This is a genomic window from Anoxybacillus sp. LAT27 (assembly GCF_022030075.1).
In the GTDB taxonomy this organism is placed as follows: Bacteria; Bacillota; Bacilli; order Bacillales; family Anoxybacillaceae; genus Anoxybacillus; species Anoxybacillus kestanbolensis.
Genome location: NZ_JAIWYK010000421.1, coordinates 89984 through 147654 on the forward strand (window position 1 = coordinate 89984; position 57671 = coordinate 147654).

58 protein-coding genes, 2 tRNA genes and 1 other annotated feature (1 of these 61 cut by a window edge) are annotated in these 57671 nt (G+C 41.6%); of the genes, 14 read left to right on the forward strand and 46 right to left on the reverse strand.

All coding sequences use genetic code 11. The features are described from left to right. Positions 1-235: 235 nt before the first annotated feature. Entirely contained in the window at positions 236-472 is a 237-nt protein-coding gene (locus tag LD028_RS10540) for a YwdI family protein (protein ID WP_237811784.1), read from the reverse strand. Positions 473-570: 98 nt separating this feature from the next. Here LD028_RS10540 and LD028_RS10545 point away from each other — a divergent pair, with 98 nt between their 5' ends. Then, positions 571-2187 carry a glycoside hydrolase family 13 protein gene (locus tag LD028_RS10545; RefSeq protein WP_237811785.1) on the forward strand — a complete coding sequence of 539 codons (1617 nt, stop codon included), beginning with the start codon at positions 571-573 and terminating at the stop codon, positions 2185-2187. A gap of 17 nt (positions 2188-2204) precedes the next feature. Here the strand turns inward: LD028_RS10545 and LD028_RS10550 are convergent, their stop codons facing one another. The 15 genes from LD028_RS10550 to LD028_RS10620 form a co-directional block, all read right to left on the reverse strand. Beyond that, on the reverse strand, positions 2205-3200 hold the full coding sequence (locus LD028_RS10550) for a potassium channel family protein (RefSeq protein ID WP_237811786.1): 996 nt from the start codon (positions 3198-3200) through the stop codon (positions 2205-2207). Continuing rightward, positions 3197-3403, reverse strand: coding sequence for a uracil-DNA glycosylase (locus LD028_RS10555; protein ID WP_237811787.1), 207 nt, complete (start codon positions 3401-3403; stop codon positions 3197-3199). Before LD028_RS10555 ends, LD028_RS10550 begins: the two co-directional genes overlap by 4 nt. Next, positions 3378-4052 carry a uracil-DNA glycosylase gene (locus LD028_RS10560; protein ID WP_006321035.1) on the reverse strand — a complete coding sequence of 225 codons (675 nt, stop codon included), beginning with the start codon at positions 4050-4052 and terminating at the stop codon, positions 3378-3380. Before LD028_RS10560 ends, LD028_RS10555 begins: the two co-directional genes overlap by 26 nt. Before the next feature lie 59 nt (positions 4053-4111). Beyond that, positions 4112-5494 (reverse strand): glycine--tRNA ligase, encoded by a 1383-nt coding sequence (locus LD028_RS10565; RefSeq protein ID WP_237811788.1) that lies wholly within the window; start codon positions 5492-5494, stop codon positions 4112-4114. 58 nt (positions 5495-5552) lie between these two features. Then, positions 5553-5729, reverse strand: a binding site (T-box leader). Between the two features lie 63 nt (positions 5730-5792). Then, a complete protein-coding gene (gene ahpF, locus LD028_RS10570; RefSeq protein WP_237811789.1) occupies positions 5793-7322 on the reverse strand; it encodes an alkyl hydroperoxide reductase subunit F in 1530 nt (509 codons plus the stop codon). 14 nt (positions 7323-7336) lie between these two features. Next, entirely contained in the window at positions 7337-7900 is a 564-nt protein-coding gene (gene ahpC, locus LD028_RS10575; protein WP_237811790.1) for an alkyl hydroperoxide reductase subunit C, read from the reverse strand. Positions 7901-8141: 241 nt separating this feature from the next. Continuing rightward, positions 8142-8375 carry a hypothetical protein gene (locus LD028_RS10580; protein WP_237811791.1) on the reverse strand — a complete coding sequence of 78 codons (234 nt, stop codon included), beginning with the start codon at positions 8373-8375 and terminating at the stop codon, positions 8142-8144. 10 nt (positions 8376-8385) lie between these two features. Beyond that, positions 8386-9201 carry a glycosyltransferase family 2 protein gene (locus LD028_RS10585; protein ID WP_237811792.1) on the reverse strand — a complete coding sequence of 272 codons (816 nt, stop codon included), beginning with the start codon at positions 9199-9201 and terminating at the stop codon, positions 8386-8388. A 61-nt stretch (positions 9202-9262) separates the two neighbouring features. Beyond that, positions 9263-10459, reverse strand: coding sequence for an MFS transporter (locus LD028_RS10590; RefSeq protein ID WP_237811793.1), 1197 nt, complete (start codon positions 10457-10459; stop codon positions 9263-9265). Between the two features lie 96 nt (positions 10460-10555). Continuing rightward, the gene (locus LD028_RS10595; RefSeq protein WP_237811794.1) at positions 10556-10951 is read right to left on the reverse strand and encodes a cytidine deaminase; all 396 of its coding nucleotides are present in this window, start codon (positions 10949-10951) and stop codon (positions 10556-10558) included. A gap of 25 nt (positions 10952-10976) precedes the next feature. Then, a complete protein-coding gene (locus LD028_RS10600) occupies positions 10977-11147 on the reverse strand; it encodes a XapX domain-containing protein (RefSeq protein ID WP_003397112.1) in 171 nt (56 codons plus the stop codon). 15 nt (positions 11148-11162) lie between these two features. Next, on the reverse strand, positions 11163-11831 hold the full coding sequence (gene deoC, locus LD028_RS10605; RefSeq protein WP_009361022.1) for a deoxyribose-phosphate aldolase: 669 nt from the start codon (positions 11829-11831) through the stop codon (positions 11163-11165). Positions 11832-11882: 51 nt separating this feature from the next. After that, complete coding sequence (locus tag LD028_RS10610; protein WP_237811795.1) at positions 11883-13097, reverse strand: NupC/NupG family nucleoside CNT transporter; 1215 nt, start codon at positions 13095-13097, stop codon at positions 11883-11885. Between the two features lie 175 nt (positions 13098-13272). Then, entirely contained in the window at positions 13273-14214 is a 942-nt protein-coding gene (locus tag LD028_RS10615; protein ID WP_077429126.1) for a DNA-binding transcriptional repressor DeoR, read from the reverse strand. Positions 14215-14343: 129 nt separating this feature from the next. After that, positions 14344-15309 carry an aminoimidazole riboside kinase gene (locus tag LD028_RS10620; protein ID WP_237811796.1) on the reverse strand — a complete coding sequence of 322 codons (966 nt, stop codon included), beginning with the start codon at positions 15307-15309 and terminating at the stop codon, positions 14344-14346. 103 nt (positions 15310-15412) lie between these two features. On the opposite strand from LD028_RS10620, the gene LD028_RS10625 reads away from it, so the two are divergent. Both LD028_RS10625 and ald read left to right on the forward strand, forming a co-directional pair. Continuing rightward, positions 15413-16636 carry a PucR family transcriptional regulator gene (locus LD028_RS10625; protein ID WP_237811797.1) on the forward strand — a complete coding sequence of 408 codons (1224 nt, stop codon included), beginning with the start codon at positions 15413-15415 and terminating at the stop codon, positions 16634-16636. A 120-nt stretch (positions 16637-16756) separates the two neighbouring features. Continuing rightward, complete coding sequence (ald, locus tag LD028_RS10630; RefSeq protein WP_237811798.1) at positions 16757-17887, forward strand: alanine dehydrogenase; 1131 nt, start codon at positions 16757-16759, stop codon at positions 17885-17887. A 37-nt stretch (positions 17888-17924) separates the two neighbouring features. On the opposite strand, the gene LD028_RS10635 is transcribed toward ald, so the two are convergent. The 3 genes from LD028_RS10635 to LD028_RS10645 form a co-directional block, all read right to left on the reverse strand. Further along, positions 17925-18647 carry an amino acid ABC transporter ATP-binding protein gene (locus tag LD028_RS10635; protein ID WP_237811799.1) on the reverse strand — a complete coding sequence of 241 codons (723 nt, stop codon included), beginning with the start codon at positions 18645-18647 and terminating at the stop codon, positions 17925-17927. Next, the gene (locus LD028_RS10640; protein WP_237811800.1) at positions 18644-19297 is read right to left on the reverse strand and encodes an amino acid ABC transporter permease; all 654 of its coding nucleotides are present in this window, start codon (positions 19295-19297) and stop codon (positions 18644-18646) included. The genes LD028_RS10635 and LD028_RS10640 overlap by 4 nt, the downstream gene beginning before the upstream one ends. Before the next feature lie 78 nt (positions 19298-19375). Beyond that, positions 19376-20173: a basic amino acid ABC transporter substrate-binding protein gene (locus LD028_RS10645; protein ID WP_237811801.1), complete on the reverse strand. Its 798-nt coding sequence runs from the start codon at positions 20171-20173 to the stop codon at positions 19376-19378. 296 nt (positions 20174-20469) lie between these two features. Here LD028_RS10645 and pflB point away from each other — a divergent pair, with 296 nt between their 5' ends. Further along, on the forward strand, positions 20470-22698 hold the full coding sequence (gene pflB, locus LD028_RS10650; protein WP_370642789.1) for a formate C-acetyltransferase: 2229 nt from the start codon (positions 20470-20472) through the stop codon (positions 22696-22698). A gap of 46 nt (positions 22699-22744) precedes the next feature. Then, on the forward strand, positions 22745-23476 hold the full coding sequence (gene pflA, locus LD028_RS10655; RefSeq protein ID WP_237811828.1) for a pyruvate formate-lyase-activating protein: 732 nt from the start codon (positions 22745-22747) through the stop codon (positions 23474-23476). A gap of 8 nt (positions 23477-23484) precedes the next feature. On the opposite strand, the gene pgmB is transcribed toward pflA, so the two are convergent. The 6 genes from pgmB to LD028_RS10685 form a co-directional block, all read right to left on the reverse strand. Beyond that, entirely contained in the window at positions 23485-24150 is a 666-nt protein-coding gene (pgmB, locus tag LD028_RS10660; RefSeq protein WP_237811803.1) for a beta-phosphoglucomutase, read from the reverse strand. Then, positions 24143-24850 (reverse strand): TrmH family RNA methyltransferase, encoded by a 708-nt coding sequence (locus tag LD028_RS10665; protein WP_006321080.1) that lies wholly within the window; start codon positions 24848-24850, stop codon positions 24143-24145. Before LD028_RS10665 ends, pgmB begins: the two co-directional genes overlap by 8 nt. 14 nt (positions 24851-24864) lie before the next feature. Beyond that, positions 24865-25344, reverse strand: coding sequence for a Cys-tRNA(Pro) deacylase (ybaK, locus tag LD028_RS10670; protein WP_237811804.1), 480 nt, complete (start codon positions 25342-25344; stop codon positions 24865-24867). A gap of 79 nt (positions 25345-25423) precedes the next feature. Further along, complete coding sequence (gene adhE / locus LD028_RS10675) at positions 25424-28027, reverse strand: bifunctional acetaldehyde-CoA/alcohol dehydrogenase (protein WP_237811805.1); 2604 nt, start codon at positions 28025-28027, stop codon at positions 25424-25426. Positions 28028-28201: 174 nt separating this feature from the next. Continuing rightward, entirely contained in the window at positions 28202-28429 is a 228-nt protein-coding gene (locus tag LD028_RS10680) for a hypothetical protein (RefSeq protein WP_006321087.1), read from the reverse strand. 90 nt (positions 28430-28519) lie between these two features. Then, positions 28520-29812: a transcriptional regulator gene (locus tag LD028_RS10685; RefSeq protein WP_237811806.1), complete on the reverse strand. Its 1293-nt coding sequence runs from the start codon at positions 29810-29812 to the stop codon at positions 28520-28522. 140 nt (positions 29813-29952) lie between these two features. On the opposite strand from LD028_RS10685, the gene LD028_RS10690 reads away from it, so the two are divergent. From LD028_RS10690 to LD028_RS10730, 9 genes are all read left to right on the forward strand, one after another. After that, a complete protein-coding gene (locus LD028_RS10690) occupies positions 29953-31467 on the forward strand; it encodes an FAD-dependent oxidoreductase (protein WP_237811807.1) in 1515 nt (504 codons plus the stop codon). Continuing rightward, entirely contained in the window at positions 31464-32933 is a 1470-nt protein-coding gene (locus tag LD028_RS10695) for a spore germination protein (RefSeq protein ID WP_006321090.1), read from the forward strand. The genes LD028_RS10690 and LD028_RS10695 overlap by 4 nt, the downstream gene beginning before the upstream one ends. Positions 32934-32942: 9 nt before the next feature. Beyond that, positions 32943-34043, forward strand: a complete 1101-nt coding sequence (locus LD028_RS10700; RefSeq protein ID WP_237811808.1) for a GerAB/ArcD/ProY family transporter — start codon at positions 32943-32945, stop codon at positions 34041-34043. After that, a complete protein-coding gene (locus LD028_RS10705; RefSeq protein ID WP_237811809.1) occupies positions 34040-35134 on the forward strand; it encodes a Ger(x)C family spore germination protein in 1095 nt (364 codons plus the stop codon). The genes LD028_RS10700 and LD028_RS10705 overlap by 4 nt, the downstream gene beginning before the upstream one ends. 71 nt (positions 35135-35205) lie before the next feature. Beyond that, positions 35206-36261 carry an ABC transporter ATP-binding protein gene (locus LD028_RS10710; protein ID WP_237811810.1) on the forward strand — a complete coding sequence of 352 codons (1056 nt, stop codon included), beginning with the start codon at positions 35206-35208 and terminating at the stop codon, positions 36259-36261. A gap of 1 nt (position 36262) precedes the next feature. Beyond that, positions 36263-37060, forward strand: coding sequence for an ABC transporter permease (locus LD028_RS10715; RefSeq protein WP_237811811.1), 798 nt, complete (start codon positions 36263-36265; stop codon positions 37058-37060). Next, a complete protein-coding gene (locus LD028_RS10720; protein ID WP_237811812.1) occupies positions 37057-37836 on the forward strand; it encodes an ABC transporter permease in 780 nt (259 codons plus the stop codon). Before LD028_RS10715 ends, LD028_RS10720 begins: the two co-directional genes overlap by 4 nt. After that, complete coding sequence (locus tag LD028_RS10725) at positions 37833-38906, forward strand: ABC transporter substrate-binding protein (RefSeq protein ID WP_237811813.1); 1074 nt, start codon at positions 37833-37835, stop codon at positions 38904-38906. Before LD028_RS10720 ends, LD028_RS10725 begins: the two co-directional genes overlap by 4 nt. A 175-nt stretch (positions 38907-39081) precedes the next feature. After that, complete coding sequence (locus LD028_RS10730) at positions 39082-40572, forward strand: peptide MFS transporter (protein WP_237811814.1); 1491 nt, start codon at positions 39082-39084, stop codon at positions 40570-40572. Between the two features lie 22 nt (positions 40573-40594). On the opposite strand, the gene rlmH is transcribed toward LD028_RS10730, so the two are convergent. The 21 genes from rlmH to LD028_RS10835 all read right to left on the reverse strand — a co-directional run. Beyond that, positions 40595-41074, reverse strand: coding sequence for a 23S rRNA (pseudouridine(1915)-N(3))-methyltransferase RlmH (gene rlmH / locus LD028_RS10735; protein ID WP_237811815.1), 480 nt, complete (start codon positions 41072-41074; stop codon positions 40595-40597). Positions 41075-41157: 83 nt separating this feature from the next. Continuing rightward, positions 41158-41313 carry a CxxH/CxxC protein gene (locus LD028_RS10740; RefSeq protein WP_006321100.1) on the reverse strand — a complete coding sequence of 52 codons (156 nt, stop codon included), beginning with the start codon at positions 41311-41313 and terminating at the stop codon, positions 41158-41160. Between the two features lie 53 nt (positions 41314-41366). Next, positions 41367-42575, reverse strand: a complete 1209-nt coding sequence (locus tag LD028_RS10745) for a S1C family serine protease (protein WP_237811816.1) — start codon at positions 42573-42575, stop codon at positions 41367-41369. 112 nt (positions 42576-42687) lie between these two features. Further along, a complete protein-coding gene (locus tag LD028_RS10750) occupies positions 42688-43476 on the reverse strand; it encodes an MBL fold metallo-hydrolase (RefSeq protein WP_237811817.1) in 789 nt (262 codons plus the stop codon). 5 nt (positions 43477-43481) lie between these two features. Further along, complete coding sequence (locus LD028_RS10755) at positions 43482-44267, reverse strand: two-component system regulatory protein YycI (RefSeq protein ID WP_006321104.1); 786 nt, start codon at positions 44265-44267, stop codon at positions 43482-43484. Then, positions 44254-45582 (reverse strand): YycH family regulatory protein, encoded by a 1329-nt coding sequence (locus tag LD028_RS10760; protein WP_237811818.1) that lies wholly within the window; start codon positions 45580-45582, stop codon positions 44254-44256. The genes LD028_RS10755 and LD028_RS10760 overlap by 14 nt, the downstream gene beginning before the upstream one ends. Positions 45583-45587: 5 nt before the next feature. Continuing rightward, positions 45588-47402, reverse strand: a complete 1815-nt coding sequence (walK, locus tag LD028_RS10765) for a cell wall metabolism sensor histidine kinase WalK (protein ID WP_237811819.1) — start codon at positions 47400-47402, stop codon at positions 45588-45590. 4 nt (positions 47403-47406) lie between these two features. Beyond that, the gene (gene yycF / locus LD028_RS10770; protein ID WP_077429098.1) at positions 47407-48111 is read right to left on the reverse strand and encodes a response regulator YycF; all 705 of its coding nucleotides are present in this window, start codon (positions 48109-48111) and stop codon (positions 47407-47409) included. Between the two features lie 99 nt (positions 48112-48210). Further along, positions 48211-48283, reverse strand: a tRNA-Phe gene (locus LD028_RS10775). Positions 48284-48334: 51 nt separating this feature from the next. Then, positions 48335-48410, reverse strand: a tRNA-Asp gene (locus tag LD028_RS10780). Positions 48411-48507: 97 nt separating this feature from the next. Continuing rightward, entirely contained in the window at positions 48508-49791 is a 1284-nt protein-coding gene (locus LD028_RS10785) for an adenylosuccinate synthase (RefSeq protein WP_237811820.1), read from the reverse strand. A 115-nt stretch (positions 49792-49906) separates the two neighbouring features. After that, positions 49907-51271, reverse strand: coding sequence for a replicative DNA helicase (gene dnaB, locus LD028_RS10790; protein WP_006321119.1), 1365 nt, complete (start codon positions 51269-51271; stop codon positions 49907-49909). Between the two features lie 76 nt (positions 51272-51347). Further along, positions 51348-51797, reverse strand: coding sequence for a 50S ribosomal protein L9 (rplI, locus tag LD028_RS10795; protein WP_006321121.1), 450 nt, complete (start codon positions 51795-51797; stop codon positions 51348-51350). Then, the gene (locus tag LD028_RS10800; protein WP_237811821.1) at positions 51794-53767 is read right to left on the reverse strand and encodes a DHH family phosphoesterase; all 1974 of its coding nucleotides are present in this window, start codon (positions 53765-53767) and stop codon (positions 51794-51796) included. Before LD028_RS10800 ends, rplI begins: the two co-directional genes overlap by 4 nt. 21 nt (positions 53768-53788) lie before the next feature. After that, positions 53789-54721, reverse strand: a complete 933-nt coding sequence (locus tag LD028_RS10805) for a YybS family protein (RefSeq protein ID WP_237811822.1) — start codon at positions 54719-54721, stop codon at positions 53789-53791. Positions 54722-54782: 61 nt separating this feature from the next. Further along, complete coding sequence (rpsR, locus tag LD028_RS10810; protein WP_077429095.1) at positions 54783-55019, reverse strand: 30S ribosomal protein S18; 237 nt, start codon at positions 55017-55019, stop codon at positions 54783-54785. 33 nt (positions 55020-55052) lie between these two features. Beyond that, complete coding sequence (ssb, locus tag LD028_RS10815; RefSeq protein ID WP_171700453.1) at positions 55053-55544, reverse strand: single-stranded DNA-binding protein; 492 nt, start codon at positions 55542-55544, stop codon at positions 55053-55055. A gap of 26 nt (positions 55545-55570) precedes the next feature. Beyond that, positions 55571-55858 carry a 30S ribosomal protein S6 gene (rpsF, locus tag LD028_RS10820; protein ID WP_009361077.1) on the reverse strand — a complete coding sequence of 96 codons (288 nt, stop codon included), beginning with the start codon at positions 55856-55858 and terminating at the stop codon, positions 55571-55573. A 104-nt stretch (positions 55859-55962) separates the two neighbouring features. Further along, positions 55963-57063, reverse strand: a complete 1101-nt coding sequence (gene ychF, locus LD028_RS10825; RefSeq protein ID WP_004893236.1) for a redox-regulated ATPase YchF — start codon at positions 57061-57063, stop codon at positions 55963-55965. Between the two features lie 20 nt (positions 57064-57083). Beyond that, positions 57084-57260, reverse strand: a complete 177-nt coding sequence (locus LD028_RS10830; RefSeq protein WP_006321132.1) for a DUF951 domain-containing protein — start codon at positions 57258-57260, stop codon at positions 57084-57086. A 41-nt stretch (positions 57261-57301) separates the two neighbouring features. After that, positions 57302-57671, reverse strand: partial view of a mechanosensitive ion channel family protein gene (locus tag LD028_RS10835; RefSeq protein ID WP_237811823.1) — the end only. It continues 506 nt past the right edge of the window; the window shows 370 of its 876 coding nt (coding positions 507-876); its start codon lies beyond the right edge, outside the window — the gene reads right to left on this strand; the stop codon is at positions 57302-57304.

Sequence of the window (57671 nt, forward strand, 5' to 3'; positions counted from 1 at the left end):
GTCAAGTTTCTTGATGTTTTCCGTTTTTCTGTAACGGTATTCACCTCCCTCTGTTTCAACTCTATTCTTTTCGTACTTCCGCAATAGTCCTCGTCTTTTGCTTATTGTTGGGCAGAAGTATGACTTTGTACGTGCGAATCATCTTCTCCCAGCCCCTTTTTGACTTTTTTCACATAAAATGATCATCAGATTTTTATAAATATTTATACATTTATCATGAACAGTCAAAAGCCCTCTAAAAATCAAGTAATGATGGTCCGTTCGCTTCAGCATCGATGTCTAATCGTTCAGTTGTTGTCGGCTGCGGTATCGTAATCGCCGTCACATTTTGTGATCGTTGTTGTAAAATGACATCGCACAACGCGCGAACCGCATATATATGCTCACGCATCGCCTGCGGTGAGGAAGACTGCTTCGCCTTTGCGATTTCTTCTTCGATCTTTGTTAATACATTTGTCACCGATATGTCCAAAACGTTTTCACTCCCTACTTCTTTTTCCTTTACAACAATGGTATCTTATACATAGCAACTTTTCAAACTGAAAACGCTTAAAAAAGGAGTGACAACGAATGAAACGGACATGGTGGAAAGAAGCTGTCGTCTATCAAGTGTATTGGCGGAGCTTTTTTGACTCAAATGGCGACGGGTATGGTGATTTAGAAGGGCTCATTCAAAAACTCGATTACATTCACGATTTAGGGGTCGATGTCATTTGGCTAAACCCGTGCTATGAGTCGCCAGATAAAGATAACGGATACGACATTTCTGATTACTATCGCATTATGGATAAAGCTGGGGATATGGCGACGTTTGATCGTTTGCTTCATGAGGTGCATAAACGTGGAATGAAATTAATTATGGATCTCGTCGTAAACCATACATCCGACCAACATCCTTGGTTTATTGAATCTCGTTCATCAAAAGATAATCCGAAACGCGATTGGTATATATGGCGCGACAAACCAAACAACTGGCGTTCGTACTTTACGCCATCGACGTGGGAATATGATGAACAAACGGGGCAATATTATTTTCATTCATTCGCGGTGGAGCAACCAGATTTAAACTGGGAAAACGAAGAAGTTCGCGAAGAAATTTATAAAATGATGCGCTTTTGGTTAGATAAAGGCATTGACGGATTCCGTTTAGATGCGATTGCTCTGCTTGCCAAACCTGAAGGGTTTCCTGACGCTGAAAACCCATATGACATTCGTTATTTAACAAACAACCCAGGCGTGCACGATTACTTGCAAGAAATGCATGAAAAAGTATTAAAGCATTACGACATTTTCACAGTCGGGGAAGTCGCTTTCGTGTCGCCAGAAGAAGGATTAAAATATGTCGGGGAAGACCGAAACGAGCTACATACCCTCTTCCACTTTGAAGTTTGCGACGAAATGCCGACATGGGATCCGATTCGCTTTAAACAAATTCAAAAACGTTGGTACGAAGGTTTGTGGGGGAAAGGGTGGAACTCGCAGTTTTTGAACAACCACGATCATACGCGACAAGTGACGCGCTACGGAAACGACAAACAATTTCGAGTTGAATCCGCAAAATTGCTCGCTACGCTCGTACATACGTTGCCTGGAACGCCGTACATTTATCAAGGGGAAGAAATTGGCATGACGGGCGTCAAATTTGACTCGATCGATGACTACAACGACATTGCGATGAAAAATAAATATGCCGAGGAAGTCGCCAAAGGATGCGATCCGAAAGAAGTGCTAGAAAGCTTGCAGCTATTAAGCCGCGATAATTCTCGGACACCGATGCAATGGGACGATAGCGAAAACGCAGGATTTACGACGGGGACGCCTTGGTTAAAAGTGAATCCGAATTATAAAGAAATTAACGTTAAACAAGCGTTGGCGGATCCGAACTCGGTGTATTACTACTATAAAAAGCTCATTCAATTGCGTAAACAAAATCCAGTCATGGTGTACGGTACGTTCCGTGATTTTTCGGAACATGATCCGTACATTTACGCCTACACACGCGAGCTCGATGGCGTTCGTTGGCTCATCGTCTTAAATCATTGTGACAACGACAACGTTTATGAGTTGCCGCAGGATCTTGCTTCGGTCGACCGTCACCTTTTGCTCGGTAATTATACAGACGTGAAAGAAGAAGGCTCCGCACTTCATATGCGTCCACATGAAGCAAGAATTTATGCATTACAATAAGCAGCCGATGTGGCTGCTTATTTTTTATTGACTCCCTGTTCAAACGCCTCTAGCGCCCGTTTTTCACCGAATACGATCAATATATCTCCAACGCAAAACCGCTCATCTGGCGTTGGGTTACCAATCATGTTGTTTTGACGTTGAATCGCAATAATCGTCACGCCAAAGCGGGCGCGCACCGCTTGATCGCGGACAGATGTCCCGACAAATGAAGAATGCGATTCAATCGTAATCTCTTCGATCGCATATTGTTCGGCACGATCGTGAAAAATTGTATCGACATAATCAACACTCACCGGCTTTAACATCGTCATCGCCATGCGACGACCGCTTAAGAAGGCGGGGTTAATGACTTTGTCTGCTCCAGCGCGCCGCAATTTTTCCTCTGATTCCGTTCGCTCCGCACGTGCGACAACTTGAATATTAGGATTTAGCCCTTTTGCGGTTAAAGAAATAAAGACGTTATCAGCATCCGAAGGCAATGCTGCAACTAACCCTGCGGCACGATCAATGCCTGCGGCAATTAACACGTCATCTTCTGTCGCATCGCCTTCAACGTACGGAATGGGATCGCCCATTTCTTCAAGCCAGTCGGCATTCCGCTCGATGACAACGACACGTGTCCCATTTTTGACAAGCTCACGCACAACTTGTTCGCCAACACGACCAAATCCACATACGATAATATGGTGTGTCATCGTTTCTATTTTCTTTTTCATTTTTCTCCTCCGCACCGTTTTCGAAAATTCCCCTTCCATCATCATCGAAACAACCGCCCCTGTCGCATACGTCACGATACTAATACCGACGGGAATAATAATGAGCGCAAACATTTTCCCATAAAACGTTTGTGGAACTGTATCACCATAGCCAACCGTCAAAATCGTAACAACCGTCAACCAAAGCGCATCAAAAAATGTTAATTGCTCAGAAAACATAAACCCTACCGTCCCTGCGATAATAGCGACAATCATCGCAATGACAGAAACAGCGATAGAGCGCGACGAACTCATCCGTTTCTCCCCTTATGTTCTTTTTTTACAAACTTCATGCAAGGCGTCCCAGATGACTGCCTGACGACAATCGACGGCAACATCGCGCTTTTAAAACCGAATGCCCGACAGCCCCGCGGCATTTGCCCATCCCATGTCACATAAAAATGTTTACATTCATAACAGTTCACGCGTGTATCAAATGTTTTCGATTTGCCAGTCAATGGGCTCTCTCCCTGTCTGTTGTAAAAAGGCGTTCGTTTTTGAAAAGGGACGGCTACCGAAAAAACCTCGTGCGGCGGAAAACGGACTTGGATGCGGTGCTTCAATGATGTAATGATGCTCATTCGTGATGAGCGCTTTTTTTGCTTGCGCATGACGTCCCCATAAAATAAAGACGACAGGTTCATCCTTTTCATTTACAAGTTCAATGACACGGTCCGTAAAATGTTCCCAACCTTTTCCTTTATGTGAATTGGCTTCTCCCCGTCGTACCGTTAATACGGTATTTAGCAATAGCACCCCTTGCTTCGCCCATTTTAATAAATAACCGTTGTTTGGAATATAACACCCAAGGTCATCTTGTAGCTCTTTAAAAATATTTAATAGTGACGGAGGCAAAGCGACGCCCGGTTTTACAGAAAAACTTAATCCGTGCGCTTGATTTGGCCCGTGATATGGATCTTGTCCTAAAATGACAACTTTGACATCTGCATATGAAGTATAATGGAGGGCATTAAAAATGTCGTGCATATCAGGATAAATTGTTTTCGTTCGATATTCTTCTTTTAAAAACTCACGCAACTTTAAATAATACGGTTTTTGAAACTCCTCTTCTAATAAAGGAGCCCAGTCGTTTTTTAATATGCTCATCGTCGCACTTCCTTTCTAATACAAAGGCTACCCTACTTTATAGGATAGCCTGTTTTTGCTTAAAACTGAATTTTTTCTTCTAAGAAGCTTTTTAATTCTGCAATTGGAATGCGCGTTTGTTCCATTGTGTCGCGGTCGCGTACCGTCACCATTTCATCTTGTTCCGAATCAAAGTCATACGTAATACAGAACGGTGTACCAATTTCATCTTGGCGGCGATAACGTTTACCGATTGATCCCGATTCGTCGTAATCAACCATAAAGTGTTGTGACAATTGTTCAAAAATTGTACGTGCACCTTCTGATAACTTTTTCGATAACGGTAATACAGCTGCCTTATATGGCGCTAATGCCGGATGAAGATGCATGACGGTACGCGTTGTGCCGTCTGCCAATTGTTCTTCTTCGTACGCATCGATCATAAATGCAAGCGTCACACGATCTGCACCGAGTGAAGGTTCAATGCAATACGGAATAAATCGTTCATTCGTTTCTTGATCAAGGTAATGGAAGTCTTCGCCTGAATATTCCATATGACGACGTAAATCGTAATCGGTACGTGATGCGATGCCCCATAGCTCGCCCCAACCGAATGGGAATTTATATTCAATATCGGTTGTCGCGTTGCTGTAGTGAGATAGTTCGTCTTCGGAATGATCGCGTAAACGAATGTTTTCGCGCTTCATGCCAAGCGATAAAAGCCATTGTTCGCAATATTGTCTCCAATAATCAAACCATTGTAATTCTTCGCCCGGCTTGCAGAAAAACTCAAGCTCCATTTGTTCAAATTCACGCGTACGGAACGTAAAGTTTCCTGGTGTAATTTCGTTACGAAAACTTTTTCCGATTTGTGCAATACCGAACGGTAATTTTTTACGCATCGTCCGTTGTACGTTTTTAAAGTTGACAAAAATGCCTTGTGCCGTTTCAGGACGAAGATAAATTTCGTTGGCGCTCGACTCCGTCACACCTTGGAACGTTTTAAACATTAAGTTAAATTGACGAATGTTTGTAAAGTCACGGCTACCACAATCTGGACAAGCAATGTCGTGCTCTTGAATGAGCTGCTCCATTTTTTCAAACGGAAGCCCATCGACAACCATTTCAATCCCTTTCGCTTCAAGCGCGCCTTCAATTAACTTATCCGCTCGATGACGTGCTTTACATTGTTTACAGTCAATCATCGGATCGTTAAAGTTTCCTAAGTGGCCGGACGCTTCCCACGTGCGTGGATTCATTAAAATGGCCGCATCTAAGCCAACGTTATATGGCGATTGTTGAACGAACTTTTTCCACCATGCGCGTTTAATGTTATTTTTCAATTCTGTCCCTAACGGACCGTAATCCCACGTATTCGCTAATCCGCCGTAAATTTCTGAACCTGGAAAAACAAAACCGCGATGTTTCGCGTGCGCTACAATTTGATCCATCGTTACTGACATCGTTCATCCTCCTTTTGTAAAATATAAACAAAAAACGCCCTCATCCTTAGGCCTTTCGCCTAGGGACGAGAGCGCAACTCCCGCGGTTCCACCCTAGTTGATGCGTAACGCATCCACTTTTGCATAAAGCAACTCCAGACTGCCGTTTCACTAAGCGTCTTTACTAGGCTTTCACCACCCCTAGCTCGCTATAAAAGAACGATCTTAGCTACTATCCATCTTTCATCGTTGCACCTGTATTTCGTTCGGTTGATATTGTATCAAACGAAAATACGGGCGTCAAGGGAGTGGAGAATGGTTAATTTCGAATTAAGTAGTCAAACGCTCCTAAAGAAGCCGTTGCGCCGGAGCCCATAGAAATGATAATCTGTTTATATGCGCTATCTGTACAATCGCCAGCAGCGAAGACGCCAGGAACGTTTGTCGTACCGCGTTTATCGACGATAATTTCCCCAAAGCGATTGCGCTCTACCGTTCCTTCTAACCATTCTGTATTCGGTACAAGCCCGATTTGCACGAATACACCTTGAAGTTCAATATGGTGCTCTTCGCCTGTTGCGCGATCAATATATGTGAGACCGTTCACTTTATCTGTGCCTGTAATTTCTTTCGTTTGCGCGTTTTTGATTACTGTGACGTTCGGTAAGCTGTATAAACGATCTTGCAATACAGCGTCCGCTTTTAATTCTGGCGCAAATTCAAGCACTGTCACATGCTTAGCAATTCCCGCCAAGTCAATTGCTGCTTCAACGCCAGAGTTCCCACCACCAATAACCGCAACATGTTTTCCTTCAAATAGCGGACCATCGCAATGCGGGCAGTAAGCGACCCCTTTATTTTTGAACTCTGCTTCACCTGGAACACCGAGGTTGCGCCAACGTGCACCTGTGGCGATAATGACGGCTTTACTTTTTAACACCGCACCGTTTTCAAGCTCTACTTCAATAAGGTCTTTCTTTTCTAACCGTTTGGCACGCTGTAAGTTCATAATATCAACATTATAATGTTTCACATGTTCCTCAAGACTTGCCGCAAGCTTCGGACCTTCTGTATATTTGACGCTAATAAAGTTTTCAATGCCTAACGTGTCTAAAATTTGACCACCGAAGCGCTCCGCAACGATTCCTGTACGAATGCCTTTACGCGCTGCATAAATCGCCGCTGTTGCACCGGCAGGTCCGCCACCGATGACAAGTACATCAAATGGGTCTTTTTCTGCAAAAGTAGAAGCATCCGGCGTGCTTCCTAACTTCGCAAGAATTTCCTCAAGCGACATGCGTCCGCTTGCGAACGGTTCACCGTTTAAAAAGACCGTCGGCACAGCCATGACATCTTTTTGCTCGACTTCTTCTTTAAACGCTGCCCCATCGATCATCGTATGGGAGATGTTCGGATGTAATACGCTCATCACGTTTAACGCTTGCACGACATCTGGGCAATTATGGCATGTCAAGCTGACGTATGTTTCAAAACGATACGTCCCTTTTAAATGTTTAATTTGTTCAATGACCGCTTGATCGACTTTTGGTGGTCTTCCACTCACTTGAAGCAACGCAAGCACGAGAGAAGTAAATTCATGTCCTAAAGGCACGCCCGCGAATACAACGCCTGTATCTTCACCAACGCGATTGATGCTAAAACTTGGTGTTCTTTCTAGCGTTGTTTTCTCTACTTTGATTTTCGATGACATTGTCGCAAGCTCGTCGACTAAAGCAAGCATATCGCGGGAAACTTTATCGTCTCCCGCGCTCACTTTTAACACAATGTCATTTTCCATCAATTGTAGATATTGGGCGAGCTGTGCTTTAATTTCCGCATCCAATATCATTTACATAAGCCTCCTTAAATTTTACCTACAAGGTCAAGGCTTGGCTTAAGCGTTTCGCCACCTTCTTGCCATTTCGCTGGGCATACTTCCCCAGGATTGTTGCGCACGTATTGCGCTGCTTTAATTTTGTTTACGATTGTGCTTGCATCGCGACCGATGCCGTCTGCGTTAATTTCAACAGCTTGAATAACGCCGTCTGGATCGATGATGAACGTACCGCGTTGCGCAAGACCTGTTTCTTCATCAAGCACTTCGAACATGCGTGATAATTTTTGTGAAGGGTCACCGATCATCACATATTCGATTTTGCTGATCGCTGGTGAATGGTCGTGCCATGCTTTATGTGTGAAATGTGTATCTGTTGAAACAGAGTATACTTCTACACCAAGCTCTTTTAATTTTGGATATTCGTTTTGTAAATCTTCTAATTCTGTTGGGCAAACGAACGTAAAGTCGGCTGGATAGAAGCAAACAACGCTCCATTTCCCTTTTAAGTTTTCTTCTGTTACCTCGATGAAATCGCCGTTATGGAACGCCATCGCTTTAAATGGTTGTACTTGTTTTCCTACTAATGGCATTGTGAATCATCCTCCTTGTTGTATTTTTTTGCATATGCATAGCTTGTCCCAGTCGTACGAAAATTATGACTGAAACAATAATAAAATTATAACAATTACAATGCGATATAAATTATCATATAGGAATGTTTATTTGTCAAGTAAAAACTACACAACTGTCTGTCTTAGTTTTTCGACACGTTTTCTTTTTATTCCTTTCTCATAAATAAAAAAACAGAGCCTTCGCAAAGACTCTGCTTTCTCATATAGCAAAAGTAAAAGCAAGTAAAACAGATACATTACATAATAGCGCAATGACAAATAACCATGTTTGTTTTCCTTTTTTCTTCACCATATATTCCGCAAATACGGTCGTTCCAAAAGCGAAGCAAACGAACAAGAAAAACGAGCCGACGTACCCATGAAATACGTGACGAGTAAGAAGCGGTGAAAACAAAAGTAAAAGAAATAATTGCTGAATGCTCCACCAATACATTTTCCCCCTCCTAGCAATGAATAAAGTGGGCGAGACGGGAACGAAACGGTTCACCATTCCATATGACTTCACTCTTTGCTTGTCGCTTTTGTACTTCCGGCTCTGATAAAAGGAGCCAAAAGTTTTTCGTCGGTAAATCACCCAACCCATGTTTTTCACTTAATCGGTTTAAATACATTTGTCTCGTTTCATTCATTTGTTTCGATAAATGATCTCCTTCATTGGAAAAAGCATAAAGAACACTCGCTGTCGGTACGCGTTTGACACGAAACTCTTTCGCTACACGTAAAAAGAAATCCCAATCCCAATAATTATGAACGTATGAATCAAAATACCCGATTACATCATGAATGGTGCGCCGATACATGCTCCCTGAAGGAACATACGTCGAAAATGTACGCATTGCTTGTAAATCATATTCATATGCAAATAAAAAGCGATCGGTCGGTATACGCATACCATTTTCCGTGCGATAATGAAAAATTTCTACGTCCGAATATACAAAATCCGCATCATTCATATTCGCGATCATTCGCTCCATATGGCACGGCAATAGTAAATCGTCATCGTCACAAAGCATAATAAAGTCTTCTGTCGCCGCACGCACACCGATATTCCGAGCTTCGACGTGCCCGACATTTTCGCTTAATTCCATGAGCTCAATAGAAAGCTCAGGATATGCATCGACAGCAGCTTGTACCGATGAGCCCCCATCGTTGACAATAATGACTTGCGTTGGCTTATACGTTTGTTTGCTTAACGACTCTAGCAATTCTGCCAGCGGAAGTAACCGATTATATGTCGCAATAACTACAGAAACGCCCAAAAGAAAATCCCCTTTCAAAAAAGAAGCTACAATGATACCATTATAGCTTCTTTTCGAATGATTATGCGAGTTCTTGTTGTTTCGTTTCTTTGCCGAGGAAAAGAACGGCAAGTGCACCAATGAAAATCGCGATACAAAATACAGCAAAAATCATCGTAATTGATACTTTTTGTGCAACGAGATAACCGACAAGAAGCGGTCCTAAAATGCCACCAATGCGTCCAAATGAAGCGGCCATTCCTGCCCCTGTTGCACGAATAACCGTTGGGTACTGCTCTGGTGTGTACGCGTAAAGAGCTCCCCATGCTCCAAGATTGAAAAACGATAACAATGCCCCGAATGTCATAAGCGCAACAACCGTCTCAGCATTTCCGAAGAAATAAGCGCTTAACGCCGTCCCGATTAAATATATAACAAGTACCGCTTTGCGACCGATGCGTTCGATTAACCACGCGACGCTAAAATAACCTGGCAATTGCGCTAACGTCATGATGAGCACGTACTCAAAGCTTTTAATTAAACTAAATCCTTTCATGACCATGACGCTCGGTAACCATAAAAACATACCGTAATAAGAAAAGACGACCATAAACCATAAAATCCAAAGCATTGTCGTTTGCTTGGCATACGGTTTTGCCCAAACATCCACAATATTGCGCCAGACGGAACGACGCTCCACCTTTGTTGCCATAAATTTTTGTGAATCTGGCAAGTTTATGCGCAAATAAATCGCGTATAACGCTGGTACAGCCCCTAAAATGAGCGCCATTTGCCAACCGTACGTCGGAATAATGAAAAATGAAATGAGCGCCGCTAATAACCAACCGCCTGCCCAAAAGCTTTCCAATAAAACGACAATTTTTCCTCGTTCATGGGCAGGTACGCTTTCCGACACGAGCGTTGATGCAACCGGAAGCTCTCCTCCAAGCCCCATGCCAATGAGAAAGCGTAAAATTAAAAAGACCGTTAGCGTTGTCGCAAGCGCAGATAATCCACTGCCAATTGAAAATAATAAAAGCGTAATGATGAAAACTTGTTTTCGCCCAATGCGGTCAGCTAACAATCCGAAAACGAGTGCGCCGACGGCCATGCCAATCGAGTTGATACTCCCGATCCAGCCCATTTGCTCGGCTGTTAAATTCCACTCCTTCTGCAAGGCAGCGATAATAAACGAAAGCATCCCTACATCCATCGCATCAAATAACCAGCCAAGCCCGGCAATCCAAAGCAACTTGTTTCTTGATACGTCTTTACTCATGTCATCCCTCCGTTGTCAGCTGTCAAATGTCTTCCTCATGATTATATTTCCTTTTTTGTTATGTATCAATGCAAAAAGCGTCGGGAAAACCGACGCTTATCGCAAGTCTTCTTTTGAAAACGCTCCAGGAAGAAGTTCTTTTACTGTTGTTTCCTGCATATCGCCTTTCATATTCGCTAAAACAACAGGCATATTTGGATCACATAATTCAACAATGACTTGACGGCATGCGCCACACGGGGGAACTGGCCGCTCCGTATCTGCAACGACGGCTAACATCGCATACTCATGATCGCCTTCTGAGTACGCCTTAAATAAAGCGGTACGCTCAGCGCAGTTGCATAAACCGTATGATGCATTTTCGATGTTGCAGCCACCGTACACTTTTCCATCTTTCGTTAATAGTGCTGCTCCCACTTTAAACTTGGAATACGGAACGTACGCCCGTTCTCTCGCTTGTTTTGCCGCTTCAATTAACTGTTGTTTATTCATTGTTGATCATCCCTTCTTGGGCTGTTTAGTTAAAAAACGTCTTCATTAACCAATCGGCAACGACGCCACCTAAATATACGCCAAATACCCCCATCATTCCTGCCAATACAGGCGGAGCTGGCAATGGCAAACGTAAAAACTTAAACAAAATCCCAACAACAAGCCCAGCAAGTAAGCTTAATAATACTTCTTTCATCGGTCAATGCCTCCATTAGTATGCTTCGTTTGACGTTGTTCCTTCCATAATCGCTGGTCCAGAGCTTGTACCGATACGGTTTGCACCTGCATCAATCATCGCTTTTGCATCTGCCGCACTACGCACACCACCAGACGCTTTCACTCCAACGTTTGGACCAACTGTTTTGCGCATTAATGCAACGTCTTCTACTGTTGCACCGCCGCTTGCGAATCCTGTTGATGTTTTAACGAAATCTGCCCCAGCGCGAACCGCAATTTCGCATGCGCGCACTTTTTCCTCATCTGTCAACAGCGCTGTTTCAATAATAACTTTTGTTAAAGCTTTTCCTTTTGCTGCATCAACAACAGCACGAATGTCGCGCTCTACAAGCTCATGATCGCCGTCTTTTAACGCACCGATATTGATGACCATATCGACTTCTTGCGCACCATTTTCAATCGCTTGTTTTGTTTCAAACGCTTTTACTTCTGGTGTTGTCGCTCCTAACGGAAAGCCGATGACTGTACACACTTTTACTTTCGTTCCTTGTAAACGCTCAGCAACGAATTTCACCCATGTTGGATTCACACATACAGATGCAAATTCGTACTTTTTCGCTTCTTCCACTAGTTTTTCAATTTGTGCTTTCGTTGTTTCTGGCTTTAATAACGTATGATCGATCATGCTAGCAATGTTCATCATTCATTCCTCCTTAAAATTTGAAGTGATCGAAGCGCACGAGGCGCTTCGTCGTTAAATAAACATACCCGCAATGGATGCACTTAACAGCGAAGCGAGCATACCAGCAAGGACAGCTTTTAAGCCCATGCGTGCAATATCGCTACGACGATTTGGCGCTAAGCTTCCTAAACCACCAAGTAAAATACCCATCGAAGAAATATTAGCAAATCCACATAGCGCAAAGCTAACAATCGCTACCGTTTTTGCTGATAACTCTGGAATTTGTGGCGCAAACGATGAATACGCAACAAACTCGTTTAAAATCAATTTTTGTCCGATAAATCCACCAGCTGTCACTGCTTCAGACCAAGGTACCCCGATCGCAAACGCAATAGGTGCGAAAAGGAACCCTAAAACTTTTTGAAGCGTTAAACCATCGTAATTAAACAAGTTTCCGATTCCGCTAAGCAATCCGTTAATTAACGCGATTAACGCAATAAACGCTAACAACATCGCACCGATATTTAGAGCCAACTTTAAGCCGTCACTTGCCCCGCGCGCCGCTGCGTCGATGACGTTTGTAGATTCCTCGTCTTTTTCCATTTCAAAATGTTCATCTTCTTTAATCGGCTCTGTTTCTGGCACGATCATTTTCGCCATGACTAATCCCGCTGGCGCCGCCATAAAACTTGCCGCAAGTAAATATTCAAGCGGAACACCTAAAAGCGAATAACCAACAAGAACAGAACCGGCAACTGATGCTAAGCCTCCTGTCATAACCGCAAACAGTTCCGACTGTGTCATTTTTGATAAGTACGGACGAATAACAAGCGGCGCTTCCGTTTGACCGACGAAAATGTTCGCTGCTGCTGACATTGACTCCGCTTTGCTCGTCCCAAGCAATTTCGCGAGCGGGCCACCGATCATTTTAATGATCCACTGCATCACCCCAATGTAGTAGAGAACAGAAATTAATGCAGAGAAGAAAATGACGACCGGCAACACTTGGAACGCAAACACAAATCCGATGCCTTTTGCCGCAAACATCCCGCCAAACAAAAAGTTAATTCCTTCGTTCGCATAGTTAATAATGTTTGTGACACCATTTGTCAACCACTGCAATGCCGCTTTCCCTGCTTCCCACTTTAAAACGATAAACGCAAAAGAAACTTGAATCGCAAGACCACCTAAAATCGTTCGTGGATTAATCGCTTTGCGATTGTTTGAAGAAAGAAAAGCGATCCCAAGGACAACGACAATACCGACAAGTCCCCAAACGATATTCATGTTGAACACTCCTATAAGTTGAATTTTGATTACGTAATCAATATAACAAGAAAATGAACGTATGTAAACGTTAACATGAACAAATGTCAAAGAAAATTCATGGTTTCGCTAAATCTTTCTTCCTTTTTACATAAATAAAGGGGGCTTTTATTCTTTTCCCCCTCTTCCCTTTCCTTTATTCTTTTTCTAACAAACATTCGGCAGTAAATTGATCTGTTACTAATACGTTTGCATATTTTCCTTTCAATGCTCCGTATATGCCAGCAACTTTATGAATACCTCCCGCAATCACAATCGAGTATTCCTTATTTTTCAACTCTTCTAACTCAATGCCAAGCGTGCGTGCATTTAACTCCTCGCTGCATAGCTTTCCGTTTTGATCAAAAAAGCGTGAACAAATGTCACCGGCTGCTTTTGAATAAATCGTTTGCAAATCTTCTTCTGTAAAATAACCAAGCTGGAACAATAGCGACTCCGATTTAATTGGTCCAATCGTAAATACAGCAATATTCGCTTGTCGACCGAGATCGAGAATTTTGCGAATGTGGCGATCTGCTTCCATTGCCTGCTTAACAACGACGTGATCAACGATCGCAGGTAACGGCAAATGATGCACTGTTGCATTGAAGGCGCTTCCAAACAAGTGTAAAATATCTGACGCAAACGTATTCGTTTCTGATAAGCTAACGCCTCCTTTTAATTGCACAACTTTCACATCTTTGACGTGTTTATGCCTTAGCTGTAATGCGACGTGATACAACGTTGTTCCCCATGTGACACCGATCACATCGCCGTCTTTGACGATCGACCGTAAATATTCTGCCGCTTCTTTTCCTAAATATTTTTTAATAATGCCATCTTGATGTTCAGGGACCGACACAACAATTGCTTTTTTTAGATTGAACTTTTGTTCAAGTTGTTTTGCTAGCTGTTGAATATCTTCAGCCGGATCGTTAATTTTAATTTCTACAATCCCTTCTTCTTTTGCTTGTTGTAGTAAACGCGACACCGTCGGCCGCGATACGCCAAGTTTTTTTGCAATATCGTTTTGATTGTAGTCTAGTAAATAATACAATTTCGCTGCTTCAACGACTTTTTTTAGCTTATCTTGCTCCATCGCTTCATCACCTTTTATTATTGACTGAAAAAAGGAGCAACCTTCCATATTTGAAGGAATACTCCCTTTTCTTTCATCATACGAAAAAAACTGAACATTTGACAAGAAAAAGTTTTAACATAATTTCTATTATTTCGACCAACCTTCGCGTAAAATACGTTCGACTTCATCGCGTGTTGGCAACGCTGTCATTGCCCCTTTCGTTGATGCAGCTAACGCTCCAGAAACGCTCGCAAAACGCGCCATTTGTTCAATTTCCGTAAGGGATAACGAATCGATTGTTCCTCCTCTTTCGTGCAAGCAATACAGCATGCCAGAAACGAAAGCATCACCCGCTCCTGTCGTATCAACCGCCTCTACTTTAAGCGCTGGCGTAAATACGGATCCTTCTTTCGTAAACGCATAACTACCATTCTCTCCTAGCGTAACAACGATGAGGGGAATATTGTATAGGGCAAGGGCATCAATACCTTTTTGAATATCTTGCTCTCCTGTAATGAATGTCAACTCTTCTTCAGAAATTTTAAGTACATCCGCTTCTGGTAACATCGACACAATCATTTCGCGAGCTTGCTGTTCACTTTCCCATAAACCAAGGCGCAAATTGGGGTCATATGAAACGATCATGCCGTTTTCTTTAGCTAGCATAACAGCTCGCTTTGTAGCGCTTCGTGCTGGCTCACTAATGAGTGAGATCGAACCAAAATGAAGAATGCGATGTGTCCGAAATAACGACTCATCAATTTCTTCTTCGCACAAAAAGCGATCAGCGCTCGGGTTAATGTAAAAATCAAAGCTCCGTTCTCCGTTTTCCGCTAACGTTACAAAAACGACACCTGTGCGAACATCATCACTAAATTGAAGGAAAGATGTATTCACTCCATATGCATCAAGCGTTTCTTTTAGAAAAACGCCTAATACATCGCGACCAACTTTCCCTAAAAACGTCGCTGGAACACCGATCCGTGCAACACCAACCGCAACATTTGCAGGCGCTCCACCTGGGCTTTTTTGATACGCCTGATTTGTTGCATCAAGTGGAATAAAATCGATTAACGCTTCACCAAGACTAATAACTCCTTGCTTCATCATCATCCCTCCCATTCCATCGTAATACGTTTAATTATGCAAATGCAACGCACAAAAATAAAACGTGCTACAATAATCGTAAAACAACGTAAGAAACGGAGTGGATGTCATGAATCCTTTTGCCACTCATTTTGAAAGTTTAGAGGAGTTTGCCGATCGTGTGAGCGAGTTATTGCAATGTCCGATTACGATTGAAGATGCAAACCATCGCTTAATTGCTTACAGTGGACATGAGCATTATACTGATCCCGCCCGTACAGCGACCATCATTCATCGTCGTGTGCCAGAGCGCGTCATTAATAGTTTATGGCGCGAAGGGGTGATTCCAAAACTTTTACAAAGTGAGGAGCCTGTTCGTGTCGCCGAAATTTCAGAAGTAGGGCTAGGCAATCGCATCGCTATCTCGATTTGGAAAAATAAAGAGGTGCTCGGATTTATTTGGGCAATTGAAATGAATGAGCCGTGGACAGAACATCAGTTTGATTTGTTAAAACAAGCAGCGAAAGCAGCAAAAAATTTATTGTTGCAATTACAAATTCGCAAACATAAAAAAGAAGAGCGCATTCAAGAGTTTTTTTGGAAACTACTCACCGGACATTTTTCATCTGCCCATGACATCGTTGAACAATGCCATCAACTAAACGTACATGTGTATCCGTTTTTTTCTGTCGGCATTTTTCAATTTCAACAACACATTCAAACGCAAGTAGAGCGGCAAATTGATTACTTATTAAAAACGACACAACAACTCGCTATTCCGCTTTATACGATTGATCATCAGCGGTTAATTGTGCTCGTTGCGCCAAGTTCGAACGTCTATGGGGAAGCGCATATTGAACGATTTTTCCGTTCATTTATGACGCAAATGAAAGAACGATTTCGCGTTGACATTATGATGGGAGCATTCGGAAATGTATATGAGTGCTATACAAAAATTGCTAAAAGCTACGAAGAAGCGCAAACGGTATTGAAAATGAAACGCGCCTTTCCTCATCAACTTGCGAATATTCAAGGTTATCAACATCTCGGCATGTATCAATTTTTTGATTTACTTTTTGAGAAAAAACGACATGGGGATTTCCACAACGCAGCACTCGAAAAGCTGAAACAATACGATGCACAGCATCATACAAACTTAGTTGAGACGATCGAAACGTATCTCGACTGTGACAGCAACGTCAACGAAACGGCGAAAACGCTCAATATTCACCCGAATACGCTTGCTTACCGTCTGAAGCGAATCAATGAAATCGGAAACATCGACCTAGGGAACATGAGCGAAAAAGTGAAACTATATATCGATATGAAATTAGACAAATATCGGACAACATAGCTTTTGTGGAAATCCACAAAAGCTCGTTTTTTCTTTCTCTTTTCTAAACAAACACCAAATGATAAAAAACATTTATACTGTAGATAATAATGAAAGACAACATGAAAGGGGAAACAGCACATGATTATTGGTGTTCCAAAGGAAATTAAAAATAACGAAAATCGTGTAGCGATTACACCTGCTGGCGTTATGTCATTTGTCAGCAATGGACATACTGTTATCATTGAGAAAGATGCAGGAATTGGAAGCGGTTTCACAAATGAAGATTACGTTCAGGCAGGGGCGCAAATCATTGAGCACGCTGCAGACGTTTGGGCACAAGCAGATATGGTGATGAAAGTAAAAGAGCCGCTACCGAGCGAATACGAGTATTTCCGTCCAGGATTAGTGCTATTCACATATTTACATCTTGCTGCTGAGCCAGAGTTGGCACGTGCATTGAAAGAAAAAGGTGTCATTGCGATCGCTTATGAAACAGTACAAGTTGGTCGTACGTTGCCACTTTTAACACCGATGAGCGAAGTAGCAGGACGCATGGCAGCACAAATTGGCGCACAATTCCTTGAAAAACCAAAAGGCGGAAAAGGAATTCTTCTTTCAGGCGTTCCTGGCGTTAGTCGTGGAAAAGTTACAATTATTGGTGGCGGTGTCGTCGGAACAAACGCTGCAAAAGTGGCGATCGGCTTAGGTGCAAACGTAACAATTATCGACTTAAGCGCAGAACGTTTACGTGAACTTGACGATATTTTCGGAAGCCAAATTAATACGCTTATGTCTAATCCAATGAACATCGCACAAGCTGTTGCGGAGTCTGACCTTGTGATCGGTGCCGTATTAATCCCAGGAGCAAAAGCGCCAAAACTTGTGACAGAAGAAATGGTAAAAGCGATGCAACCAGGCTCGGTCATCGTTGACGTAGCGATCGACCAAGGTGGCATTGTGGAAACGAGCGACCATGTGACAACACACGACAACCCAACATACGTGAAGCACGGCGTCGTTCACTATGCAGTCGCGAACATGCCGGGGGCGGTTCCACGCACATCTACACTCGCATTGACAAACGTCACAATGCCGTACGCACTACAAATTGCAAATAAGGGCGTGCAAAAAGCTGTTGCGGACAACCCGGCATTACGCCTCGGTGTAAACGTAGCAAACGGAGAAATCACATACGAGGCAGTCGCACGCGACCTCGGTTACGATTACGTTCCGGTCGAAGTAGCGTTAGATAAACAATTGTTAGCATAAAGACGAAAGGTGTCCTGACAAACGGGACACCTTTTTCTTATAACACTTTCGATAAAAACGACTTCGTTCGCTCATGTTGTGGCGCATCAAAAATTTGTTGTGGCGTTCCTTCTTCGACGATTACTCCACCGTCCATAAAGAGAACGCGATCCCCAACTTCACGAGCAAATCCCATCTCATGTGTCACGACGACCATCGTCATTCCTTCTTTTGCCAGTTGTTTCATGACAGCAAGCACTTCCCCGACCATTTCGGGATCGAGCGCAGACGTCGGCTCGTCAAATAACATTACCTTCGGCTCCATCGCGAGCGCACGAGCGATCGCTACACGCTGTGCCTGTCCACCTGATAATGAATCCGGATATACGTGCGCTTTATCTTGTAAACCGACTTTCGCAAGCAATTGCATCGCCTTTTCTGTCGCTTTTTCTTTCGACCATTTGCGCACTTTCATCGGGGCGAGTGTAATATTATGAAGTACCGTCATATGCGGAAATAAATTAAATCGTTGAAACACCATGCCGACTTCTTCACGCACTTTATTTAAATCCGTTTTCGGATCTTTCAAATGAAATCCGTCAACGACGATATCCCCCTCATCAAAATCTTCCAACATGTTTAAACAACGTAAAAATGTCGACTTTCCCGATCCAGACGGACCGATGACAACGACCACTTCTTTTTCACGAATGTGTGCGTCAATACCTTTTAACACTTGTAGTGATCCGTATGATTTTTTTAAATTAGTAACCCGAATCATGCATCATACCTTCTTTCTAACCGATGTAGCAACTTGCTTAATGAAAGGGTGAGCACTAAATAAATAAGCGCAACCGTTAAGTACGGTTCCCAGACGCGATAATATTGCCCTTGCATCGCTCGTCCCCAATACATAAGCTCAGGTGCCGCAATAATTGCTGCAAGTGATGAATCTTTAATAAGAACGACAAATTCGTTGCCAAGCGGCGGAATCATGCGCTTGATCGCTTGTGGCAAAATAATGTAACGCATCGCTTGCACATGTGTCATTCCAAGCGAACGAGCAGCTTCCATTTGACCGCGGTCAATGGATTGGATGCCGGCGCGGAAAATTTCAGCGATATACGCAGCGGCATTTAAAGATAACGAAATCGCTCCCGACATGAGTGGATTCGGTTGAGCAGTAAACATCGGCATAACACCAAAATGAATAAGTAAAATTTGTACAAATAATGGCGTGCCACGGAAAAAATGAACGTACCAATCAAACGGCAAACGAACAAGACGATTTTGAACCATTTTCCCAAGCCCAATGGCTAAACCGAGAATCGTTCCGAAAAGGATACCGATCAAAGATAAGCCGATTGTCCATAGTACCCCTTTCAAAAAAAACGGGGCATATTCTACAATAATGTTGAAACGAAAATCCATCATCCCTCACCTTTCTTCTTGATAAAAATTGCGTAACTGTCTACAGTTACGCAATTTTTCGTCGACGTTATTGCTGTGTTATTGCTGTTGTTGTAATGATTCAATATTCGGTTCTGTACCAAACCATTTTTTATAAATTTCTGTATACGTTCCGTTTTCAATTACTTTTTTCAACGCTTCATCTACTTTTTGTTTTAACTCGCTTCCTTTCGGGAACATGAAACCGTAAAATTCAGATTCAAAATGTTCTGGGTCTTCAAATGCTACAATTTTCGCATCTGGGTTGTTTTTCACATATTCGTTCGCAACGGCATTATCTGTCACAACTGCTTCGACACCACCGTTTAATAAATCCATAATCGCAACGACTGTATTCTCAAACTTTTTAATATTTGGATTCTCTTTTCCTAAAATTTTTTCAACGGCTTCTTGTCCTGTTGTACCGTTTTGTACACCGACAACTTTTCCTTGTAAATCTTTCGCGCTTTTAATCGAACTTCCTTCTTTCACAAGAATCATATGTGTCGATTCAAAGTACGGAATGGAAAAGTCATATGTTTGTTTTCGATCATCGTTAATTGTAATACCTGAAACAGCCATATCCGCTGTCTTTCCTTGAATCGCTGCAAACAATGGATCCCAACCGATATTTTTTAATTCATATGCTAGTCCCGCTTCTTTCATGACTGCTTTTAATAAATCGACATCAAAACCGACAATCTCACCTTTATCCATGTACTCAAATGGCGCAAACGCTGCGTCTGTGACAACCGTAATTTTCTTTTCTGTTGTCGCTGTTTTTTCTGTTGAACTGCCACACCCTACGAGCGCAAACATAAGCATAAAAACAAGTGTTGCAATTATTCCTTTTTTCATCAACTTCTCCCCCTTACTATTTGCTGTAAAATAATAAACGCTTGTGTATGAACATGTTATGCTTTCTATGTTTCACATATTATCAGCTTTTTATTTTTTATGCAACAAATTTTATAAAAATAATTTTTGGAAAAATCTTTATTTTAAAAAATGTTTTTGATCAACTTTTCACAAATTCGTCAATCCTTTATTCTCTTTCTCATGTCAAAAAGTAGTATTCTTTATGTAGGGGGTACTTTTATTCTGACGATTGGGAGGAGATTATGATGGCGCTACTTACTGTGAACGAAGCTTTAATGGACGCTTGGAGAACGTTCAAAGGCGATAAGTGGAAAAAAGAAATTGACGTTCGCGATTTTATTTTAAATAACGTAACCGTTTACACAGGGGATGAATCGTTTCTAGAAGGTCCAACGGAAGCGACGAAAAAGCTTTGGGAACAAGTGATGAAACTTTCCAAACTAGAACGCGAAAAAGGCGGCGTTCTCAACATGGATACGGAAATTGTATCAACGATTACGTCACATGGTCCCGGTTATTTAAATAAAGAACTTGAGAAAGTAGTCGGTTTTCAAACAGACGAACCGTTTAAACGGGCACTTATGCCATTTGGTGGCATTCGTATGGCTGAACAAGCATGCGAAGCATACGGTTACCAGGTGAGCGACGAAGTAAAGAAAATTTTCACACAATATCGGAAAACGCATAACCAAGGCGTATTTGACGTGTATACGGACGAAATGAAAGCGGCGCGCAAAGCAGGCATCATTACAGGGCTTCCTGACGCCTATGGACGCGGTCGCATTATCGGTGACTACCGCCGCGTCGCGTTATACGGTGTCGATCGCTTAATTGAAGAAAAGAAAAAAGATTTACGCAACACAGGCGCGCGTACAATGAGCGAAGATATCATTCGTCTTCGCGAAGAGCTAGCGGAACAAATTCGTGCCCTTCAAGAGCTAAAAGAAATGGCGGCAAGCTACGGCTACGATATTTCCAAACCAGCACGCAACGCACACGAAGCGTTCCAATGGTTATATTTCGCTTATCTTGCGGCGATTAAAGAACAAAACGGTGCGGCAATGAGCTTAGGTCGCGTCTCAACATTTTTAGATATTTATATCGAACGCGACTTACAAGAAGGCACATTAACAGAACGCGAAGCACAAGAACTTGTTGACCATTTCGTCATGAAATTGCGCCTTGTGAAATTCGCGAGAACACCAGAATACAATGAATTATTTAGCGGCGATCCAACGTGGGTCACAGAGTCAATTGGCGGTGTCGCGATTGACGGGCGTCCACTTGTGACGAAAAACTCATTCCGCTTCTTGCATACGCTTGATAACTTAGGTCCAGCACCAGAACCAAACTTAACAGTTCTTTGGTCAACACAATTGCCAGAAGCGTTTAAGAAATATTGCGCGAAAATGTCGATTCAAACAAGCTCCATTCAATATGAAAATGACGATTTAATGCGTCCGGAGTTTGGAGATGACTACGGTATCGCATGCTGCGTCTCCGCGATGCGCATCGGTAAACAAATGCAATTTTTTGGCGCGCGCGCAAACCTTGCGAAAGCACTATTATATGCGATTAACGGCGGCGTTGACGAAAAACTAAAAGTGCAAATCGGTCCAGAATTTGCGCCAATCACATCTGAATACTTAGACTACGAAGAAGTAATGCGCAAATTTGACAACGTCATGGAATGGCTAGCAGAATTGTATATTAATACATTAAACGTCATCCATTACATGCATGATAAATATTGTTATGAACGCATCGAAATGGCGCTTCACGATACGCACATTTTACGTACGATGGCAACCGGTATCGCCGGATTGTCCGTCGTCGCTGACTCATTAAGTGCAATTAAATATGCAAAAGTAAAAACAATTCGCGATGAAAACGGATTAGCTGTCGACTTTGAAATCGAAGGCGACTTCCCGAAATACGGAAACAACGACGATCGCGTTGATGCGATTGCGGTCGATATTGTTGAACGCTTTATGACAAAATTGCGCAAACATAAAACGTACCGCGACTCGAAACATACGACATCCATCTTAACGATCACATCAAACGTCGTATACGGTAAAAAGACAGGAAATACACCAGATGGTCGTCGCGCTGGCGAACCGTTCGCACCGGGCGCTAACCCGTTGCACGGTCGCGACACAAAAGGAGCGCTTGCGTCATTAAGCTCTGTCGCAAAATTACCGTATGAATATGCATTGGACGGCATTTCAAATACGTTCTCAATCGTGCCAAAAGCGCTCGGTAAAGATGACGCGACACGCATTCAAAACCTTGTCGCCATTTTAGATGGTTATGCACTAAAACGCGGTCATCACTTGAACGTCAACGTCTTTAACCGCGAAACGTTGCTCGACGCCATGGAACATCCTGAAAAATATCCGCAACTAACGATTCGCGTATCAGGTTATGCGGTCAACTTTATTAAATTAACACGTGAACAACAAATTGACGTCATTAATCGGACGTTCCATGAAACAATGTAACGGAAGCTCCCACGATGCGTGGGAGCTTTCTACCTAGGAGGAAAACATCATGAACGGATTTATTCATTCAGTCGAATCGTGCGGAACAGTTGACGGTCCTGGTATTCGTTACGTCATTTTCACCCAAGGCTGTTTGTTGCGCTGTCAATATTGTCACAATGCAGATACGTGGGAAATTGGCAAAGGAAGACAAATGTCTGTTGATGAAATCATCGCCGATGCCCAAACATACTTGCCTTTTATGCAGGCATCCGGTGGTGGAATAACGGTGAGCGGTGGCGAACCGCTTTTACAAATCGACTTTTTAACGGAACTATTCCGTCGCTGTAAACAGCTTGGCATTCATACAACGATTGATTCGTCTGGCGGATGTTATACGACAGAGGCATCGTTCCAACAAAAGCTTGATAAATTGCTTCAATATACGGATTTAATTTTGCTAGATTTAAAACATATCGACGAAAAAAAACATCGAAAACTAACAGGAAAAACGAACGAACATATTTTAGCTTTTGCACGTCTATTATCAGAACGGAACGTACCCGTCTGGATTCGCCATGTGCTCGTTCCAACCATCACAGACGATGAAGAAGATTTGCATCGCTTAGCTGACTTCATTCGTACGTTGCGCAACGTCGAAAAAATTGAGGTGCTTCCGTATCATCAACTCGGCGTTTACAAATGGAAAGCACTTGGACTGACGTATCCGCTTGAAGGCATCCCGACACCATCTGAAGAAAGTGTTGAAAAAGCAAAACAAATATTAGGCGCAAAATAAGCTGGTCGTCATTGACCAGCTCTTTGCATAAACCGTTGTTTTAACTCGCCCCACGTCAATTGTGTTGTCCGCTGAACGAGCCAATCAGGCGACAGCGGAGCTAAATGGGATCCGATACCGACGGAAAACATATTTGTTTGCTTAATTGCTTTCATGCCTGCCTCTCCGTCCTCAATGGCAATACAACAAGACGGATCGACATGAAGCTCTTTCGCAGCTGTTAAAAAAATTTCTGGATCTGGCTTCATGCGCGTAATTGTTTTCACATCGACAATGACGTCAAAAAAAGAACGTACGCCAAGCCGTTCGACAACCGTACGTGCATTTGAGCTTGACGATGCGAGCGCCATCGGGACACCGTCGCGCTGAATGTCGCAAAGAAGCGCCAACATCCCCGGCAACACGTCGTTTGGTGACAATTGCTCGATCAACTCACGATAATATTGGCCACGGCGGTCGCCAAGAGCTCGTTTTTCTTCTTCTGTCCATTCATGTACTGTTTCACCGAGAAGCGCCTCGACCATCGCCTGTCTGCTCATGCCTTGTAGCTTTTGATTGAGCTGTCGATCAAACGGTACCCCAATTTCATCGGCGACACGTTTTGTCGCGATATAATATAGCTCAACCGTATCTGCAATGACGCCATCTAAATCAAAAATCACCGCTTCAATCATTGCGTCCTCCCATTTGACTTTCCACCATTTTTCTTAGCCGTGGGCTAAGCGAAAGCTTCATCCAATGTTCATATATTTCCTTCTTTTCCGCAAGCGACAAATGATAACGCTCCCCTGCCACTTGTTTTGCTCGCTTCGTGATTTCATAAAGGGAAATCGCTGCCGCGACAGAAATATTAAAACTTTGTACAAAGCCATTCATCGGAATAACGAACTTCCCGTCCGCTAAAGCAAGCGCCTCTTCAGATACTCCGCGATGCTCATTTCCGAACAAAAGCACCGTCGGTTTTGACACGTCAATTTGTTCAAGCGGAATCGTTCCTTCCCCTAAATAGCTTGCATATACTTGATAGCCGTTTTGTTGGAGGTGGCGAATGGCCTGTTCAATCGATGAATGTTTATGCACATTGAGCCACTTGTCCGCATGTCGCGTCACCCATTTATTCGGTTCAAATGGAGCCGCTCCGGTGACGACATGAACGTCTTGAATGCCGAACGCCTCGGCTGAACGTAACACCGCGGCTTGATTGTGCGGGTCATCAACCGCTTCCGTCAAAATGGTGATATATCTTGTTCGTTCGCTTAGCACATCGTACATGCGCTTTAAGCGACTTGGCAAAATCATTTCCCAAAGCAAGCGATTGTCGTCCGTCAACAGTCCTTCTTCGATGTGTAGTTCTTCCCCTTTTGTCATTCGCATGCGAGACAACCCTCCTACGCTTTGATAATATGCGCAGTTTTCCCATTGGTTAACTTTAATAAATCTTGAACAAAAAGTTTCATTTGCATGCCGATTTTCCCTGCGCTCACAATGATTTGCTCGTGCAAAAGCGCCGATTCGTCGACATATGTCGCATATAGTTTTTTCATCCCAATGGGCGAGCAACCGCCACGCACATACCCTGTCATTTTTTCGATGTCTGCCACAGGCAACATATGCACGCTTTTTTCACCGACAACGGTCGCCGCTTTCTTCAAATCCAACTCCGCTGCGACAGGGATGACGAATACGTAAAGTTGACCGCTTGCCCCTTTTGTGACAAGCGTTTTATACACTAGTTCTTCACGTTGCCCAATTTTTTTCGCAACCGATATTCCATCAATTTGTCCATCCGTATAATCGTAAGTAAACAGTTCATATGGTACACGTGCACGATCGAGCATGCGCACAGCATTCGTCTTTGCTTGTTTCATGATCCGTCCCTCACTTTCCTCTATTAGTGTACCATAAACAAAAAGAAGGGACATCCTTCATCGGACGTCCCTTATCCTCTTAAACCCCCTTATACGCTTGGCGATAAATGTCGGCAAGATCGCTGACTAACGGTAATTTCGGATTAGCTGTTGTACATTGATCTTCAAAAGCTAGTTCAGCGAGTTGATCGACTTTGCTTTCAAATGCTTCTTTGCTGACGCCTGTTGCCGCAATGCTTAATGGCATGTCAAGTTCTTTGGCGAGCTTAATGATTGCTTGAACGAGGCTTTCTACTCCTTCTTCTGTCGTTCTCGCCGGTAAACCGAGCAAACGGGCAATTTGAGCGTAACGTTGGTCAGCGACGAAATGTTCATACTTCGGAAACGCTGTAAACTTCTTCGGTTTTTGCGCATTGTAACGAATGACATGCGGCATTAAAATTGTGTTCGCACGTCCGTGTGGGATATGGAATTCTGCCCCAAGTTTATGCGCTAAACTATGGTTAATGCCTAAAAATGCGTTCGCAAATGCCATACCAGCGATCGTTGATGCGTTATGCATTTTTTCACGCGCTACTTCATCGTTGCCGTTTTTATATGCGCGTGGCAAGTATTCAAAGACGAGTTGAATCGCTTTTAATGCTAATCCGTCTGTATAGTCGTTTGCCATGTTCGATACGTATGCTTCAATCGCATGTGTTAATACGTCCATACCTGTATCCGCTGTAATATGTTTTGGCATCGTCATGACGAATTGTGGGTCAACGATGGCGACATCTGGTGTTAACTCGTAGTCAGCAAGCGGATATTTGACGTTATTTCTCTTATCTGTAATGACCGCAAACGATGTCACTTCTGAACCTGTACCAGATGTTGTTGGAATCGCGACAAATTGCGCTTTTTGACCGAGCTTTGGATATTTAAAGACACGTTTACGAATATCTAAAAACTTTTGTTTTAAACCGTTAAAGTCTGTATTCGGATGTTCATAGAACAACCACATCGCTTTCGCCGCGTCCATCGCCGAACCACCGCCGAGGGCGATGATGACGTCTGGTTGGAACGCATGCATCATGTCGGCACCTTTCATCACTGTTTCAATCGATGGATCTGGCTCCACTTCTGAGAAAATTTCGCAATGCACATAATCTGGACGTTTACGCAAATAGTATAACACTTTATCGACATAGCCGAGCTTCACCATACCTGGGTCTGTAACGATAAAGGCACGTGAGATGTTTGGCATTTTCGCTAAATATTGTGTCGCATGTTTTTCAAAATAAATTTTTGGTGGAACTTTAAACCACTGCATGTTTACATTCCTTCTCGCTAATTTTTTAATGTTAATTAAATGTGTCGCACCAACGTTTGTCGAAACGGAGTTGCCTCCAAACGTACCGCAACCGAGCGTCAACGACGGAATGTATGCGTTATAAATGTCCCCGATCGCTCCTTGTGAAGATGGCGCGTTCGAAATGATTCGTCCTGCTTTCATTCGCTTACCGAATTCAAGAATGACTTCTTGATTTTCTGAATGAATGACAGCCGAGTGGCCAAGTCCACCGAATTCAAGCATTTCTTCTGCTCGTTTTAATCCTTCTTCTGTGCTATTCACCTTATAACAAGCCAATACCGGACTTAGCTTCTCACGAGAAAGCGGTTCTTGAGGACCGACGCTTTTTAACTCGGCTACGAGAATTTTTGTATCAACTGGTACATCGATGCCTGCCATTTTTGCGATTTCATACGCTGGTTTACCGACGATATTCGGATTGACTGCACACGTATTTTCATTGATGACAAGCTTTTCAACTTTTTTCTTTTCTTCTTCATTTAAGAAATAGCACTTGTTTGCGATCATTTCGTTTTTCACCGCATCATAAATCTCTTTATCAATAATGACCGCTTGCTCCGATGCACAAATCATCCCGTTATCAAACGTTTTGGACAAAATGAGATCGTTCACCGCACGTTTAATGTTTGCTGTTTTTTCAATATAACAAGGTACGTTACCAGGTCCGACCCCTAACGCTGGTTTTCCTGAGCTATATGCCGCTTTCACCATGCCTGCTCCACCTGTCGCAAGAATAAGCGAAACACCAGGATGGTGCATCAATTGTTGAGTCGCTTCGACAGAAGGGGTTTCGATCCATTGAATACAATGTTCTGGAGCGCCAGCTGCAATGGCTGCATCGCGCAAAATACGTGCTGCTTCACTGCTACATTTTTGCGCAGATGGGTGGAACGCAAAAATGATTGGGTTGCGCGTTTTAATTGAAATCAGTGCTTTAAACATCGTTGTTGATGTCGGGTTTGTTACTGGTGTAACTCCAGCGATGACGCCAACAGGCTCAGCAATTTCAATAATACCTTCTTGTTCATTTTCGCGAATGACGCCAACTGTTTTATCGTATTTAATGTTATGGTAAATATATTCTGTCGCAAAAATATTTTTAATGATTTTATCTTCATATACACCGCGTTTTGTTTCTTCGATCGCTAACTTCGCTAAATACATATGTTTATCAAGCCCAGCTAACGCCATTTGCTTGACGATATGATCGATCGTCTCTTGATCATAGTCACGAAACGCTTTTAACGCTTTTTGCGCATTGGCTACAAGCGTATCAATCATTTTCGTAACTTCTTTCTTTTGGTCTAATACTTTTTCATCGATAGCCATATAAGCCCCTCCTATATTGTTCTTGTGAAAATATTCACAAGTTAGTTGAAAATAAAAATGTGATTGTTTTCACATTATCATTATAACGAAAGTAACAAGGTTCGTGTGTGTCAACTTTGTGAAATATTGAGCAAGTATATTGTATAAGAGAACCGCTTCTCACGAAGAAGACGGTTACTCACATACTGGATTGCGTGGAATTTTTGTAAAAGAAATATCGTTGTACATGCGTGTATTCCGCTTAACAATGACGACATAATTTACTGTCCATATATAAGAAGGAATTTCTTGATCATCTTCAAACATCATTGCTTCAAATTCATCACCAATCATTTCTTCGAATAGCTCCAATGTATATGTTTCCGCATCTGTGGAAAAGTTTCTCCATTCGCATATAAGCATCAGCTGTCACCTCAACTTTTCTTTTGTTACCATCATTGTAACATTCTTTTCCCTAATTTAAATTGTGAAATATTGAACAAATCATGAATATTACTTATTCGTTATATATGCTTGTTTTGGATGATTTGGTTGATCTGGATACTTTAAGCGCATTTTCCCTTCCGCTAATAGCTTTCCTAAATAATTATTGCGCAATCCGTCTGGCGTTCGATCTAGTAAATGGGATAACTGTTTTAACATTAATGGTCGACGGGCACATAACTCCAAAATGACTTCTTCCATCTTAGCCGGTGCAAGTCTTTTTTTCTTACGCGCAATTTCAGCAATACTCCATAGCTCCTGATCGACATTTCTTTCTTCTTCCTCATCCAATTTATTTACGGAGTTGAATGAGATGTTTACGGAGTTATCATCTTTATTTACGGAGCTATCCTTTTTATTTATGGAGTCAAGCACTTTATTTACGGGGTTTATTTCAATATTTAAGGAGTTTGGGTCGTTATTTACGGACTCAAACTCATTATTTAAGGAGTTTTGGTCGTTATTATAGGAGTTGTTGTCTTTATTTATGGAGTCTGGTAATGGTGCATCGTCCATCCAATCACTCAATGCCTCGATCTCATTTATATAGTCGTGTCTTTCTGGGAAGGACACAATAGGCAATGTAACAACCGTTCGTTTTTGAAAATCATATTGCTCAACAGCAAATTGTTGTGAGTAAATTGTCTCCATCGTTTTTAAACCGACTCCAGCACGTTTACAAAACTGAATGTAAATAAACATTTTAAACATATTTGGATTGCGCAAATAGCTGACTCCACCACTATTTGCTTGTTCTAAAGGAATACCAAACAAACCAGGGTTAGACATTTGCATACATGATCGCTGCCGTTCAACAATAATCCCTCCATCACCGCTATAATCAGCATGGACGATTGCATTCATTAACGCTTCATGGACAGCGTCTTTTTCAACTTGTGATACGTCGTTGACCTCGTGCATCACTTTAAAATAAAAATCATAAATATTTCCCGACCATGTTCCGTCCTGTGAAGTAAAACGGTTTGACCAATGCAGCTCATCATCTCCATATTCACGATACTCTAAAAAGTATTGTGGTAAAACTTCTGTAATCATTCGCTCTTCGCTAAACATAAGAAGTCCTGCGAGTGTGAGTCCCTCTTTGTTTGTGTCTCGTATTTTTCCCCATGCGCCGATTTTATATAAAAAATCTTTTGTTTCTAATCCGTTCCACGGGTGGTTTGGTTTCACTTTTGCAAATTGTTCGCGATAATGGCGAACAGATTCTAAATGCAGCTCATTAAGCCCATAATGTTCTAACACGACGTTATCTTGTAAACGAATATTTGCATCTTTATTCACTTTAACTCTCCCTCTTACGTTATGTTATTAAAACGTTTCGATACTCGTCTATTTCCATTTTATCATCTTTGCAAATGTTCATCATAAACTTTTCGATTTGGGGAAAATTAAGAAAAACATGGGTATGGAGGAACAAAAACATGTCTTTACCAAGGTTGTCTCAATCGTATTGGCTACAAACAACAACGCTTCCGTCTTTTCCATCTTTGACGCAACCGATTGAAACGGATGTAGCGATTATTGGTGGAGGAATAACAGGTATTACAACCGCTTATTTGCTCGCTAAACAAGGCGTGCGTGTCGCCGTCATCGAAGCAAATCGACTATGTCACGGCACAACGGGGCATACGACGGCAAAAATAACCGCCCAACATGATCTTATTTATCATGAGCTGATTGCTCACTTCGGTGAGGATAGCGCTCGTCAATATTACGAAGCAAATAGCGAGGCAATACAGTTTATTTTGCAAACAATAAAAGAAAACGATATGCATTGCGATTTATCGCTAGAAGATGCATACGTATATACGACTGAAGAAACGCAATTATATAAGCTTGAGGCGGAATGGAAAGCGTATGAAACGATCGGCATTGACGGAGCATATGTCGATCAACTGTCGCTTCCTTTTTCCGTTCAAGGTGCAATCATGATGCGCAACCAAGCGCAATTCCATCCGCTCCATTATTTAAAAACATTAGTGGGACTCGCTGTCAAACATGGGGCATCTTTTTATGAACAAACCGTTGCACAACATATTGGGACAGCGACAAGACCGGTTGTACAAACGAAAAATGGAGCAACCGTTACGTGTGATACGGTTGTCGTTTGTACTCATTTTCCGTTTTTTGATCCTGCTTTTTACTTCGCACGACTGCATGCAGAGCGATCATATGTCATTGCAGTCGAAGCGCACGAACGATTGCAAGGCATGTATTTAAGCGCCAACGAACCAAAGCGATCGTTGCGATATACGATGATAGACGGAAAACCTCTTCTTTTCATTGGTGGCGAGTCACATAAAGTCGGACAAGGAACCAACATGATTCATCACTATGAAGCGTTACAATCATTTTCAAAACATATATTCGGATTGTCGGACGTACGATATCGCTGGTCGGCGCAAGATCTTGTCACACTAGACAATCTCCCATACATCGGTCCGATTCGCACAAGCCTTCCACACATACTTGTCGCGACAGGATATCGTAAATGGGGCATGACGACAAGTACAGTTGCTGCTCATCTGTTAGCCGATTTAGCGTTACAAAAAGAAAATCGTTACGCTCAACTGTTTGCCCCGTCACGTTTTGTCACTGATCCATCACTCAATCACTTACTGACGGAAGGAATCGATGTCGCGAAACACTTCTTAATCGGAAAGCTTGAATACGCCCTTCGTACCCCTCGCGACATATCGCCAGGAGAAGGATCTGTAGTCAATGTAGACGGAAAACGGGCAGGTGCATACCGCGACGAACAAGGCACACTATATGTCGTCGATACGACATGTACACATATGGGGTGTGAACTCGAATGGAACAATAGTGAACGGTCATGGGACTGTCCTTGTCACGGTTCACGCTTCTCTTTCAGCGGAAAAGTACTAGAAGGGCCAGCAACTGAACCACTTCGACAGCTTAAAGGGGATGAATGATGAACAGCATACAACAAACGCTTACGCATTCGCTTGATATGAATGAACAAACGTTGCGTGATTATTTTACAAAAACACCTGATCTCGTATATTGCCATTTACTGATCGGGGAACCAAAAAAGCGAGCGTTACTTGTATATCTCAATACGCTCGTTGATAAAAATTCGATTAACAATAACATTATTGACCCGCTTTTATTTGAAACGAAACAAATCAATACGATTGTTGATATTCAGTTGCCCATCGGCGCTAAGTCCTACTCGACAAAATGGGAACATGTCATTCAGCGAATCTTTCAAGGAGAGACTGCACTATTTCTGGACGGGGACGACCATGTATTGCTGTTGGATACGCAAGGGTGGCCACAACGCGCCATTGCGGAACCGCAAATTGAATCGTCGTTGAAAGGGTCACACCAAGGATTTATCGAGACGTGCGAGAAAAATATTGCCCTTATTCGCCGTTATTTGCCACATCAACAGTTAAAAATTGAAGAAACGACCGTCGGCAGACGCGGACATACGTCTGTCGCATTATTGTATTTGGAAGACGTGACTCACCCAGAGGTATTACAAGAACTGAAAGATCGAATTGAACAAATAGATGTCGATACAGTCGTCAATACAGGAGAACTGATGCAACATATTGAAGATAATCCGTTTTCACCGTTTCCACAATTTTTATTAACTGAGCGGCCCGACGCAGCGGTGAGCAATTTACTGCAAGGACGTATCGTAATCATCGTTGACCGTTCACCGAGCGTCATGATTGGACCGATGACATTTATCACGTTTTTTCAGACGGTTGATGATTATAGCACTCGTTGGATGATTGCGTCGTTTTTACGACTTTTGCGACTGCTTGCCTTTTTTATGGCGATTTTTTTACCGTCCGCATACATTGCGACACTTTCGTTTCATTACGAAATTATTCCGCTCAACTTGTTGTTAACGATTGGTGAATCGCGCGAACGCGTTCCGATTCCACCGCTTTTAGAAGCAGTCTTAATGGAACTTGCGATTGAAATGTTGCGCGAGGCGGGCTTACGTTTACCTGCACCAATCGGGCAAACAGTCGGCATCGTTGGAGGAGTTGTCATCGGACAGGCGGCCGTTGAAGCCGGTATCGTCAGCAACATTATGGTCGTCATCGTCTCATTAACAGCCATTGCATCGTTCATTATTCCAAATCCAGACATGTCCGAGTCAATTCGCTTATTACGCTTTCCGATGATGATCATTGCCTCATTGTTTGGGTTAGTCGGCATGGCGATCGGTTTAATGCTTATTATCGGTCATCTCATTTCTTTAGAGTCGCTCGGTACACCGGAAGGAAGCCCGTTTGCACCTGCGCGATTGCGCGATTGGAAAGATACGATTTTACGCTTTCCGCTTTGGATGATGCGCACGCGCCCATTATCCGCTCGTCCGACACAGTTGACGAGACAAAAAAAATTCCGCAAGTAAGTGATGCATATGAAAAAATATCAATTTAACGAAATTACAACAATGCAATATATTTTTCTCATTTCAGGCACACAAATCGGTATCGGCATTTTATCGCTTCCCGCTCAACTTGCCGATATTGCCAATACAGACGGATGGATCGCCATTGCCATCGGGTGGGTCATTTCGATTATCGCAAGTACGATCATTATCAAAACGATGGAAAAGCATCCGCAAGATACAATTTTCGATCTTTCTCGCCGCTATTTCGGGCGCATACTCGGAACAATTATCCATCTTGCTTTTGTCGGTTACGCTTTATTGGCGTCCGTCACTGTCGTCTTTACTGCGATTCATATTACGCAAGTATGGATTTTGCCGAACACATCGAACTATCTCGTCATGATGTTATTTATGTTGCCTGGTTTTCTCATTACACGAAATGGCGTGCGCGTGCTTGGGCGATATGCCGAAGTTGTCTTTTATTTAACCCTTTGGATGCCTATTCTCATCGCAATCCCACTACAAAAAGGAACGGTTTTGCATATACTCCCTGTCTTGAAAGATGGATGGACTCCAATTTTTCAAGCGGTAAAAACGACAGTTTTATCTTTTTTAGGTTTTGAATTAGCGTTCGTGTTTTACCCGTTTTTAAAAGAAAAAAAACATGCCGTAAAAGCAATGGTAATCGCCAATAGCATTTCCGGTTTTACGTTTTTGCTGATTACAGTCACATGTTTCATCTTCTTTAGTCCCGATGAAATTTCTTCACTTATTTGGCCGACATTATCGTTGCTCAAAACAATTGAATTTTCGTTTATTGAACGGTTTGAAGTCATCTTTTTATCGTTTTATTTGTTTGTTATGTCAACGACAGGCATTCCGTACATTTTTACGACCGTTTTCGGCATTAATCAGCTTCTCGGAAAAAAAGATCATACGCTCGTATTATTTATTGCCGTTTGTATATTCATTTTCACATCTTTTTTATACAATCCGTCTTTTGTTGATATTCAAACGATGGGATCGTGGTGGGAGCGATACGGCTTATGGGGAGCTTACATTTTTCCTATTATTTTGTTTATTTACGTTTCTGTTACGCAATGGTTTCAAGGGGGAAAAAAGAAATGAAAAGATGGATATATATGTTTCTTTGTCTTTTTTTCATTGTCGGATGTAACGCAAAAACGCAACTTGACGAACTTACACTCGCATTAACTGTTGGTTTGGATGAGAGTCAAAACGGCAAGCTGCTCGTTTACTCGATTAGCCCCGTATTTAATAAAGAATCCGAAAATATTTACGAAGTCATTCGTACATCAGGAGTGACACCGCGCAACGGACGTTCGAGGGCAAACGCCTTTGCATCTGGAAAAATTGTTGGTGGAAAAGTCCAGAACGTCATCGTCAGTAAAACATTTGCGGAAACACACGACATGTTTTCTTATTTAGATGTATTTTATCGTGATCCAAAAAACTCAATAACCGCAAATTTTATCGTTTTCGATGGGCCGTTAAAAAAACTAATGTACATTCACCTGAAAGATAAACCACGTTTATCTGTCGCGATTCGTGACGTCATTTTAACCGCCCATAGGAGCAAGCAAACGACAAAAGCTAACATGCTTCTGTTTCATCGCTTGGCGCTTGATCGTGCCCAAACCCCGTTCGCACCCATGTTAAAAGTGCATAAAGGCGACTTAGTAGCTGGAGGCATTGCTTTATTTAACGAACAGAGAAAATATGTCGGCTCTCTTTCACAAACAGAAAGTCCTTATTTTTCGATATTACAAAAAAATATTAAACCTTCCACATTTTTAACACTTGCAATAAAATGGCTAACAAAACAAAAAGAATATATAAGCATTTCCATTGAACATGGCGATTTTTCATATAAGCCATCGTTTCGAAACGGAGCATTTCACTTTGACGTCCATATGCGTTTAGATGTTGTTATGACCGAATCGACGACGTATATCGATATGAAAAAAGAAAAGAAAAAACTCGAAAAATTGCTCGCAAAGGAAATACAAAAACAGCTCGAATCGGTCGTAAAAAAATTACAAACATATGAGGTGGATCCGATCGGTTTTGGCTTATATGCACGCGCTTATGAATACAAACAATTTCAAAAGCAAAAAAGCTGGTCAAAGGCTTTTGCGAAAGCGGAAATTAACATTCACCCAACAGTCGAAATTATTAGCTACGGTGTGCTTCAATAAAATGTTGCTGAATATAAAGTGATCGTTCATAATGGACTTAAAAAATGGATAAATGAGGTGGGAAAAACAAAATGGACGATCGCGTCATCATTCGCTTTAACCATGTCACAAAACAATACGATGATGATCTCCCTGTGCTTGATGATGTTAGTTTTGACATCGAGCGCGGGAAATTTTATACGCTTCTCGGTCCGTCCGGCTGCGGAAAAACGACCATTCTCCGGTTAATTGCTGGGTTTATCGAGCCGACAAAAGGCGATATTTATTTTCATGGCCAACGGATAAATCACGTGCCTTCAAATAAACGACGAGTGAATACGGTGTTTCAAGATTATGCGCTTTTTCCTCACTTAAACGTATTTGAAAACGTCGCTTTTGGCTTACGTATTAAAAAAATACCGGAGGCAGACATTGAACGAAAAGTGAAAGAGGCGCTCCGTTTCGTCAACTTGGAAGGCTACGAACAGCGCGCGATTCATGAAATGTCAGGTGGACAACGACAACGTGTCGCCATCGCCCGCGCGATCGTCAACGAACCGGACGTGTTGCTACTAGATGAACCGCTTTCTGCGCTCGATTTAAAGCTTCGAACAGAAATGCAATATGAATTGCGTGAATTACAACGAAGTCTTGGCATTACGTTTATTTTCGTTACTCACGATCAAGAAGAAGCGCTTGCGATGTCGGATGAAATTTTCGTATTAAATAAAGGGAAGATTGAACAACGTGGCACACCAAAAGATATTTATGATGAGCCTGTCAACCGTTTCGTTGCTGATTTTATTGGGGAATCAAATATTATTACTGGGGTGATGATGGACGATTTTGTCGTGGAATTTGCCAATCAACAATTTACGTGCGTTGATCGCGGTTTTGCGAAAAACGAACGCGTCGACATTGTTATTCGTCCCGAAGATTTAGAATTAACAACTGTTGAGCGTGGCAAATTGCGTGTGCGCGTTGATTCTGTTTTATTCCGTGGCGTGCATTATGAGCTTTGTTGTTATGATGCGTATGGGAACGAGTGGCTCGTCCACTCGACAAAAAAAGCAGAAATTGGGGAAGAAATCGGTCTTCATTTTGAACCAGAAGCCATTCATGTCATGAAGCGGAGTGGAGGTGAATAATATGCGCCGCTACGCTTATGCTGTTCCGTACTGGTTATGGATCGCATTGTTTGTTATTGCACCGATCATTCTTATCGTTTATTATTCGTTTTTCGATATTGAAGGGCATTTCTCGCTCGTTAACTATGAAACTTTTTTCACACCTGTTTACTTACGAATGACGCTAAACTCGTTTTGGTATGCTTTTGTCATTACAGCAATCTCGCTTGTTATTGCTTATCCAACCGCATATTTGTTGACAAAAACGAAGCATAAGCAGTTATGGTTGTTGCTTATTATTTTGCCGACATGGGTCAATTTATTGTTAAAAGCGTACGCTTTCCTCGGACTGTTCGGCACGTACGGAGCTGTCAATGCACTGCTTGAAACGATTGGAATTGGAACGAAACAACTATTGTTTACGGACTTTAGTTTTGTTTTTGTATCTGTTTATATTTTTATCCCGTTTATGATTTTGCCGATTTTTAATGCGCTTGAAAAATTAAACCCTTCTTTGATCGATGCAGCGCGCGACTTAGGAGCAAGCGAATGGACGACATTCCGTCGCGTCATTTTTCCGCTTACGCTTGATGGCGTGAAAGCAGGCTGTCAAGCGGTATTCATTCCGTCGCTTTCGCTCTTTATGTTGACGAGACTGATCGCTGGAAACCGCGTCATTACGCTCGGCACCGCGGTTGAGCAACATTTTCTCGTGACGCAAAACTGGGGAATGGGTGCGACAATCGCTGTCTTTTTAATGATCGCTATGGCTAGTATTATGGCGATCACAGGAAATAAAAAATGGGGGGTGAGACAATGAAAATTTCTCGCCTCTATTTAGCATTTGTCTTTTTCGTATTATACATGCCTATTTTTTATTTAATTTACTATTCGTTTAATAGTGGCGGGACGATGCATCATTTCGAATCGTTTACACTTGATTGGTATAAAGAAGTGTTTGACGACACACGTTTGCTCATTATTGTGTTGCATACGATCATTATCGCCTTATTGTCATCATCGCTTGCGACAATCATTGGCGTATTTGGCGCCATCGCCATTTATTATGCGAAGCATCGTTGGAAACAAACGTTGCTTACGTTAAATAACATCTTAATTGTCAGCCCTGACGTTATTATTGGGGCATCGTTTCTAATCTTGTTTACGATTGCTGGCATTCAACTCGGATTTACGTCCGTTCTTTTGTCGCACATTGCTTTCAGCATCCCGATTGTCGTGTTAATGGTATTACCGAAGCTACAAGAAATGAGCCCAACATTAATTGACGCAGCACGCGACTTAGGGGCAAATGAATGGAACGTATTGACGAGAGTCGTTCTCCCGTACGTGACACCGGGCATTTTCGCCGGCTTTTTCATGGCGCTCACATATTCACTCGATGATTTTGCGGTTACGTTTTTCGTAACAGGAAATGGTTTCTCAACATTATCTGTCGAAATTTATTCACGTGCACGCCAAGGGATTTCATTATCCGTTAACGCTTTATCTACCCTTCTTTTCTTATTTACGCTTTTCCTCGTCGTTGTGTATTACATAATGACACAACGTGCTAGCGTAAAGGGGGGGAAAAAATGAAAAAAGTACTGTCGCTTTTTTTGCTTGTTTGGCTCATTGCTTTCAGTTTGCTTTATGTGACAAAAATGATTGAATCGTCTGAAGGGTACGGAGGAAACAACACGTTAACGATTTATAACTGGGGCGACTATATTGATCCTGCGCTTATTAAAAAATTTGAAAAAGAAACAGGCCTCAAAGTCATTTATCAAACGTTTGATTCAAATGAAGCGATGATGACGAAAATTTCCCAAGGCGGCGCGACATTCGATGTCGCAGTTCCTTCAGAATATGCCATCAGTAAAATGAAAGAAGAAGGATTGTTGCTTCCGATCGATCATGCAAAAATCCCAAACTTACGCTATATTGATGACCGTTTTCTTAACTTATCGTTTGATCCAGGGAATCAATATTCCATTCCTTACTTTTGGGGAACGGTCGGCATCGTCTATAACCGTGCCCTACTTGGCGGAAAGGAAATAACGAGTTGGAACGATTTATGGGATCCTGCGTTTAAAAATGAAATTTTGCTTGTCGATGGCGCACGTGAAATTATCGGCATGGCGTTAAATAGTTTACATTACTCGCTCAACGATACGAACAAAACACATTTACAACAAGCAAAGCAAAAACTAGATGCCCTCACGCCAAACGTCAAAGCGATCGTCGGAGACGAAATTAAAATGCTGCTTGCGAACGAAGAAGCAGCGATCGGTATCGTTTGGTCAGGCGATGCAGCAGAAATCATGTGGGAAAACGAGCGACTCGATTATGTCATCCCAAAAGAAGGAACAAACTTATGGTTTGATAATATGGTTATTCCAAAGACGGCCAAAAACATTGAAGGAGCCCATCAATTTATCAACTTTATGCTTGATCCGAAAAACGCCGCCCAAAATGCCGAATACGTTGGCTACTCGACACCAAATAAAAAAGCACTCGAATATTTGCCGAGAGAAATCGTCGAAGATGAACGTTTTTATCCGAGCGAACAACTAGCCAATAAACTGGAAGTGTATGAAAACCTCGGCAAAAGCATGCTTGCCTATTACAATGAATTATTTTTACAGTTTAAAATGCATCGTAAATAAGAGGATGGCGAAAAGCTATCCTCTTATATTATTTTAGAAAATTTTTTATTTACTTAATCTGTATATTGTTTTAAAATTATTATTTGTGAAGCCTTTTTATTACTACGGATTGGCTTCATATAGAAAATACAGAAAATAAAAATTATTATTTTTCAAAAATGGAAGGGGTTTCGTTATGTCACAAAACAAACAAAGAATGATCGAGAGCGTTCCCCAACGCGGCTTTTTCGGCCACCCAAAAGGACTTTTTACATTATTTTTTACGGAGTTTTGGGAGCGCTTCTCCTACTATGGCATGCGCGCCATTCTCGTGTTTTATATGTATTATGAAGTATCAAAGGGCGGTTTAGGGCTGGATCAAACGACTGCTCTAGCAATTATGTCGATTTACGGTTCTCTCGTTTATATGTCAGGAATCATTGGCGGATGGGTTGCTGACCGATTGTTTGGAACGGCAAAAGCTGTGTTTTACGGGGGCATTTTAATTATGCTCGGTCACATTGCTTTAGCTGTTCCGGGAAGTGTGACAATGTTTTTTGTTTCGATGGTTTTAATCGTTCTTGGGACAGGATTGCTTAAACCAAATGTTTCAAGCGTCGTTGGAGATTTATATGCTGAAGGGGACCACCGTCGCGATGCGGGGTTTAGCATTTTCTACATGGGGATTAACCTCGGTGCCTTTTTAGCTCCGCTCGTTGTCGGAACGGTTGGCATGAAATATAATTTCCATCTCGGTTTTGGGATTGCCGCGATCGGAATGTTTTTCGGACTTCTCGTATTTGTCGCAACGAAAAAGAAAAATCTCGGTCTTGCGGGAACGCATGTACCAAACCCATTATCTGCAGATGAAAAGAAAAAAGTGTTCACATGGGGAGCAATTGGCGCAGCGATCATCGCTTTACTCGTTTTCATCGGCTCATCAATGAATGTATTAACGATCGATTTGTTCGTCTCACTCGTTGGCATTTTCGGTATCGTCATTCCAACGATTTATTTCGTCGTGATGTATCGTAGTCCGAAAACGACAGATGTGGAACGTTCACGCATTATTGCTTATATCCCGTTATTCATCGCATCAGCGATGTTTTGGTCGATTCAAGAACAAGGTTCCACTATTTTAGCAACGTATGCAGATAAACGAACGCAGTTACATTTTGCTGGTATCGATCTTTCACCAGCTTGGTTCCAATCGTTAAATCCGTTGTTTGTTATTACGTTTGCGCCGATTTTCGCTTGGCTATGGGTGAAGCTAGGAGATAAACAACCATCCATTCCAAAGAAATTTTCTTTAGCTTTATTGTTTGCTGGGTTATCATTTGTCGTCATTTTATTGCCAGCTTATCTCGGTGGAAACGACTCATTAGTGAGCCCTCTTTGGCTCGTGCTAAGCTACTTAATCGTTGTGTTTGGTGAGCTATGTTTATCACCGGTCGGCTTATCGGCAACGACAAAGCTCGCTCCAGCGGCATTTTCAGCTCAAACGATGAGCTTATGGTTTTTATCAAGCGCAGCCGCCCAAGCAATTAACGCGCAAATCGTAAAGTTTTATACACCAGAAACAGAAATGGCTTATTTCGGAACGATCGGTGGAATCGCCATCGCCTTTAGCGTCATTCTTTTCATCATCTCACCAAAAATTGAAAGCTTTATGAAAGGGATAAAATAAGCGGCCAAATAAGCCGCTTATTTTACTTATGATACGGTTCTCCACGATTAATCCGAAAAGCGCGGTAAATTTGCTCGGTTAAAATGAGGCGCATGAGTTGATGAGGAAATGTCATTTTTGAAAACGAGAGCGATTCGTTTGCTCGTTTCATGACGTCGTCGCTTAAGCCGAGTGACCCACCGATAATAAAAGCAATTTTGCTTTTTCCGTATGTCACTAACCGATCAAGCGTTTGAGCAAACTGTTCAGATGACATCATTTTTCCATCAATCGCTAAAGCAATCACGTGCATATCATCTGTCACTTTTGCTAGAATACGCTCGCCTTCTTTCTTCTTGACGAGCTCCATTTGTTGTTTGCTTAACTGTTCTGGCGCTTTTTCATCTGCTACTTCAATGATGTCGACTTTCGCATAGGCTGATAATCGTTTCGTATATTCTTCAATCCCTTGTTTTAAATATTTTTCTTTCAGTTTACCCACAGCAATAATGTATATATTCACAAGTGATCCCCACTTTACAAACATGATATCCACAATATTTATCCACATATCCACAAAACAAATCCACATATTGTGTAGAAACATTAGTTCCCTACTATATATGTAGCTCGTTGTTCACAAAAATCGCATAATTCTTCTTTTTTATCCACAGGTGTTGTTGATATTTCTGGTGCTTGTTGTTTTTCATCCACATACATATCAATTGCCAGTTCAACATGTTGTTCACAACATTTCCACATGTCGCATCACTCCTTGTTCATGAATGAAACGACAGGGCTCCCCTGTCGTTTCGTTACAACGATTGTTTCGCTAATTTTAATGTCACCGTTTGTTTTTTACCATCGCGATAAAATGTCACTTTCATCGTATCACCAATTTGTTTGCGATTATATAAATGCTTTCTTAATTCAACCACATCGGCGATTTTTTCATCATCTAACGCAACGATGACATCAAATTCACGCAATCCAGCTTGCGCAGCAGGTGATCCCGGTACGACTTGCAAGATCGCTACTCCTTCTTTGACGCTTACTGGCAAATGAAGCGTCTGTTGCCAATGATAGGCTGGGATATCACTTAACGAACGCAATTCTACGCCCATATACGGACGACGAACTTGTCCAAACTTCTCTAAATCCGCAATAATTGGTTTGGCATAGTTAATCGGTATCGATAATCCGATTCCTTCCACAGCTTCTTGCGCAATTTTCATCGAGTTGATTCCAATGACTTGACCTTCGATATTTACGAGTGCGCCCCCGCTGTTTCCTGGGTTAATGGCAGCGTCTGTTTGTAGTACTTCTGCATGCCAATCCGGAATACCGTCTTGATCAATATCAATTGGGATTGTACGATTTACGCCAGAAATAATTCCTTGTGTCACAGAACCTGCAAATTGCAAGCCAAGTGGGTTTCCGACCGCAATGACCGGTTCCCCTACTTTTACGACATCAGAGTCACCAAACTCCGCTACGTTTGTGACATGTTTCGCATCAATTTCTAACACAGCTAAGTCCGTCCACACATCGCTCCCAAGCAATCGTGCTGGCACTTTTGTTCCGTCGCTTAAGCTCACTTCCACACGACTTGCTCCTTCAACGACGTGATGGTTGGTAACAATATATGCTTTGTTTCCTTCTTTTTTATAAATGACTCCCGAACCAGTTCCCGCTTCTCCACCTTCCGACCAAAAGCTCGCCTCTTGAATATTGACAATGCCAACAACAGCATCCGATACTTTATTCACCGCTTTTGTTACTTGAGTCACAACATCGACGGCTACACTTTTATCTACTTTTGGTTGCTCTGTTACAGTCACTTGTTTTTCTTCCGTTTGTTCGAGCTCATAAGGCAAGACATCCCATTTCACTAGTGAAGGGATAGTGACAACGACAAGCATACCGCCTAAAATGGCCCCGACTACCCCTGCTAAAAAAGCGCCTCCACGATTGCCTTTTTGTTTTTGACGAATATGTTCATAATGATCATCATAATAGCCCATTTTTCACCCGTCCTTTCTTTATAAAATATTGACCCCTTTTCCATTATAACCTGTTTTTTCGCTTATCATCTAACAATATACATACGTCGTGTTGGTGAAAAAACGGTGAAATTTATACGGGAATAAGTGCGGTCGGACGAGCCGGATCTGTATCGTACAGTTGAAAAGATTCCCCTACAATGATCCCTTTTCTTTCAAGCGTCTGAGCGACCGTCATGCGTGCTAATTCTTTCATATTGTTATCTTGGCTTAAATGCGCTAAATAAATGCGCTTTGTTTTGTCACCAATGACATCTGCTAGAGCGAGACCTGCGTCTTCATTCGATACATGTCCAACATCGCTTAAAATACGCCGTTTAATGTTCCAAGGATATTTTCCCATACGTAACATTTCTACATCATGGTTACTTTCAAATACAAATACATCGGCATGCCGAATGACACCTTTCATGCGTTCACTCACATACCCTGTATCTGTAATGAGAGCTAACTTTTTTCCTTCATAATGAAACACATAAAACATCGGCTCTGCAGCATCGTGAGACACACCGAACGATTCCACATCCAAATCTCCAAACGTACGAACAGAACCTGTCGGAAAAATAAATTTTTGTTCAGATGGGATATCACCAATAAGACCTTCCATCGCTCTCCACGTTTTTTCATTCGCATAAATCGGAAGGCAATACTTACGGGCGATCACACCTAATCCTTTAATATGGTCACTATGTTCATGTGTTACTAAAACACCGGTTATATCTTCAATATGACGATCAATATCAGCAAATAGTTTTTCTAATTGTTTCCCGCTTAATCCAGCATCAACAAGCAATCGTTCTTGTTTCGTTTCTACGTAAAAAGCGTTGCCTGTGCTGCCGCTTGCTAAAACACTAAACTTCATCTAATTCACTCCAACACTTTATTTTCATCGCTAATGACTTGTCCTTCAAATGCGTTGACATAATAGTCTGTTTTTCCATTCACAACAACGTGCCATGTTGGCGTTAACACCTGGGAAGCTGTAAACTGAACAAGCGCATAATAGCCGAGATCAATTTTCGTTACGCGATCACCCGGCTTTAAGTAATTTCGTTTATACAACGTTTCTAACGCTTTAATCGCTGGTAAAATTTCTTGCTTTTTTTCGTTTTTTTCTAAATCAACGAGCAACGTTTGTTCATAGCCGACCATTTCATTTTGATCATTCACATAAATAAGTAACATACTGCTCACATTTTTATAAATTGTTTTTCCGTCATATTGCTGAAAATAAATGAGCGCTTGTAAATGTTCATCATACTTCCAAAACGTATATTGATCACCCGCAATGATATTTTGTTTTAAAAACTCTGTTAAGCGATAACCATCCTTTGGATCTTGTAGCGGAATAGGCTGAATAAAGTGGGCTTGTAACACCGTTTCATTTGCAGCTTCGACTTGTTGGTTCGTTAATTTTTTCACTTCATCTTCTGTGAATGTTTTACTTTTCCCACTCACATATGTCGATTTTGTGATCTCTTTTGGTAAATCGACATATGTAATGCCATCCGCTTCGAGCTGTTCCTCGATTGTCGCTTCTAAAATGACATCAAGCTGGCTACTATTTTTTTTCTGGATAAATTGATAACCTAAAAATATATCAAGAATGAGGAATGTAATAATAAAAATGGTTTTCGTTTTACTCCAATCCAATGATATCCCCTCTTCGTTCATCTGTCGTCATCACAATTTTCCGCCACGTTCCGTTATACAAACAATACCAAGATGGTTCTAAAACGACGATATTTTCTCGCTCTGAATCGCGAACAAGTTCGTAGCCAATTGAAATGTCGTCAATAAATTCATGTTGAATATTTTTTTGTTTTTTCAACTGATCGATGACTTCATATCCAGACGAAAGTGTAATTGGCAAACTCACGCGGTCGGGAATCGCTAATGTGAATAACGGACGTTGGTAATTTATAATCTCGTTTTCCCCCCATATTTGCACAATTTCCGCCATTCCGTAACGATTAAATACAGGGTAGCCATTGGCGAACAAACGAAAAGTTACTTTTCTCCCGTTTTCGTCTAAGCGATCAAAATAATACGTGTCTGTCCAACCGCCATGATCGTTCACAAAATCAATACTTTTTTGCAAAATAGTTGGGTCAAACGTTTGTGTTTCACCACGAGCTGCTGGATTGACGTACAACAGTAATTTTTTAGATAAATCAACGTCCATTAAGCGTGATCCATCTGTGTATTCCTCGCCAAAATTGAGTACATCTTTTTTCACAAAACTTGGGTCTGTAAATAATGCATCTTTAAAACGATCTGTACTTAACTCATCCATATAATATTGCAATCGGTTTAATACGAGCGGACGCGCTGGTAAAAACAACGATTTTGTTTCGCTAATGTCATAAGATAAAAACGGGGTATAACGTTCTGCCCGCGCATAATATGTTTGTTTCACATTTTCGATTGCTGCATCTTGAACAACCGCTTTATATATACGCTTTTCATTGACAGATACGAAATAGACAGTCACCTCTCCTTCGTTTTCATTCATCGGAATGATGATGCGATCGAACTGAACTTTTTCGACATCTTGATCTTCAAACTGAAACATAGTTCGATACATTTCAATCGGTATGTCATCGGGATAAATAATTTCAATTTTTCCTTTTCCACGGATAAAGGAAAGAAATTGTTCTTTCTTTATCGTGCTTGATATGTTTTCGAAATGATCGAATGTCCAATTTTTCATCTCTTTCATAAATTTATAAATGTCCGAATGATGTGTTATCCCATAATGTTGTTCATTTTTATGAATGAAAATATAACGAGGCTGAATGACTGTGCCATAATCAACGGCGACATTACTGACAGGAACATTTTGAATGTATTTTGCGTTTTCGATGAAATCATATTTCGGTTGATACGTCCATAAACTCCACGTTAAAAAAACGCTCGTACATACAAGAATCGTCAATACAATTGACTTGATCGTTTCGTATTTCATCGTTTTCATCCTTTTTTCTGTTGTTCAATCGGCAAAGTAAAGTAAATGGTTGTCCCTTTTCTTTCTTGACTTTCTGCCCAAATACGCCCACCATGTGCAACGACAACCTCTTTTGCAATCGCAAGACCTAATCCTGTTCCGCCGAGCTTACGCGAACGTGCCTTGTCGACACGATAAAAACGCTCAAAAATTTTCGATAAATCGGATTTCGGAATACCGACACCTTCATCTTTTACACTCACTTCAATATATTCGCCTTTTTTCTTCACCCGAAACGTAATTGTTCCTCCTTGCGGAGAATACTTCAACGCGTTAGAAATAATATTGTCGAGCACTTGGGTAATTTTATCTTCATCCATATACACAATCATTTTCTCATTTGGAAAGTCTCGAACAAACGAAACGTTTTCTTTTTTTGTTAATTCAAATCGATTAATGACTTTATGGAAATATGGAATGAAATGTACACGTGTTTTTTTCAATTTATAGTCTTTACTGTCGAGCCTAGAAAGCTGTAACAAATCATTAACGAGACGAATCATTCGTTCTGTTTCGTTTTGTGTCACTTCAATAAATCTCGGAGCAATTTCTTCATCTCGCCACGCTCCGTCCGCCAGTGCCTCTAAATAACTGCGCATCGTTGTTAACGGCGTTCGCAATTCATGGGACACATTGGCTACAAACTCGCGACGATCACGGTCAATTTTTTCATGCTCTGTAATGTCATGCAGTACGACAATTAAGCCATTCACAAGCCCTTTTTCTTTTTGAATGACAGATAAAGAAGCGCGCAAAATATACATTTCGTCGTCCGTACTAAAGTCTAAAATTAACGTTTCACGTTCTTCAATTAACGTTTCGAACGTATATTGTTCATCTAATCCTAATACCGTCACAATCGGTGCTGAAAGCACTGTTTCACGTGAAACATTTAAAATGTTGAGGGCGGCATCGTTAATTAAAATGATTCGTCCTTTTCGGTCTGTTGCAATAACCCCATCTGTCATATGCGTTAATACCGATTCTAATTTACGTCGCTCTCCTTCTGTCGTCGCTTGCGCTTCTTGCAATTTTTTCGTTAAGTTGTTAAAGCTAAGCGCGAGTTGTCCAATTTCATCGTATCCATACACTTTTACTTTTCGAGAAAAATTACCTTTTGCCATTGCCAATGCTTGTTTACGCATATCTGAAATTGGTCGTGTAATTGTCTGTGCTAATAAAATGCCTAATAACGCCGTAATGACTAAAGCAATGCCCGTTCCTGTCGCTAAAATGTTATTAATTTGCCTCATTTGCGCAAAAACGTTCTCCATCGAAGCGATGACATAAATCGCTCCCTTCATTTCATTTTTCACTTTAATAGGCGTAGAAGAAATATACATGCGATGACCTGTTTTCGGGTCAACGAGCATTTTTTCTGTCATTTCACCGGCCACTAACGTTCGTTTAATTAATAAGTCCGTCGTGCGCTTTCCGACAATATTTTGATTATATGGGTTTGATGTCCCTAACACTTTACTTTTATGATCAATGACGCGCACTTCGGAAATATCTTGTGAAACGAAGTCTTGTAAAATAGAACGAATTTCTTCTTCGATCGTTGGACTTTTTTTATCGCGCTCTTTATTCATTTCTTGTTCAATGTTATAAGCAAGTAAAATAACGCGCTCGTTTAATGAATTTTTAAAGTTTTCAACAAGCTGCGCTTCCAACTGACGTACAAAATAAGCCCCAATAATTTGCATCGCAATTAAAATAAGTAAAATGTAAATCAAGGCAAATTTCACATGAATCGATTGAAATATGCTCACTTTTCTCATGCGGTTACTCCTGTTCCGGATTTCGTAAGTAATACCCGACCCCTCGTCTTGTTACAATCCATGTCGGGTGCGAAGGGTTATCTTCGATTTTTTCACGCAAACGTCGAACGGTGACATCCACGGTACGCACATCGCCAAAATAGTCATATCCCCATACCGTTTGCAGTAAATGTTCGCGCGTCATCACTTGTCCGATATGCTTTGCTAAATAGTGAAGTAGTTCAAATTCTCGATGGGTTAACTCAATTTGTTCTCCTCGTTTCGATACCGTGTAAGCATCTGGGTGAATCGTGAGCGGACCAATTTTTATTTCGCTCATTTCTTTTACATCTTGTTCTTGTCTTTGTTGGTGGCGACGTAAATTCGCTTTGACGCGCGCTAACAGCTCGCGTGTGCTAAATGGTTTCGTCACGTAATCGTCTGCGCCAAGTTCTAGCCCAAGCACTTTATCTATTTCAGAGTCCTTTGCTGTTAGCATAATAATAGGCATATCGTATTTTTTACGAATTTCACGACATACTTCCATGCCATCTTTTTGAGGTAGCATAATATCTAATAAAATTAAATCTGGTTGAATGTCTTCTACTTTTTGCAGCGCTTCTACACCGTCATATGCACAATGTACGTCGTACCCTTCTTTTCTTAAATTAAATTGCAAAATATCAGCAATAGGCTTTTCATCGTCGACAACTAAAATTTTTTTTTCCATGTACGTTCACTCCCCCAAAGGCATATTTACATATAGTGTACCATGTCACCATTATAAAACAAAAAAGCATAGACACATATACGTATCTATGCTTGCAAGTGGCTCGGGACGGAATCGAACCGCCGACACAAGGATTTTCAGTCCTTTGCTCTACCGACTGAGCTACCGAGCCATATGTATAACTAACTTCCCAATTTTTATCGCATTGCTATTTCAATAAAAATGGCGGTTCCGACGGGATTCGAACCCGCGATCTCCTGCGTGACAGGCAGGCATGTTAACCCCTACACCACGGAACCGTATTTCAACAGACATCTATTATTCTATTATATAATTAGTAATAAGACAATAGTTTTTTTAAAAAAACGCCGACGAACGAGTCATCGACGTTTTTCCTTATGCATATACGTTGCGGACAACATTCGTTTGAGAGCGGTCTGGTCCGACCGAGAAAATCGAAAGCGGAATACCCGTTAATTGCGAAATGCGCTCAACATAACGACGTGCATTAGCTGGAAGCTCGTCTAAACTTTTTACACCCGTAATATCTTCCGTCCATCCCGGCAATTCTTCATATACCGGCTCACATTCCGCTAATACTTTCAAACTCGCCGGAAACTCCTCTATGATTTGTCCTTTGTAACGATAAGCAACACAAATTTTCAACGTTTCAATACCTGTTAACACGTCGATCGAGTTTAATGATAAGTCTGTAATTCCACTAACACGACGCGCATGACGAACAACGACGCTATCAAACCAACCGACACGGCGTGGACGCCCGGTTGTCGTTCCGTATTCACGACCTACTTCACGAATACGATCACCAATTTCGTTGTTTAACTCTGTTGGAAACGGACCGTCACCAACACGTGTTGTATATGCTTTCGCTACCCCTACAACATGTTTAATTTTTGTCGGGCCAACACCAGCCCCAATGGTAACCCCACCAGCAACAGGATTTGACGACGTAACAAATGGGTACGTACCTTGGTCGATATCTAACATAACGCCTTGAGCACCTTCAAATAAAACACGGCGTCCTTCATCAAGTGCATCGTTTAATACGACAGATGTGTCACAAACATATTTGGCAATTTGCTGTCCGTATTCGTAATATTCATCAAGAATGTGTTCTAACTGAAACCCTTCTACACCGTACACTTTTTCAAAAAGCACATTTTTCTCAGCTAAGTTACGAGCTAACTTTTCTTCAAACACTTCGCGATCAAGCAAATCTGCAATGCGAATGCCGACACGCGCGGCTTTGTCCATATAAGCAGGGCCAATGCCTTTTTTCGTCGTCCCAATTTTATTAGCCCCTTTTCTTTCTTCTTCTACTTCATCTAGCTTTAAGTGATAAGGCAAAATGACGTGCGCACGGTTGCTAATGCGTAAATTGTCTGTGCTTACACCACGCTCATGCAAATACGCTAATTCTTGCACGAGCGCTTTCGGATCGACAACCATTCCATTTCCAATGACGCAAATTTTATCTTTATAAAAAATGCCAGAAGGGATTAAATGTAATTTATACTTTTCGCCGTTAAATACAATCGTATGTCCGGCGTTATTTCCACCTTGATATCGTGCAATGACTTCTGCATGTTGTGATAAAAAATCTGTAATTTTTCCTTTTCCCTCATCGCCCCATTGTGTTCCAACAACAACTGAAGACATAGCGAGCACCTCCGCTTCATCAATTCCAAACATAGTAAGTGTACCAAATCAACTATGAAAAATCAATAAAAAACCGAACATTTATATGTTTGTTTGTTATTTTTATTCGTATACATTACGCTCCCGGTGGAACGTTCGTATCATCGAAGCGGCGCTCTAAGTTGACAAACTTGTTGTACTCTTTTACAAAAGCAAGTTGTACTGTACCAACAGGACCGTTCCGTTGTTTTGCAATGATAATTTCAATAATGTTTTTGTTTTCTGATTCTTTGTCGTAATAATCATCACGATATAAAAAAGCAACAATATCCGCGTCTTGTTCAATACTTCCCGATTCCCGCAAGTCAGACATCATCGGTCGTTTATCTTGACGTTGCTCCACGCTACGAGAAAGCTGAGATAAAGCGATGACAGGGACATCTAACTCACGAGCTAACGCTTTTAATGAACGGGAAATTTCCGATACTTCTTGTTGACGATTTTCACGATTGCGTCCACTTCCTTGAATGAGCTGCAAGTAGTCGATCAATATCATACCAAGTCCTTGTTCTTGTTTTAAGCGACGGCATTTGGCACGAATTTCACTAACACGAATGTTCGGCGTATCGTCAATAAAAATACCAGCATTTGATAGACTACCCATCGCCATCGTTAACTTTCCCCAATCTTCTGGCGTCAGTTTGCCGGTTCGCAAGTTTTGAGCGTTAATATTTCCTTCTGCACAAAGCATACGCATGACGAGTTGCTGTGCCCCCATCTCTAAGCTAAAAATTGCCACGTTCTCACCTGTACGTGTCGCCACATTTTGGGCAATATTTAATGCAAACGCTGTTTTCCCGACAGACGGACGAGCAGCAACAATAATAAAATCGCTTCGTTGAAATCCTGCTGTCATTCGATCAAGTTCAATAAAACCTGTTGGAATTCCCGTGATCTCACCTTTTCGGTTATGAAGCATTTCGATGTTGTCATACGCTTGAACAAGCACATCTTTTATATTTTGAAATCCCGTCGTATTTTTTCGTTGCGATACTTCTAAAATTTTTCGCTCCGCTTCATTTAACACATCGTCTACTTCATCTTCGCGTGTATAACCGTCTTGAGCAATCGATGTAGCCGTGCGAATTAAACGGCGCAAAATAGATTTTTCCTCTACAATTTTCGCATAATAGTGCACATTCGCCGCTGTTGGAACGGCATTGGCAAGCTCTGTTAAATATGACACGCCTCCTACTTCTTCAAGCGCATTTGCATCTGCTAGTTCCGATGTAACCGTCACTAAATCAACAGGCTCGCCACGATCAGATAGTTGTAACATCGTTCGGAAAATTTTTTGATGTGCCGCTCGATAAAAATCTTCGGGAATTAATATTTCTGAAGCGGTTGTGAGCGCGGATGGCTCTAGTAAAATCGCTCCGAGCACAGCTTGTTCAGCTTCGATATTTTGTGGGGGGAGTCGATCAGCAAATATGTCTGTCATGTACGCTCACCGTCCTTTCTCATAAGAAAAATGTGATTATATGCACGGAAAAAATCCGGCATAAAATCACATTTCATTACTTTTGCTCTTGTACATGTACTTTTAATGTAGCAGTTACTTCTGGATGAAGTTTAATTGGTACATTTGTATAGCCAAGCGCTCGAATGGCGTCATCTAATTCAATTTTTCGTTTATCAATTTTAATATCATGTTGTTGCTGAAGCGCCTCCGCAATTTGCTTGCTCGTAATTGAACCGAATAGACGACCACCTTCACCAGCTTTCGCAAATAATTCAACAGTTAACGTATCAATTTTTTCTTTCAATTTTTTTGCGCGAGCTAATTCTTCTTCCGCTTCTTTCTTTTGTTTATTTTTTTGGGCTTCTAATGCTTTTAAATTGGCTGGTGTTGCCTCGATTGCTAACCCTTGTTTAAATAAAAAGTTTTGCGCATAACCATCAGCAACGTTTTTTACTTCCCCTTTTTTCCCTTTTCCTTTCACATCTTTTAAAAAGATCACTTTCATGTGTCCCTACCTCCTGCAATATATTCTCGAATGGCTTCCTTCAATCGCTTTTCTGCTTCATCGATTGTAATATTGGCAAGCTGAGTGGCCGCATTCGTGAGATGACCACCACCATCAAGTTTTTCCATAATTAACTGCACATTCACATCTCCTAACGAACGGGCACTAATCCCGATCATTTGATCGCTTCGCTTCGAAATAACAAACGAAGCGACAACACCATTTAGAGATAATAGCGTATCCGCTGCTTGAGCAATTAAAACCGGATCATATGTTTCATTGGCGCTTCCCTTTGCAATCGCAAACCCGTACTCATCAATGATAGCGTTCTCAATTATTTTAGCACGCTTAATGTAATGCTCAATATTTTCTTTTAACAGTTTTTGGACAAGTGTCGTATCCGCCCCTTGTGCGCGTAAATATGAAGCTGCATCAAACGTTCTTGATCCTGTGCGTAATGTGAAACTTTTCGTATCGACAACGATGCCTGCTAGCAAAGCTGTTGCCTCGAGCATAGATAATTTTGAACGCTTTGGTTGGTATTGTAACAATTCTGTTACGAGCTCTGATGTAGACGAAGCATATGGCTCCATATATACGAGAATCGGATCTTCAATGAACTCTTCGCCACGACGATGATGGTCAATCACAACAACCCGATCTAATCGTAACAACAACCGTTCTTCTATAACGAGCGAAGGTTTATGCGTATCTACGACAACAAGCAACGTATCTTCTGTCGCCAACTCTAATGCTTGCTCGGGAGAAATAAAACGCGACCAGAGTTCTGTCTGCTTTTTCACTTCTTCTAGCAAACGTTGGACCCCAGAGTCAATACGGTTTGTATCAATCACAATGAACGCTTCTTTTTGATTCATTTGAGCCACTTTTAAAATGCCGATCGCCGAACCGATGGCATCCATATCGGGATACTTATGTCCCATAATAAACACTTGCTCACTTTCTAAAATGAGCTCCTTCAATGCATGTGATATAACGCGAGCTCTAACCCTTGTCCGTTTCTCCATCGGATTCGTTTTGCCACCATAAAATTTTACTTTTCCATTCGGTTGTTTAATCGCGACTTGATCACCGCCGCGTCCAAGCGCTAAATCTAAACTAGACTGTGCTAACGTACCGAGTTCTGGCAAAGACGGGGAATTTGTTCCTATTCCGATACTTAGTGTTAACGGCACATGATTTTTCGCTGTCTGCTCACGCACTTCATCTAAAATAGAAAATTTATTTTTTTCGAGTTGCTGTAAAATATGTTCGTTTAACACAGCAACAAATCGATCCGACGATGTCCGTTTCAAAAATAGACCATATTCGCTCGCCCACCTATTTAAGATGGATGTCACTTGACTATTGAGTTGGCTTTTCGTTTGATCATCCATCCCTTGCGTCACATCATCGTAATTATCAAGGAAAATGACACCTAATACGATTTTTTCCTGCTCATATTTTTGCTCCAATTGTGCTTGCTCGGTAATATCAAAAAAGTAAAGTAATCGTTCTTCTCGACGAATGATTACTTTAAACGTTCGATCGTGAAATGTAACGACTTCTTCTGTTGCCTCTGTTTTTATAAGCGGAACAAGTTGTTCAGCAACATCATATAATGATTGCCCAACGAGCGTATCCACTCCGAAACAAGAAGATAAAAAAGAGTTCGTCCATTCAATTTCTAACTCATCGTTAATGAGCATAATACCAATCGGCATCCCCATTAACGCTTCTTCCCCAACTTTTTTTATCCGGTAAGAGAGAGTAGAAATGTAATCTTCAATTTCCTCTTGAGCAACTTTATACGATCGAAATACGTGAAATAACGTAGGGCCAAGGAGCACAGCAGCGACTATCCCAATCATCCATTCAAAATACGTAACAATGATAAGCAGTACAAACGTAATACCGATTAAAACATACAAGGGATAGCGATGCCTCTGCTTTTCATATAAACTCGACATGAACGTCAGCTCCTTGCGTCATTAATCTTTCAGCTTCTTTCGTAAATCAAATCCTAAATCAATTATACCTAATATTCGCACGAGGTGAAGTAAAAAAGGGAAAAATAGCGATAGAACAACAATCGCAATAGCTCCTTTACGCCCAATATTTTTTTGATGCATCCAATAAAAAATGAACGAGAATCCTTGAATGGTCATAAGTAGCTGTAAAATTTGAAACAAATTAAGCAACGCAATATAAAGAAATGAACCATGCTCGATTGGGAAAAATAACAAAAGCATAACCGCTAAATAGTACCATAACAAACTTTTCGGTAAAACGAGCTCGCGAAACGGCTGCCAGTTACCAATCGGCATATTTAATCGTTTTAAAATGGGCAAGGCAGCTTGTTGAGTAATCCAAGCAAAACATGCAGCCGCGAAAACGAACGCAGTCGGCAATAAGTCAATAACAATGTCCATCGTTTGTTTCATTGTTTTTTCGAATTGCTCATTTGCTGGTTGTCCGATTTTTTCTAACACTATTTGTGCACTTTGAAATGATTGTTGCATTATTTCTTCAATTTGTTTGCCAATGTGAATATCGAAAAACAAAACAGAACTTGCATAAATGATGATCATGCTCACTAAAAAAGAAAGCGTCCCAACGAGCAAAACGACATATTTTCCACCTTTTCTTTGCCACACATGTCCCATCGCAACTCCGCTACTTGCAAACATAAATGTCATCGGAACAGATAAAAGTGAACCAAACCAAATAGATGGAATAAATGATGCAGCAAGTAAAAACAAGCCGTTTTTATATGTATGGCGCATCGTAAATAAAAGAAATGGAATTGCCAAAAAAAATGTTGTAACCATTCCAAACACCGGCATGTATAAACTGAGCAAGAGGAGAACCGTAAAAATAGCGAGTTGCACAGCTCCTTCCGTCAATACACGAGCGTTTTTCACCTTTTTCCCTCCTTGAAAACAAAAAGCAGTAAGGCTCCGTCCCCCTTACTGCTTTCTCTTTTTATTCGCCCGCAACGTATGGTAATAAAGCCATTTGACGAGCACGTTTGATCGCAACTGTTAATTTGCGTTGATATTTCGCGCTCGTACCTGTTACGCGACGAGGTAAAATTTTACCGCGCTCAGAAATGAATTTCTTTAATGTGTCCACATCTTTGTAGTCGATGTGCGTAATTCCGTTTGCTGTAAAGTAGCAAACTTTACGACGTTTTGTGCGTCCACCTTTACGTCCTGCCATCGTATATCCTCCTTTCGTTGATCAAGTATTATATTAAAACGGCAAATCATCATCCGATATGTCGATTGGTTGTCCATCGTTCGCAAATGGATCATCATCAATTCGACTAAATCCGCTGTTACGTCCTTGGTTCGGGTTCTGATTTGATCCAAATGGAAACGGCTCGCCATAGCTGCCTGATGCCATGCCACGTTGCTCACCGCCACCTCGCGGCTCTAAAAACTGAACGCTATCGGCGACAACCTCTGTCACGTACACTCGTTTTCCTTCTTGGTTTTCATATGATCTCGTTTGAATTCGACCTTCTACTCCAGCTAAACTACCTTTTTTCAAATAGTTCGCCACATTTTCAGCTTGTCGGCGCCAAACGATACAGTTAATAAAATCTGTTTCACGTTCACCTTGTTGGTTCGTATACGTTCGATTCACCGCTAGCGTAAACGTGGCAACAGCAACTCCATTTGGAGTATAGCGTAATTCCGGATCTTTCGTCAGTCTTCCGACGAGAATTACGCGATTAATCATCAGAACCACTCCTATTCATGAGGAAATTATTCTTCTTCCTTCACGACGATATGACGAATGATATCTTCGCTGATGCGCGCTAAACGGTCAAACTCTTGAACCGCTGCTGGCTTCGCAACAACATTTAAAATCATGTAGTAACCGTCACGGAATTTTTCAATTTCATAAGCGAGACGACGCTTGCCCCATTCTTTTACGTTTGTAATTTCTGCGCCATTTTCAGTTAACACGTTATTAAAACGCTCAACAACTGCTTTTCTCGCTTCTTCTTCCATGTTTGGACGGATAATGTACATAATTTCGTACTTTCTCATCACAGTCACCTCCTTTTGGTCTACACGGCTCTCTACAGAGCAAGGAGCAATATATCATTACTCACATTTGATGATTATATCATGAACATCGTCCATATGCAAGATTAGACGTTAAAACGGAAATGAATAATATCGCCATCTTGCACTTCATAATCTTTTCCTTCTAATCGTACTTTTCCTGCTTCACGTGCAGCTGCCATCGATCCCGCCGCAACTAAATCGTCATATGATACCGTTTCGGCACGAATAAATCCTCGTTCAAAATCAGAATGGATAATACCAGCACATTGAGGTGCTTTCATTCCTTTTCGGAACGTCCATGCCCGCACTTCTTGTTCACCTGCTGTGAAGTACGTAGCGAGTCCGAGCAGGCTGTATGATGCACGAATAAGTTGGTCTAATCCTGATTGTTCAATGCCAAGTTCTTGTAAAAATAACTCTTTTTCTTCATCATCTAACTCCGCCATCTCCGCCTCAACTTTAGCACATACAACGATGACTTCCGCGTTATCTTCTTTCGCAAATGCTTTTACTTGTTGCACGTACTCATTGCTGTTCGGGTCCGCTAAATCTTCTTCTCCGACGTTAGCGACGTATAACATCGGTTTGATCGTTAATAAATGCAGTTGCTTCACGACTTTCATTTCTTCTTCCGTAAATGAAAGCGTTCTAGCTGGTTTTCCTGCTTCGAATGTTTCTTTCAAGCGACTTAAAATGTCATATTCAAATACTGCTTCTTTATCTTTTTGTTTTGCCATTTTCCCAACGCGATCTATCCGCTTATCTACCGTCTCTAAATCAGCAAAAATAAGTTCTAAGTTAATTGTTTCAATGTCAGCAATCGGGTCTACTTTCCCCGCCACATGCGTAATATTTTCGTCAGCAAAGCATCGCACAACTTGACAAATGGCATCAACTTGGCGGATGTGCGATAAAAACTTATTTCCTAATCCTTCGCCTTTACTTGCGCCTTTCACGATTCCTGCGATATCCGTAAACTCAAATACAGTTGGAACCGTACGTTTTGGATTAAATAATTCCGTCAATGTTTTTAGACGCTCATCTGGCACTTCAACAATGCCAACGTTTGGTTCGATCGTACAAAACGGATAGTTGGCAGACTCAGCGCCCGCTTTTGTGATTGCATTAAATAACGTTGATTTTCCGACGTTCGGAAGACCAACAATTCCTGCTGTTAACCCCATAATGAAGCTCCTCTCTTCGTCTATTCCTCGTGCTTTACGAGCACTTTTTTCATTTTTTTCTCAAACTCTTTTCGCGGCAACAATACGCTATGGCCGCATCCTTCACACTTAATTCGAATATCCATGCCCATTCGGATAATTTTCCAGCGATTTGTACCGCAAGGATGTTCCTTTTTCATTTCAACGATATCATGCATGCCATACTCCTTATTCAATATAGCACACTCCTTTCCGTTGTTTAAGCACGTTCCGCTTGTTGTTCGCGATTATAGAGAACTAAGCGAGGAAACGGGATTTCAATTCCACGCTCGTCCAAGCGAAGCTTAATCTCTTTTCGCAACGCACGTGCGATGTGCCAATGACGCATCGGCTTTGTTTCACACGTAATGCGCATAACTACATCAGACGGTCCTAAATTTTGTACTCCTAACAACTCTGGTGGACTGACAATGTCTTCATATTTACTCGGCATTTCCTCTAACACTTCGCGAATAACAGCTTCCGCTTCTTCCAAATCACACTCATAAGCAATGCTTACATCAATAATTGCCACACTATTATGCAAAGAAAAATTGGTAACTTCCGTAATCGTTCCGTTAGGCAAAATG

What these genes read in the sequence shown, in the direction of transcription:
- LD028_RS10545 (WP_237811785.1), top strand. Translation starts at nt 571, where the DNA reads ATGAAACGGACATGGTGGAAAGAAGCTGTCGTCTATCAAGTGTATTGG.
- LD028_RS10550 (WP_237811786.1), bottom strand. Translation starts at nt 3,200, where the DNA reads ATGAGTTCGTCGCGCTCTATCGCTGTTTCTGTCATTGCGATGATTGTC.
- LD028_RS10560 (WP_006321035.1), bottom strand. Translation starts at nt 4,052, where the DNA reads ATGAGCATATTAAAAAACGACTGGGCTCCTTTATTAGAAGAGGAGTTT.
- LD028_RS10565 (WP_237811788.1), bottom strand. Translation starts at nt 5,494, where the DNA reads ATGTCAGTAACGATGGATCAAATTGTAGCGCACGCGAAACATCGCGGT.
- ahpF (WP_237811789.1), bottom strand. Translation starts at nt 7,322, where the DNA reads ATGATATTGGATGCGGAAATTAAAGCACAGCTCGCCCAATATCTACAA.
- ahpC (WP_237811790.1), bottom strand. Translation starts at nt 7,900, where the DNA reads ATGCCATTAGTAGGAAAACAAGTACAACCATTTAAAGCGATGGCGTTC.
- LD028_RS10580 (WP_237811791.1), bottom strand. Translation starts at nt 8,375, where the DNA reads ATGTATTGGTGGAGCATTCAGCAATTATTTCTTTTACTTTTGTTTTCA.
- LD028_RS10590 (WP_237811793.1), bottom strand. Translation starts at nt 10,459, where the DNA reads ATGAGTAAAGACGTATCAAGAAACAAGTTGCTTTGGATTGCCGGGCTT.
- LD028_RS10595 (WP_237811794.1), bottom strand. Translation starts at nt 10,951, where the DNA reads ATGAATAAACAACAGTTAATTGAAGCGGCAAAACAAGCGAGAGAACGG.
- LD028_RS10600 (WP_003397112.1), bottom strand. Translation starts at nt 11,147, where the DNA reads ATGAAAGAAGTATTATTAAGCTTACTTGCTGGGCTTGTTGTTGGGATT.
- deoC (WP_009361022.1), bottom strand. Translation starts at nt 11,831, where the DNA reads ATGATGAACATTGCTAGCATGATCGATCATACGTTATTAAAGCCAGAA.
- LD028_RS10610 (WP_237811795.1), bottom strand. Translation starts at nt 13,097, where the DNA reads ATGAATATCGTTTGGGGACTTGTCGGTATTGTCGTTGTCCTTGGGATC.
- LD028_RS10615 (WP_077429126.1), bottom strand. Translation starts at nt 14,214, where the DNA reads ATGGAGCAAGATAAGCTAAAAAAAGTCGTTGAAGCAGCGAAATTGTAT.
- LD028_RS10620 (WP_237811796.1), bottom strand. Translation starts at nt 15,309, where the DNA reads ATGATGATGAAGCAAGGAGTTATTAGTCTTGGTGAAGCGTTAATCGAT.
- LD028_RS10625 (WP_237811797.1), top strand. Translation starts at nt 15,413, where the DNA reads ATGAATCCTTTTGCCACTCATTTTGAAAGTTTAGAGGAGTTTGCCGAT.
- ald (WP_237811798.1), top strand. Translation starts at nt 16,757, where the DNA reads ATGATTATTGGTGTTCCAAAGGAAATTAAAAATAACGAAAATCGTGTA.
- LD028_RS10635 (WP_237811799.1), bottom strand. Translation starts at nt 18,647, where the DNA reads ATGATTCGGGTTACTAATTTAAAAAAATCATACGGATCACTACAAGTG.
- LD028_RS10640 (WP_237811800.1), bottom strand. Translation starts at nt 19,297, where the DNA reads ATGGATTTTCGTTTCAACATTATTGTAGAATATGCCCCGTTTTTTTTG.
- LD028_RS10645 (WP_237811801.1), bottom strand. Translation starts at nt 20,173, where the DNA reads ATGAAAAAAGGAATAATTGCAACACTTGTTTTTATGCTTATGTTTGCG.
- pflB (WP_370642789.1), top strand. Translation starts at nt 20,470, where the DNA reads ATGGACGCTTGGAGAACGTTCAAAGGCGATAAGTGGAAAAAAGAAATT.
- pgmB (WP_237811803.1), bottom strand. Translation starts at nt 24,150, where the DNA reads ATGATTGAAGCGGTGATTTTTGATTTAGATGGCGTCATTGCAGATACG.
- LD028_RS10665 (WP_006321080.1), bottom strand. Translation starts at nt 24,850, where the DNA reads ATGCGAATGACAAAAGGGGAAGAACTACACATCGAAGAAGGACTGTTG.
- ybaK (WP_237811804.1), bottom strand. Translation starts at nt 25,344, where the DNA reads ATGAAACAAGCAAAGACGAATGCTGTGCGCATGCTCGATCGTGCACGT.
- adhE (WP_237811805.1), bottom strand. Translation starts at nt 28,027, where the DNA reads ATGGCTATCGATGAAAAAGTATTAGACCAAAAGAAAGAAGTTACGAAA.
- LD028_RS10680 (WP_006321087.1), bottom strand. Translation starts at nt 28,429, where the DNA reads ATGCTTATATGCGAATGGAGAAACTTTTCCACAGATGCGGAAACATAT.
- LD028_RS10690 (WP_237811807.1), top strand. Translation starts at nt 29,953, where the DNA reads ATGTCTTTACCAAGGTTGTCTCAATCGTATTGGCTACAAACAACAACG.
- LD028_RS10695 (WP_006321090.1), top strand. Translation starts at nt 31,464, where the DNA reads ATGATGAACAGCATACAACAAACGCTTACGCATTCGCTTGATATGAAT.
- LD028_RS10700 (WP_237811808.1), top strand. Translation starts at nt 32,943, where the DNA reads ATGAAAAAATATCAATTTAACGAAATTACAACAATGCAATATATTTTT.
- LD028_RS10705 (WP_237811809.1), top strand. Translation starts at nt 34,040, where the DNA reads ATGAAAAGATGGATATATATGTTTCTTTGTCTTTTTTTCATTGTCGGA.
- LD028_RS10710 (WP_237811810.1), top strand. Translation starts at nt 35,206, where the DNA reads ATGGACGATCGCGTCATCATTCGCTTTAACCATGTCACAAAACAATAC.
- LD028_RS10715 (WP_237811811.1), top strand. Translation starts at nt 36,263, where the DNA reads ATGCGCCGCTACGCTTATGCTGTTCCGTACTGGTTATGGATCGCATTG.
- LD028_RS10720 (WP_237811812.1), top strand. Translation starts at nt 37,057, where the DNA reads ATGAAAATTTCTCGCCTCTATTTAGCATTTGTCTTTTTCGTATTATAC.
- LD028_RS10725 (WP_237811813.1), top strand. Translation starts at nt 37,833, where the DNA reads ATGAAAAAAGTACTGTCGCTTTTTTTGCTTGTTTGGCTCATTGCTTTC.
- LD028_RS10730 (WP_237811814.1), top strand. Translation starts at nt 39,082, where the DNA reads ATGTCACAAAACAAACAAAGAATGATCGAGAGCGTTCCCCAACGCGGC.
- LD028_RS10740 (WP_006321100.1), bottom strand. Translation starts at nt 41,313, where the DNA reads ATGTGGAAATGTTGTGAACAACATGTTGAACTGGCAATTGATATGTAT.
- LD028_RS10745 (WP_237811816.1), bottom strand. Translation starts at nt 42,575, where the DNA reads ATGGGCTATTATGATGATCATTATGAACATATTCGTCAAAAACAAAAA.
- LD028_RS10750 (WP_237811817.1), bottom strand. Translation starts at nt 43,476, where the DNA reads ATGAAGTTTAGTGTTTTAGCAAGCGGCAGCACAGGCAACGCTTTTTAC.
- LD028_RS10760 (WP_237811818.1), bottom strand. Translation starts at nt 45,582, where the DNA reads ATGAAATACGAAACGATCAAGTCAATTGTATTGACGATTCTTGTATGT.
- walK (WP_237811819.1), bottom strand. Translation starts at nt 47,402, where the DNA reads ATGAGAAAAGTGAGCATATTTCAATCGATTCATGTGAAATTTGCCTTG.
- yycF (WP_077429098.1), bottom strand. Translation starts at nt 48,111, where the DNA reads ATGGAAAAAAAAATTTTAGTTGTCGACGATGAAAAGCCTATTGCTGAT.
- LD028_RS10785 (WP_237811820.1), bottom strand. Translation starts at nt 49,791, where the DNA reads ATGTCTTCAGTTGTTGTTGGAACACAATGGGGCGATGAGGGAAAAGGA.
- dnaB (WP_006321119.1), bottom strand. Translation starts at nt 51,271, where the DNA reads ATGACAGACATATTTGCTGATCGACTCCCCCCACAAAATATCGAAGCT.
- rplI (WP_006321121.1), bottom strand. Translation starts at nt 51,797, where the DNA reads ATGAAAGTGATCTTTTTAAAAGATGTGAAAGGAAAAGGGAAAAAAGGG.
- LD028_RS10800 (WP_237811821.1), bottom strand. Translation starts at nt 53,767, where the DNA reads ATGTCGAGTTTATATGAAAAGCAGAGGCATCGCTATCCCTTGTATGTT.
- rpsR (WP_077429095.1), bottom strand. Translation starts at nt 55,019, where the DNA reads ATGGCAGGACGTAAAGGTGGACGCACAAAACGTCGTAAAGTTTGCTAC.
- ssb (WP_171700453.1), bottom strand. Translation starts at nt 55,544, where the DNA reads ATGATTAATCGCGTAATTCTCGTCGGAAGACTGACGAAAGATCCGGAA.
- rpsF (WP_009361077.1), bottom strand. Translation starts at nt 55,858, where the DNA reads ATGAGAAAGTACGAAATTATGTACATTATCCGTCCAAACATGGAAGAA.
- ychF (WP_004893236.1), bottom strand. Translation starts at nt 57,063, where the DNA reads ATGGGGTTAACAGCAGGAATTGTTGGTCTTCCGAACGTCGGAAAATCA.
- LD028_RS10830 (WP_006321132.1), bottom strand. Translation starts at nt 57,260, where the DNA reads ATGCATGATATCGTTGAAATGAAAAAGGAACATCCTTGCGGTACAAAT.